The following is a 55,998-nucleotide window of genomic DNA, read 5'->3' on the forward strand; positions in this document are numbered from 1 at the left end:
CAACCGGGAGGCCGTGCTCACCCGCACCCAGGACGCCGTGCTGCGCGACTTCGAGCAGGAGATGCAGAACCGGGCGAGCGCGCTGCCCGAGCATCCGACGCAGGACGAGCTGCAGCACACCGCGGGCCAGATGGCGGGCAGCGACCAGCGCTTCAGCGTGCTGCTGGTCGCCCGCAACGCCGACGGGCGGACGGTCTACGGCAGCTCCGGCGGGCTGAGCGGCTTCTCGCTGCGGGACGTGCCGGTGTCGCTGCGCACGGCGGTGAACCGGACGCAGAAGATCGACGGGGCCAACAAGCACCCGCACCACCTGTACTGGCAGCGGGTGATCGACCACGACACCCCGTACCTGGTGGCCGGGACGCGCGTGATCGGCGGCGGCCCGACCGGGTACATGCTCAAGTCGCTGGAGCCGGAGGCCAAGGACCTCAACTCGCTGGCCTGGTCGCTCGGCATCGCCACGGGCCTCGCGCTGATCGGCTCGGCGCTGCTCGCGCAGGCCGCGGCGACGACCGTGCTGAAGCCGGTGCAGCGCCTCGGTACAGCCGCGCGGCGGCTCGGCGAGGGCAAGCTGGACACCCGGCTCCGGGTGTCCGGGACGGACGAGCTGGCCGATCTGTCGCGGACGTTCAACAACGCGGCCGAGGCGCTGGAGAAACGGGTCGCCGACATGGCCGCGCGGGACGAGGCGTCCCGGCGGTTCGTGGCGGACATGAGCCACGAGCTGCGCACGCCGCTGACCGCCATCACCGCCGTCACGGAGGTGCTGGAGGAGGAGCTGGAGGCGGAGACCGGCAGCATGGACCCGATGATCGAGCCGGCCGTGCGGCTCGTCGTCAGCGAGACGCGGCGGCTGAACGACCTGGTCGAGAACCTGATGGAGGTCACCCGTTTCGACGCGGGCACCGCCCGGCTCGTCCTGGACGACGTCGACATCGCCGACCAGATCACCGCCTGCATCGACGCCCGCGCCTGGCTGGACGCGGTCGAGCTGGACGCCGAGCGCGGCATCCACGCCCGCATCGATCCGCGCCGCCTGGACGTCATCCTGGCCAACCTCATCGGCAACGCGCTCAAGCACGGCGGCTCCCCGGTGCGGGTGTCCGTACGGGAGGCGGACGACTCGATCGTCATCGAGGTGCAGGACCACGGGCCGGGCATCCCCGAGGACGTCCTGCCGCACGTCTTCGACCGCTTCTACAAGGCGAGCGCCTCCCGGCCGCGCTCCGAGGGCAGCGGCCTGGGCCTGTCCATCGCCCTGGAGAACGCCCACATCCACGGCGGCGAGATCACCGCGGCCAACTCGCCCGACTCCGGCGCGGTGTTCACCCTGCGGCTGCCGCGCGACACGTCGGCGGCGGCGGACCCGCCCGCCGAGGACGAGCAGAAGCCGGACCAGGACGCCGACCGGTCCCGGGGCGAGGACTCGAAGGGGGACGCCTGATGCACGTACGACGTCCGCGGGCGGCGGCCACCCCACGCGTCCGCCGCGACGGCCCGGAGCCCCGCACGAGGGCCGTGTCCCGCACGAGGGCCGCGTCCCGTCTGGTCGCCCTGCCCGTGCTCGCGGTGCTGCTCGCCGGCTGCGGCATCCGGGCCACGGAGGTGCCGACGAACTTCGGGCCCGCGCCCTCGCGGGTGCGGTGCTCGCTGTCCGAGCCGGACGTGTCCACGCAGGCCGCCCGGGGGCTGCCGGTGCAGGTGTTCCTGCTGTGCGGGTCCTCGCTCGTGACCGTCGACCGGACCGTGCGGGTCCCGGACGGCGCGGCCGACTCCGAGCGGCGCATGCTGGTGGCGCAGGGCCTGCTGGACCAGCTCGCGCAGCCGCCGTCGCCCGCCGAGAAGGAGGCCGGCTACAGCACGGACGTACGCGGCGGCATCACCGTCGGCCGGCCCCGGCCCGGCGACCCGGAGGAGACGCTGCGGCTGAGCATGGCGCCGGACGGCCTCACCTCGTACGCGCTCGCCCAGATCGTCTGCACGTTCTCCGACTCGGCCGCGGCCCAGGGCGACGGCTCCGTGGTCCTGGGCGGTCCCGGTGCCGGGCCGCCGCGCCGCTACGAGTGCACCGACGAGGTACGGGCCCGCCCGGGCAGCACGGAACCGCCGTCGAAGGACGTGGCCGGGGAGTGAGCCGGGCAGGCTGTGGCGCATGCCTCACAGCCGTATCGGGGGGCATCCCGGAACCGATCCCGCCGGAGGCCGCGTCTAGGGGGGCGTGCAGCGTCAAGGCTCCATCGGCGGCAGCGCCGCGTTCCGCATCCGTGTGACAGGAGGTGTCCTCCTCGTCGCACACCTCGCGTTCGTCGCCTGGTTCACGCTGCGGCCGCTGGACGTTCCCTGGGTGATGCCCGCCAACCTGCGGCCGTTCGCCGGCGTCAGAGCCGATCTCGCCCTGGGCTGGCCGGAGGCGGCCCGTCACATCGGGGAGAAGCTGGCCCTGCTCGCCCCGCTGGGCGTGCTGCTGCCGATGGCGAGCGGCAGGCTGTTCGTCTCGCCGCTGGCGTCCCTGCTGCGCACCGTCGCGGCCGGCGCCCTGCTGTCGCTGGGCATCGAACTGCTGCAGACCGGTGTTCCCGGCCAGGTCGTCGACGTCGACTCGCTGTTCCTGAACACCGCGGGCGTGGTCCTCGCGCACCTCGCGCTGGTTCCCGCCGGCCGCTCCTGGCTGCGCCGCCGCACCACCGCCCGTCCGCCCCGCGCGCCCCTGGCCCCGGAGGGCCCGGCTCAGGGTCGGACCCCGACGATTCCCAGGGTCGGGATCGCCCCGTGGAGCGACGCTTTGCCCCCTTCGTCTCCGTAGCGTGGAGTGCGGATGGGGTACTCGGACGAGAGGCCTCACGCACCGACGCTGAAGGAGTCGCACATGTCCCGCCTCACCCGCCCCACCCACGGCCGCATGATCGGCGGAGTGTGCGCCGCGCTGGCCCAGCGCTTCGGCACCTCCGCGACGACGATGCGGGTGATCTTCCTGGTCTCGTGCCTGCTGCCCGGCCCGCAGTTCCTGCTGTACATCGCGCTGTGGATCCTGCTGCCCGCCGAGGACAAGGTGCGCAACAAGGCGCAGACGGCCTGGTAACGCCCGTACGCGAGAACGCCGATGGGGCGCACCCTGTCTCCAGGGTGCGCCCCATCGGTGTGTGTCCGCCTCGGCGGAAGGGTCAGCCGACCGGAACGCCGTTCACCGGCAGGCCGTGCGTGGGCAGGCCCTGGACCGGGAGCCCGCCGAGCAGCTCGGCGGCCGGGCCGGTCGGGCCCTCGGCGAGCAGTTGCTCGCCGACCGGCTGGGCGGCGGCGAGACCGGCGCCGGTCGCCGTCTGCCCCTGGCCCAGCGCCTCGCCCGAGCCCGGCAGCGTCTGGGAGAGCTGCTCCGCCGGGAGCGCCGCGGTGACGGTCTCCAGCGTCCGGGCCGTGTCCGGGAGGGCCGGGGCCGCGGCGTTGGCGGCACCCGCACCGGCGGCGGCGAAGGCGGCACCGAGAGCGGCGACACCGAGGGACTTGGCAGCAGACTGCTTCATTAAATGCGTCCTCGTAATGGGATGACGGGGTGTGTGAGCGGTCCAGCGACCGTAGTCACGCGCCGCCGTCCGCCGCAAACATCGAAATGCGGACGGGTGGTGAACACCGCCCGCATTCCCTGTGTTGCGATGACCCCCGGATCAGCTCTCCGGAGTCGCAGAACCGCTGGTAGAGACCGTCTGCCGGAACAGCCATTCGGATTTCAGCTCGGCATAACCAGGCTTGATCACGTCATTGATCATGGCGAGTCGTTCATCGAAAGGAATGAACGCTGATTTCATCGCATTGACAGAGAACCACTGCATGTCGTCGAGCGTGTAACCGAATGCCTCGACAAGGTGCTCGAATTCCCGGCTCATGCTGGTGTGGGACATCAGGCGGTTGTCCGTGTTGACCGTGGCCCGGAAGTGCAGCCGGCGCAGCAGCCCGATGGGGTGCTCGGCGTACGAGGCAGCGGCGCCGGTCTGGAGGTTGGAGCTCGGGCACAGCTCCAGCGGGATGCGCTTGTCCCGGACGTACGAGGCGAGCCGCCCGAGTTCGACCCGGCCGTCCTCGTGGACCTGGATGTCGTCGATGATCCGGACGCCGTGCCCGAGCCGGTCGGCGCCGCACCACTGGAGGGCCTGCCAGATGGACGGCAGCCCGAACGCCTCGCCGGCGTGGATGGTGAAGTGGTTGTTCTCGCGCTTGAGGTACTCGAAGGCGTCCAGGTGCCGGGTGGGCGGGTAGCCGGCCTCGGCACCCGCGATATCGAAACCCACCACACCCAGGTCGCGGTGGCGGTTGGCGAGTTCGGCGATCTCCAGGGCCCGGGCCGCGTGCCGCATGGCGGTGAGCAGGGCGCCGACGCGGATGCGCTGCCCGTTCTCCCGGGCGCGCCGCTCCCCTTCCCGGAAGCCCTCGTTGACGGCCTCGACGACCTCTTCCAGGCTCAGGCCGCCCTCCAGGTGCTGTTCGGGGGCGTAGCGCACCTCGGCGTAGACGACGCCGTCCGCGGCGAGGTCCTCGGCGCACTCGGCGGCGACCCGGACCAGGGCGTCGCGGGTCTGCATGACGCCGACGGTGTGCGAGAACGTCTCCAGGTACCGCTCCAGGGAGCCGGAGTCGGCGGCCTCGCGGAACCAGACGCCGAGCTTCTCCGGGTCGGTGTCGGGGAGCTGGGAGTAGCCGGTCGCGCGGGCGAGTTCGACGATCGTGGCGGGGCGCAGGCCGCCGTCGAGGTGATCGTGCAGCAGGACCTTGGGCGCCCGGTGGATCTGGTCCGGTGTCGGGGTGTTCGCGATGGTCTGGCTCGTCATTTCCGCACTCTAACTCCTACGCGCGTAGATCGCGCGTGCTCGGAAGGTTGACGTTTTCGTCGATACGTAACGGTGACCCCGGGGACGGGTTGAGTACACCCGCGCTTCTGACACTGTTCTGTCATGGCACACCAAGCGACGCCGGTTCGCAGGGCCCGGCTGGGCAGGTCACTCGGTCCGGAACCGACGGCGGTGAGCGGCGTGGTGCTGCTGCTGCCCGGCGGTGACGAGGTCTCCGGCCGCAGACCGTCGCCCCTGCTGGCGACCGCCTCCGTACGGGCCCTGGGGCGCCGGCTGGCCCGGGCGGGCCGGGCGGAGGGCCTCGCCGTGCACGTGGTGCACTACCGCTGCCGCGGCTGGAACGGCAGCGAGGCGAATCTCGCGCGTGACGCGGCCTGGGCGGCCGACGAGGTCGTACGGCGTTACGGAGACGTCCCCGTCTGCCTCGCCGGGCTCGGCATGGGCGGTCGGGCGGCGCTGCGCGCGGGCGGGCACGAGGCGGTCAACTCCGTGCTGGCGCTCGCCCCTTGGCTGCCGGAGGAGGACGTGGCGGCGTCGCCGGAGCCGGTGAAGCAGCTGGCCGGGCGGCAGGTGCTGATCGTGCACGGCACGAACGACGAGCGGACGGATCCGGAGTTGTCGTTCCGGCTGGCGGCACGGGCGAAGAAGGCGAACCGGGACGTGTGCCGGTTCGAAGTGCACGCGGACGGGCACGGGTTGACTCAGTACCGGGACGAAGTGCTGGCACTGGCCGAGGACTTCGTGATGGGGGTTTTGTTCGGGCGGGCGGTGTCCCGGCCGGTGCGGGATGCGCTGGCCGCGCCGCCGCCGTTGGGGTTGCGGATGCCGTTGGCTGCGGGGTTCAGGCCTTCGAGGCGGTAGCGCCGTTGGAGTGCCTGTGCGTTGCGGGGTGCGGGTCGTGGGTGGTTGTTCGCGCCCATGCGGCGGAGCCGCACAGGGAACACAGCCCCGCGCCCCCAATCAGGGCAACAAGCTTCCCCTCCTTGAAAGCAAGAACTTCTTGAACGCTGCTACGGGGGGTGTGTCAGGTCTGCCCTCCAGCCAGGCCACGCCGATCTCGCGGGCCGCTCGGGGGGCCGTCACCGTCAGTTCGACCACCCCTGGGCGGGGGACGGCGGGCGGCGGCAGGAGAGCCACCCCCAGGCCCGCCGCCACCAGGCCCCGCAGGGTCTCCGCCTCCTCCCCCTCGAAGGCGATGCGCGGCTTGAAGCCGGCCTCCTTGCAGAGGTCGTCGGTGATGCGGCGGAGGCCGTAGCCGGGTTCCAGGGTGACGAACATTTCGTCCGCGGCCTCGGCGAGGCGGATGCGGCGGCGGTCCGCGAGGGAGTGGTCGGCGGGCACGACCAGGCGGAGTTTCTGCTCATCCAGGCGGCGGGCGACCAGGTCGGGGGCGTCCGGGACCGGGGAGGTCAGGCAGAGGTCCAGTTCGCCCGCGCGCAGGCGTTCGAGCATGGCCTCGCCGTAGTTCTGGACGAGGCTGAAGCGCACCCGCGGATGATCGGCGCGGAAGGCCTGGAGGAGGCCGGGGACCGTCTCGGCGCCCATGGTGTGCAGGAAGCCGAAGGCGACCTTGCCGGTGGTGGGGTCGGCGTCGGCGCGCACCTCCTCGGCGGCGCGCTCGATCTCGGCCAGGGCGCGTTCGACGGAGGTGAGGAAGGTGCGGCCGGCCGGGGTGAGGGAGAGCGTGCGGCCGTGGCGGGCGAAGAGGTCGACACCGAGGTCCTGCTCCAGACGGGCCATGGACCGCGAGAGGGTCGACTGCGGGACGTTCATCTCCTGCGCGGCGCGGGTGACGTGCTCGGTACGGGCGACGCCGGCGAAGTAGGCGAGGCGGGGAGCCAGCACCCTCGACATCTCCGCCATGTCTTCTGTGTCACTGGATGGTGACAGACGAGGCTGTGAACTCGGTTGATGCGCCATGGGAACGATTATGACCGTTCCATGCATTGGACGGATCAGTGGCGGCGTACGTACTTTCGAGGCATGTCTCCCGCCAGTACCGGGGCGTCCACCACCGTGGGCGCCGCTGCCTCCGTCCCTGCCGTCGACTCACGTATGTCCCCGGGCGGGCCCGGCTACCGCCGGATGAGCCTCGCCCTCTTCCTCGCGGGTGTCGCGACCTTCGCGCTGCTGTACTCCACGCAGGCGCTGCTCCCGCTGATCTCCGGCGAGTTCGGGGTGGCGGCGAGCGACGCGAGCTGGACGGTGGCCGCCGCGACGGGCGGGCTGGCCCTGTTCGTCCTGCCGATGAGCGCCCTGTCGGAGCGCTTCGGACGGCGGGCGGTCATGACGGCCTCGCTGGCGGTGGCGGTGACCGTCGGACTGCTGGTGCCCTTCGCCCCCTCGCTGGGTGTCCTGGTCGTGCTGCGGGCGCTCCAGGGCGCGGCCCTGGCCGGGCTGCCGGCGTCGGCGACCGCGTATCTCGCCGAGGAGGTCAGCCCCAAGGCGCTGGTCACCGCGATCGGGCTGTTCGTCGCGGGCAACAGCGTCGGCGGGATGAGCGGCCGGGTCATCACCGGCTGGGTCGCGCAGGAGTGGGGCTGGCGGGTCGCCGTCGGGGTGATCGGCGCGATCGCCGTCGCCTGCGCGGTGGCGTTCCGGGTGCTGCTTCCGGCGCCGCGGAACTTCAAGGCCGGGTCGCTGCGCCCGCGCGTGCTGGCCCGGACGGTCCGCGACCACCTGTCCAACCCGCTGCTGTGCCGGCTGTACGCGATCGGCGCGCTGTTCATGACGGTGTTCGGCGGTGTGTACACGGTCATCGGCTACCGGCTGACCGAGGCCCCGTTCTCGCTGCCGCAGGGCATCATCGGCTCGATCTTCCTCGTGTACCTGGTCGGGACGGTGTCGGCGTCGACGGCCGGCCGTCTGGTGGGCCGGCTGGGCCGCCGGGGCGCGCTGTACGCGGCGGGCGGTACGACCGCCGCGGGCCTGCTGCTGTCCCTCGCGGGTTCCCTCCCGCTGGTCCTGCTGGGGCTGGTCCTCATCACCGGCGGCTTCTTCGCGGGCCACGCGGTGGCCTCCTCGGCGGTCAGCAAGACGGCCTCCCACGGCCGCGCCCAGGCCTCGGCGCTGTACCAGTCCGCGTACTACGTCGGCTCCAGCGCGGGCAGCACGGTCGGCGCCCTCGCCTTCCACGCGGGCGGCTGGCCGGGGACCGTCGGGGTCGGGCTGCTCGCCGTGCTCGGCGTCGTGACGATCACGGTGTTCGGCACGCGGGCGGCGCGGATGCAGCGCAGGCTCACCACGGCCGCCTGAGGGGCCGGAAACCCTGCACGGACCGTTCCCCCTGGTCGGGGCCGGTTGTCAGTGGGGGCGGATAACGTCCGCCTCCGCTGACCACCGGATTCGACCAGGGGGATCTTTCATGGAGTTCCGCATCGACCGTACGGCGTTCGCCGAGGCCGTGGGCCGGGCGGTACGGGCGCTGCCCGCCCGGACGCCGGTGCCGGTGCTGGGCGGGCTGCTGCTGGAGGCGGACGCGGGGCGGCTGGCTGTGACGGGGTTCGACTTCGAGGCGGCGGTACGGGTGGAGGCCGACGCGGAGGTCACCGCGCCGGGGCGGGTGCTCGTGCCGGGGCGGCGACTGCTGGAGGTCTGCCGGGTGCTGCCGGAGGGGTCGGTGAGCTGTGCGCTGGAGGCGTCGCGGTTCACGGTGGAGGCGGACGGGACGCGCTTCGGACTGTCGACGCTGCCGCTCGCCGAGTACCCGGCCCTGCCCGCGGCGCCCGCGCCGTGCGGCACGGTGGACGCCGACGCGTTCGCGACGGCCGTCGCGCAGGTCGCGGTCGCGGCCGGGCGCGACGAGACGCTGCCGCTGCTGACGGGCGTCCAACTGCGCCTGGAGGACGGGGAGATGACGCTGTCGGCCTCGGACCGCTACCGGTACGCCGTGCGGCGGCTGGAGTGGAAGCCGGCGGCGGCCCTGGACGGCGCGGTGGAGGCGCTGCTGCCCGCGCGGCGGCTGCTCGACCTCGCGCGCTCGCTGGGGCGGTGCGGTGACGTGGTGCTCGGGTGGGAGCCGGGCGGAGGCGGTGGACTCTTCGGGTTCGAGGGCGGGCGGACGCGGACGGCGCTGCGGCTGCTCGACGGGCGGCTGCCGGCCTACACGTCGCTGTTCGACATGGCGGGGGCGGCGGTCGCCGAGGTGGAGTGCGCGGCGCTCGCGGAGGCGGTGCGGCGGGTCGCGGTGGTGGCGGAGGCGAACAGTCCGGTGCGGCTGGACTTCTCGGCCGACGGCTCCGTACTGCTGCGCGCGGGCTACGGGGACGACGTGGCGGCCCAGCGGCTGCCGGCCGTGCTGAGCGGCGCCGAGGAGGTGCCGGTGGCGTTCAACCCGGCCTACCTGCTGGACGCGCTGACGTCCTTCGAGAGCCCGCGGGTGCGGCTGGAACTGCTGGGGGCGGGGCAGCGGGCGCTGCTGCACGCCGTCGACGAGCAGGGGGCGGCCGCCGGGGCGCACCGGCATCTGCTGATGTCGGTGAAGCAGCTCGTGTGAGGCGGCCGGGCATGGGGTGCAGCTGCTGTGAAGAGGCGCGGGCCTGCCGGACCGCAGTGGATCACCGCTGCTGACCTGTGCGTTCGCCCGCTCGGGGGGCCGTTGTCAGTGGGCTGCGGTAGCTTCCGAAGTGCTGGGGCGCAAAGGCGCGTGAACAGAACTTCCACAGGGGTGGGCGGGATGGCGAACGGCACGGCGACACCGACGGATCTGGACACCAGGCTGGAGGCACACCGGACCGAGCTGACGGGGTACTGCTACCGGATGCTCGGCTCCTCCTTCGAAGCCGAGGACGCGGTGCAGGACACGCTGGTCCGCGCCTGGCGCAGCTACGACAAGTTCGAGGGCCGCTCCAGCCTGCGGTCCTGGCTCTACCGCATCGCGACCAACGTGTGCCTGGACATGCTGACCGCGGGCAACAAGCGCGCCCGGCCCATGGACCTCACCGACTCCACCCCGCTCGCCCAGGCGGCCCTCTCCCCCCGACCGGACAACACCTGGCTGGAGCCCATGCCGGACGCCCGCGTGCTGCCCACGACCGACGACCCGGCGGAGGCGGCGGTCGCCAAGGAGACCGTGCGGCTCGCCTTCATGGCCGCCCTGCAGCAGCTGCCGGCCAAGCAGCGGGCCGTGCTGATCCTGCGCGAGGTCCTGGCCTGGAAGGCGAGCGAGGTCGCCGAGCTGCTGGACACCTCGGTGGCGTCGGTCAACAGCGCCCTCCAGCGGGCCCGCGCCACCCTCGCCGAGCGGCAGGAGCCGGGCGCCGACGCGGCCGTGTCCGACCCGCTGGACGAGGACCAGCAGAAGCTGCTGGACCGCTATGTCGCGGCCTTCGAGGGCTACGACATGACGGCGCTGACGGCCCTGCTGCACGAGGACGCGGTCATGACGATGCCGCCGTTCGACCTGTGGCTGACCGGCGTGCGGGACATCACCGGCTTCATGACCACCCTCGGCGCGCCCTGCGCGGGCTCCCGGCTGGTGCCGGTGCAGGTGAATGGCCTGCCCGGGTTCGCCCAGTACAAGCCGGACCCGGAGAAGGGCGGCTTCTCGCCGTGGGCGGTCCAGGTGCTGGAGATCTCAGACGGCCGGATCACCGGGTTCCACTGCTTCCTCGACACCCAGCGCTGGTTCCCGCTGTTCGGCCTGCCCCTCCACCTCGAAGCGGAGGCCGACCAGGTCGAGGAGCGCGCGTAGGGCCGGGTCGGGGTCGCGCAGCCTGATCCGGCCGCCGGCCCGGCGGGCGGCCAGCTGCAGCCGCGCCAGCAGGTCCACGGTGGCGAGGCCCGGCGGTCCCAGGCCTCCGACATCGCACACCACGACCCGGGCTCCACTGCCGTGCAGCAGTGCCCGCACGTCGTCGCTCAGCCCTCTCACCTCGTCCCGGGTGACGGAGCCGGGCAGTACGAGCACGGGCGGTGTCATGGCGTCCACGATCGGTAGACCGCCCGGGCGGTGGTAACTCATCGCGGCTGTCCGTCCTCTCGGCGCCGAGGATCACATTGACCCGGGTACGGCCTTCCCCGGAGGGTTGGCTGTATGCCCCATGCATCCGCTCCGCCCCCGCTGTCCGATGCCCTCTTCGCCGGGGAGGAGCCGATGTGCAGGGGGTGTTGAGCGGGTTCGCGGTCATCGCCGTCGTCATCGGGGTCGGCTATCTGATCGGCCGCCGGGGGTATCTGGGGGACGGCGGGCGCGAGGTCCTGACGAAGCTGGCGTTCCACGTGGCGTCACCGGCCCTGCTCTTCACGACACTGGCGCGGGCCGACCTGTCGGTGATCTTCTCCGACCGGCTGCTGGTGACGGCCATGAGCACGGCGGTGGCGGCGGGGGTCTTCGTGGCGGTGGGTGCCGTCCGCGGGTGGGGCGTGGGCCGGACGACGATCGGCGCGCTGTGCTCCAGCTACGTCAACTCCGGAAACCTCGGCATCCCGATCGCCGTGTACGTGCTGGGCGACGCGTCACTGGTCGCGCCGGTGCTGCTGTTCCAGCTGGTCGGTGTCACGCCGGTGGCGCTCACGGTCCTGGACCTGGCGCAGGGCGGTGAGAAACGGCCGCTGTGGCAGCGCCTGCTCACCCCCCTCCGCAACCCGATAGCCGTGGGCTCCCTGGCCGGTGTGGCGGCCTCCGCGGCGGGCCTCGACGTCCCCGGGCCCCTGATGGACCCCCTGACCCTGATCGGCAACATGTCGGTCCCGGCCGTGCTCCTCGCCTTCGGCATCTCGCTGCGCGGCAGCACGCTGCCCCTGCGGGGCGCGGAACGGGCTCCCGTCCTCCTCGCGGTCGCCCTCAAGTCCTTCCTCCAGCCCCTGGCCGCCTGGGCCCTGGCAGCGGGCGTCTTCGGCCTCCACGGAGCACCCCTGCTCGACGTGGTGGTGACGTCCGCCCTGCCGGCGGCGCAGAACCTGTTCACGTACGCGAGCAGCTATCGGGTGGGGGAGGTTCTCGCCCGAGAGGCGATCTTGCTGTCGACGGTGCTGGCGGTGCCGGTTCTGGTGGTGGTGGCGGCGCTGCTCGGATGACCCAGGGCCCGTGGAACTCTCCGATGTCGAGTTCGAGGTCGAGCGTGGCGCCCGTGTGGCCGAGGCCGCGGCCCGAGAGCTGCGGGACGGCCGCGCCGCAGGCGGCCCGGCCGGCACCTCCGGTACGACGGCGAGGTCGGGCACGTAGAGGCCCAGCCGGGCTGGAACGGCCGTGCCCAGCCATTGGAAGATGTGCCAGTGCTCGGGAATCACCCCGGAGAGGCGTCGGTGGATGCTTTCGGCGATGCGGTGGTGAGAGGTCGCCCTTGGGGGCCTGCGTCTGTTCCCAGACCCACAGCAGTTCGTCCCAGTGAGTGTCGGCCTTGAGGTAGTCACCGTCGAGCACGCTCATGGCGTCGTTGAACACACTGAACGGGACCGGCGGCGGTCCACCGATCCCGTTCACCCGAAGGGGAAAACGCCTGCTCAGGCGATACGTTCCAGCACCACCGGCGACGCCGTGAAGGTCGTGCCCGGCGCTGCGATGTCGTACGAGCCCTCCACCGACTGGAGCGCGTACTCGAAGCGCTCGGGGGTGTCCGTGTGGAGGGTCAGGAGGGGCTGGCCCTCGGTGACCCGGTCGCCCGGCTTGGCGTGCAGTTCCACGCCCGCGCCCGCCTGCACCGGGTCCTCCTTGCGGGCACGGCCCGCGCCCAGGCGCCAGGCGGCGACACCGATGCCGTAGGCGTCGAGGCGGGTGAGGACGCCGGAGGCCGGGGCCTTGATCACGTGCTGTTCGCGGGCGACGGGGAGCTCCGCGTCCGGGTCGCCGCCCTGGGCCGCGATCATGCGGCGCCAGACGTCCATCGCCGAGCCGTCGGCCAGGGCCTTCGCCGGGTCGGCGTCCCTGATGCCCGCCGCGTCGAGCATCTCGCGGGCCAGGGCGATCGTCAGCTCGACCACGTCCGCCGGGCCGCCGCCCGCCAGGACCTCGACCGACTCGCGGACCTCCAGGGCGTTGCCCGCCGTCAGGCCGAGCGGGGTCGACATGTCCGTCAGGAGCGCGACCGTCTTCACGCCGTGGTCCGTGCCCAGGCCGACCATCGTGGAGGCCAGTTCCCGGGCGTCCTCGATCGTCTTCATGAAGGCGCCCGTGCCCACCTTCACGTCCAGGACCAGCGAGCCCGTGCCCTCGGCGATCTTCTTCGACATGATCGAGGAGGCGATCAGCGGGATGGCCTCGACCGTGCCCGTGACGTCGCGCAGTGCGTAGAGCTTCTTGTCGGCGGGGGCCAGGCCGTCGCCCGCCGCGCAGATCACCGCGCCGGTGCCTTCCAGGACGGACAGCATCTCCTCGTTCGAGAGCAGGGCCCGCCAGCCGGGGATCGACTCCAGCTTGTCCAGCGTGCCGCCCGTGTGGCCGAGGCCGCGGCCCGAGAGCTGCGGGACGGCCGCGCCGCAGGCGGCCACCAGGGGCGCCAGCGGCAGGGTGATCTTGTCGCCGACGCCGCCCGTGGAGTGCTTGTCCGCCGTCGGGCGGGACAGGGACGAGAAGTCCATGCGCTCGCCGGAGGCGATCATCGCGGCCGTCCAGCGGGCGATCTCACGGCGGTTCATGCCGTTGAGCAGGATGGCCATCGCGAGGGCCGACATCTGCTCGTCGGCCACCTCCCCGCGGGTGTACGCGTCGATGATCCAGTCGATCTGCTCGTCACCGAGCTCGCCGCGGTCCCGCTTGGTGCGGATGACGGAGATGGCGTCCATGGCCATGACTTGCTTCCTTCCGAGGGTTCCAGAAGCCGTACGGCCCCCCTGGGCCGGTCGAGTCACCGACGTCAGGGGGGCCGCACGGGAGTTACTTGCTGAGGTGGCCCGGCCCGAAGGCCTGGGGCAGCATCTCCGACAGCGGCAGGATGCCCGCCGGGGTCTCCAGCAGGAGGTCCGGGCCGCCGAACTCGTACAGCAGCTGGCGGCAGCGGCCGCACGGCACGAGCGTGTCGCCGTGGCCGTCGACGCAGGTGAAGTGCGTCAGGCGGCCCCCGCCGGTGTTGTGCAGCTCCGACACCAGGCCGCACTCGGCGCACAGGCCGAGCCCGTACGAGGCGTTCTCGACGTTGCAGCCGGAGATGATCCGGCCGTCGTCGACGAGGGCCGCCACGCCGACCGGGTAGCCGGAGTACGGGGCGTACGCCCGGGACATGGCGTCCCTGGCCACCTCGCGCAACCGCCCCCAGTCGACGTCGGTCACTTGCCCTGTCCCTTCCGGTACGGCATGCCGTTCGCCCGCGGCATCCGCAGCCGCTGGGCGGACAGCGCGAGGACCACCAGGGTGATGACGTACGGCGTGGCGGAGACGACCTGGTTCGGGACCTCGTCGGTGGTCGCGTACCAGGCGAACACCAGGGCGCCGGAGACCAGGGTGACCACGGCCGGGACGTACTTCTTGCGGACCACCAGCCAGATCGCGCCGATGATCAGCAGCAGCGCGCCGAGCAGCAGCAGGGCGTGGACGTTGGCGGAGCCGCCGCGCAGGTTGAGGCTGTCGGTGTAGCCGAACAGGCCCGCGCCGAGGGCGAGGCCGCCCGGCATCCAGTTGCCGAAGATCATGGCGGCGAGGCCGATGAAGCCGCGTCCGCTGACCTGGCCCTCCAGGTAGAAGGGGTTGGCCACGATGGACAGGAAGACACCGCCGAGGCCGGCCAGACCGCCGGAGATGACGACGGCGATGTACTTGTACTTGTAGACGTTGACGCCGAGGGACTCGGCGGCCACCGGGTTCTCGCCGCAGGAGCGCAGCCGCAGTCCGAACGCCGTGCGCCACAGGATCCACCAAGTGGCGGGGATCAGCGCGACGGCGATCAGGGTCAGCCAGGAGACGTTGGTGACCAGGCCGCCGAGCAGGCCGGCGATGTCGGAGATCAGGAACCAGCCCTTGTCGTTGAGCTCCCTGAGCCCGTCGGAGAGGCCCGGCACGGTGAAGTTGCCGAGGGACTCGACCGCCGGGGACTGCTTGGCGGAGCCGCCCGCGTGGCCCTCGAAGGCCAGGGGCGCGAGGTAGCGGGTGGCGCCGAGGGCGAGGATGTTGATCGCCACACCGGAGACGATGTGGTTGACGTTGAAGGTGACGGTGACGAAGGCGTGCAGCAGGCCGCCGAGGCAGCCGCCGATGATGCCCACCAGGACACCGGTCCACGGGCCCCACTGGAAGCCGGCCCAGGCACCGAACCAGGTGCCGAGGATCATCATGCCCTCGAGGCCGATGTTGACGACGCCCGCGCGCTCGGCCCACAGGCCGCCGAGACCGGCGAGGCCGATCGGCACGGCGAGCTGGAGCGCGGTGGACATCTGGCTGACGTTGGTGATGCCGTCGGCGCCGGTGACGATGCGGACGATCGAGGTGAGCGCCAGTCCGCCGGCGATGATCAGCAGCAGGACGGACAGCGACAGGCGGCGGCCGGTCGGCGCCGCGGGCTGCAGCGTGGGCTGGTTGAGGTCGGTCACGGTGGTCATCGGCCAGCCACCTCCTTCGTGGTGTTGTTGGTGCCGAGGACGTGACCGGCGGCCAGTTCGGCGCCGACCCGGCGCTGCTGGCGGCGCAGGCCCCATTCGCGGACGGCCTCGTAGGAGACGACGACCGAGAGCACGATCAGGCCCTGCATGATGACCGCGATCTCCTTGTCGTAGCCGTGGAAGTCCAGCTCGGGCGAGGCCTTGTCGAGCCAGGCCCACAGCAGGGCGGCGAAGGCGATGCCGACGGGGCTGTTGCGGCCGAGCAGGGCGATGCCGATGCCGAGGAAGCCGATGCCGGTGGGGAAGTTCAGGCTGTAGGTGTGGGTGTCGCCGAGCAGGATCGGCAGACCGGCCAGGCCCGCGATGCCGCCGGAGAGCAGCATGGCGGTGAGCACCATGCGCTTGGGGTCGACGCCGCTGGCCGCCGCCGCGGTCTCCGAGGCGCCGGAGGCGCGCAGGTCGAAGCCGAAGCGGGTGCGGTTGAGGACGACCCAGTAGCCGATGCCGAGCAGGACGGCGAGCAGCACCAGGCCGTAGATCTCGCCGGCCGCGCCCATGTCGATGCCGGGGATCCAGCCGGACTCGTGCATCTCGCCGGTGGTGTTGTTGTTGCCGACCTTGACGCCGAAGACGTTCGGCAGCCACAGGTAGGCGATCACGGAGGTGGCGATCGCGTTGAGCATGATCGTCGCGACGACCTCGCTGACGCCGCGGGTGACCTTGAGGACACCGGCGATGCCGGACCAGAAGGCGCCGGTGAGGACGGCGGTCAGGAGCAGCAGCGGGACCTGGATCGCGGCCGGCAGGTTCATGTGGGCGCCGACGATGGCGGCCATCATGGCGGCGAGCTGGTACTGGCCGTCGACGCCGATGTTGAACAGGTTCATGCGGAAGCCGATGGCCACCGCCAGCGCCGCGATGTAGTACATCGAGGCCTGGTTGATGATCAGGACCTGGATGTCGGAGAACGACGCCTGCTCGAACATGAGGGCGAACGGCTCGACCGGGTTCTTGCCGGACGCGACCAGCACGATCGCGCTCAGCACGAAGGCCACGGCGAGCGCGATGACCGGTCCGGCCACCGCGAGGAGCACGCGCTCCTTGTCGAACTTCTTCATCAGCGGGCCTCGTCTTCCGGAGACGCGGGGGACTCGGGGGTCTCCGCCGGGGTCTCGGGGGTCTCTGCGGCGGTCTCTTCGTGCTCGAGGTGCCCGGTGACGGCACCGGTCATGGCCGAGCCGAGTTCCTCGGGGGTGATGGTGGCCGGGTCGGCGTCCGCGACCAGCTTGCCGTTGTAGATCACGCGCAGCGTGTCGGACAGGCCGATCAGCTCGTCCAGGTCGGCGGAGATCAGCAGCACGGCCAGGCCCTCGCGGCGGGCCTCGCGGATGTGGTCCCAGATGGCGGCCTGGGCGCCGACGTCCACACCGCGGGTGGGGTGGGCGGCGATGAGGAAGCGGGGCTTGTGGCTCATCTCGCGGCCGACGATCAGCTTCTGCTGGTTGCCGCCGGACAGGGAGGCGGCGGTGACGTCGATGCCGGGGGTGCGCACGTCGTAGGCCTCGACGATGCGCCGGGTGTCCTCCTGGGCCGCCTTCGGGTCCAGCCAGACGCCCTTGGCCAGCGGCTTCTCGGTGACGTGGCCGAGGATCCGGTTCTCCCAGAGGGGGGCCTCCAGGAGCAGGCCGTGGCGGTGCCGGTCCTCGGGGATGTAGCCGATGCCCTGCTCGCGGCGCTTGCGGGTGGCCCAGCCGGTGATCTCCTCGTCGGCGAGCCGGATGGTGCCGGAGTCGGCGGCCTTCAGACCGATGAGGGCGTCGACGAGTTCGGTCTGTCCGTTGCCCTCGACGCCGGCGATGCCGAGGACCTCGCCGGCGTGGATGGTGAAGCTGATGTCGTCCAGGAGGGCCTTGCCGCCGGGGGCGGCCAGGCGCAGCTTGTCGACGCTGATGACCGGGCGGTCGGTGACCGTGGACTCGGCCGTCTCGGGCGTGGGCAGTTCGCTGCCGACCATCATCTCCGCGAGCTGGCGCGGGGTGGTCTCGGCGGGGACGGCCGTGCCGACGGTGGTGCCGCGGCGGATGACGGTGATCTCGTCGGCGACGGAGAGCACCTCGCCGAGCTTGTGCGAGATGAAGATGACCGACAGGCCCTCGGAGCGCAGTTCGCGCAGGTTGGCGAAGAGGGCGTCGACCTCCTGCGGCACGAGCACGGCGGTCGGCTCGTCCAGGATGAGGGTGGTGGCGCCGCGGTAGAGGACCTTGAGGATCTCGACGCGCTGGCGGGCGGCGACGCCGAGCTCCTCGACCAGGAGGTCGGGCTTGACGCCGAGGCCGTAGCGCTCGGACAGCTCCTTGATCTTGCGGCGGGCCTTGGCGCCGATGCCGTAGAGCTTCTCGCTGCCGAGGACCACGTTCTCCAGGACCGTGAGGTTGTCGGCGAGCATGAAGTGCTGGTGGACCATGCCGATGCCGCGGGCGATGGCGTCGGCCGGGGACGAGAAGGCGACCTGCTGCCCGTCGACGGCGATGGTGCCCTCGTCCGGCTTCTGCATGCCGTAGAGGATCTTCATCAGGGTCGACTTGCCGGCGCCGTTCTCGCCGACGAGGGCGTGGACGGTGCCCTTGCGGACGCTGAGGTGGATGTCGTGGTTGGCCACGACGCCCGGGAAACGCTTGGTGATCCCGGCGAGTTCGACAGCGGTCACCGATTCGTTGACCGCCGCTCCGGCCGGAGGGCTGCTGGACGCGTTGATGGCGCACTCTCCTGGGGACGGGGGTCGTCTACGCGCGTAGCGCCCCTACGGCATACAAAGGGGCCGACGCACCGCGACAACGGGGTACGAGGAGCAGCCTCCCCGTACCCCGTTGAGCGGACGTAACCCCGGGGTTACTGCCTGCTCGACGTACGACTCGTCAGCTGCTCTTGACCTTGATCTCGCCGCTGATGATCTTCTCCTTGGCCGTCTTGATGGCTTCCTGGAGCTCGGCGTCGTCCGCGAACTTCGGGTTGGAGTTCGACAGGCTCACCTCGCCGGTCTTCAGATCGCCACGAACGATACCGGTCTCGGGCTTGCCGTCCTCGACCGACTTCGCCAGGTTGTACACCGCCTTGGCGACGTCCTTCATCGCCGAGGTCAGGATCGAGTCCTTGTACTTGGCGAGGGCTTCCTGCTGGTACTGGTCGGAGTCCACACCGATGGCCCACACCTTGTTGGCGGCGGCGGCCTCGATCACGCCCTGGCCGGACAGGCCCGCGGCCGCGTAGACCACGTCGGCCTTCTTCTCGATCTGGCCCTCGGCGGCCGTCTTGCCCTTGTCGGGGCTGGAGAAGCCGCCCTCCTCCGCCGTCTGGGTGAGGTACTGGGAGAGGACCTTGACCTTCGGGTTCGTGTCCTTGACGCCCTGCTCGAAGCCCGCCTGGAACTTGTGGATCAGCGGGATGTCCACGCCGCCGACGAAGCCGACGACGTTCGACTTGGTGCTCTTGGCGGCGGCGACGCCGGCCAGGTAGGAGGCCTGCTCCTCGCTGAAGACCAGGTCGGCGACGTTCTTGGCGTTGATGGTGGCGTCGTCGACGATGCCGAACGTGGTGTCCGGGAACTTCTCGGAGGCACCCTTGATGGCCGAGGCGTACGCGTAGCCGACGCCTATGACCGGGTCGTAGCCCTGCTTCGCCAGGGAGACCAGGCGCTGCTCCTTGTCGGCGTCCGTCTCGCCCTCGGTGGGCTCCAGGTCGGCCGTCTGGTACCCGAACTCCTTCTTCGCCTGCTCCAGGCCCGCGTAGGCCGCGTCGTTGAAGGACTGGTCGCCCTTGCCGCCGACGTCGTACGCGATGGCGAGCCCCTTGTCGCCCTTCGAGTCCGACGACCCGGCGGAGGTCGAGGTGCCGCCGCAGGCGGAGAGGGCGAGGGCCAGGGAGGCGGTCGCTGCGCCTGCGACCGTGATCCGGGAAATCCGGCGCATGTGTGGGTGCTCCTGTCGTACAAGCGCCGGACGGTACAGCTCGGGACTGCCTCACAGCTACGGCGCTGGGTTCCGCCGCAGATTAACGCGCGTAGACCTGCCTGAAAACCCCTTCTGTCCACCTTGTTATGCGCCCGTGGCCAAGCCATCACCGGGCCTTGGCCGGGGTGTTGCCGACCGCGAACGGGGGGTGGCTCTGGGTGATCCGGGCGGCCCCGGCCCGGGGAACGGCGGAGCGGGCGGGCACCCACGGTGCCCGCCCGCTCCGACTGTCGTCCCGACCGGTTGTGCCTACTCGGTCTTGACCTTGATGGAGCCGTCGGTGATGCCTTCCTTGGCCTTGTCCACGGCGTCCTTGAGCCCTGCGATCTTGCCGAACTCCGGGTTCGACTCGGAGAGTCCGACACCGTTGACCTTCAGGTCGAAGGTCTGGATGCCGGCCAGCGGCTTGTCGTCGTGCACGGACTTGGCCAGCGCGTAGACCGCGCCGCCGACGTCCTTGAGGGCGGAGGTGAGGATGTACTGCTTGTACGGGGCGAGGGCGGCCTGCTTGTACTGGTCGGAGTCGACGCCGATCGCCCAGACCTTCGCCTTGGCGGCGGCCTCGATGACACCCTGGCCGGAGAGACCGGCCGCCTGGTAGACGACGTCGGCCTTCTTCTCGATCTGGCCCTCGGCGGCGGCCTTGCCCTTGTCGGGGCTGGAGAAGCCGCCCTCCTCGGCGGTCTGCGTCAGGTACTGGGAGATGACCTTGACCTTGCCGCCGCTGGTGTCCTCGACGCCCTGCTTGTAGCCGGCCTCGAACTTGTGGATCAGCGGGATGTCGACACCGCCCACGAAGCCGACGGTGTTCGACTTGGTGGCCTTGGCGGCGGCGACACCGGCGAGGTAGGAGGCCTGCTCCTCGGCGAAGACGAGGGAGGCGACGTTCTTGCCCTCGACGACGGAGTCGACGATGCCGAAGGTGGTGTCCGGGTACTTGGAGGCCACGGCCTTCATCGCGGGGGCGTAGGCGAAGCCGACGCCGACGACCGGGTTGTAGCCCTGCTTCGCGAGGGAGGCCAGGCGCTGTTCCTTGTCCGCGTCGGTCTCGCCCTCGGTGGGCTCGATGTCGGCGGTCTTGTAGCCGAACTCGTCCTTGGCCTTGGTCAGGCCGGCGTAGGCGGCGTCGTTGAAGGACTGGTCACCCTTGCCGCCGATGTCGTAGGCGATGGCGAGACCCTTGTCGTCCTTGGTGTCGCTGCCGCCGTTCTCACTGCTGGTGCCGCCACAGGCCGTGGCGACGAGTCCCAGCGACGCGACCCCCACCGCGACGCGGGTCAGTTTGGATATCCGACGCATCTGAAGTTCCCCATTCTTCACAGCCCCGCAGCGGGTGCTCAGTTCGGCGCACATTAACGCGCGTAGACACTCCTGGGAACGGTTCGCCGCGGGGCCGTTATCCATTCGTGCCGATGGCCGGTTACGCCCTTGTGAACCACGGGTTCGAACGGGGTCGAATGGTGCACCCGGGGACACGGGGCGTGCCTGCTCGTCACGCGACCAAGGCTGCCGCTGGGGTGCGTCGCGCGCAACCGGAGGCTGCGCGGGTGCGTGCCGGGTCGGCCGGTGGGGGGCGGGGTCGTGGTTCGTGTGCGGCGCCGTCGTGGCTGGTCGCGCAGTTCCCCGCGCCCCCCCGGAGGGTCGGGCTATCGGAGGCCGTTGACGAGGGCAGCCGCTGTGAAGAGTTCCACGCCGACCGTGATCGCCGACTCGTCGACGTCGAAGTCGCCCTGGTGGAGGTCGCGGATGTGGCGCTCCCCGGGGGTGCGGACGCCGAGCCGGGCCATCGCGCCGGGGACGTGCTCCAGGTACCAGGAGAAGTCCTCGCCTCCGAGGCTCTGCTCGGTGCCCTCGACGGACTCGACCCCGCGCCGGGCGATCATGGCGTCGCGCAGCAGCTCGGTGACGCCGGGCTCGTTGACGACGGGCGGGACGCCGCGCACGTAGTTGATCTCCGACTTGGCGCGGTGCAGGTTGGCGACCTCGTCGATCGCCGCGACGACGACGTCGGGGGCCGTCCGCCACGCCTCGATGTCGAGGCACCGCACGGTGCCGGAGAGTTCGGCGTGCTGCGGGATCACGTTCGGCGCGTGGCCCGACTCGATCCGGCCCCAGGTGATGGCGAGCCCGCTGCGGCTGTCGAAGCGACGGCCGACCAGGGCGGGCACGTCGGTGACGACGCGGGCGGCCGCGGTGACCAGGTCGGTCGTGAGGTGGGGCCGCGCGGTGTGCCCGCCGGGGCCGTCCAGGGCGATCTCCAGCCGGTCGCAGGCGGAGGTGATGGGGCCCTCGCGGAGGCCGATCTTCCCCGCGTCCACGCGCGGGTCGCAGTGCACGGCGATGATCGCGCCGACCCCCTCCAGCGCCCCGCAGTCGATGACGTCGGCGGCGCCGCCGGGCAGCACCTCCTCGGCGGGCTGGAAGATCAGCCGGACGGGGCGGGGCAGCAGGCCCTGCTTGTGCAGCTCGGCGAGGACGAGCCCGGCGCCGAGGACGACGGTGGTGTGCACGTCGTGGCCGCAGGCGTGCGCGCGGTCGGGCACGGTCGAGCGGTACGGGCACTCGGACTTGGTGTCCGGGATGGGCAGGCCGTCGATGTCGGCCCGCAGGGCGAGCATGCTGGGACCGCCGTCCCACTGCTCGCCCGGTACGCCGATGTCACAGACGAGTCCGGTCCCCACGGAGAGGACGCGCGGCTTGAGGCCGGCCTCCTCGAGCCGCTCCTTGATCGCTGCGGTGGTGCGGAACTCCTGGTTGCCGAGCTCCGGGTGCATGTGCAGGTCACGTCGGAACGCGATGAGCTCGGCGCGCAGAGCGTCGGGCAGCGCACCGGGAAGTACGGCTCCCCCGGGAAGATCGACCTCGGACTCCAGTGACATCAATTGGTTCACCCTCTGAAGGGTAGGGCGCCAGGCCGGTCCGCTGACCCTCGATCAACAAAACTTCAACCCGTTCGGGGAAGAAAATATGACCGCCGGACGCATAGCCATCTACTGGGATGGGTATGCTCGCCTGCCTTTTGGGCGGAGCCGGGCACCACACCCCAGGGAGTGTGACGTTGACCACAGGCACGTCATCACTCCGGTATCCATCCATCCTCTCCACGGATACCACGCCCTGCGCGGCGAACACGGGCGCGTTCGTCTGCCGGACGCACGTCCCCGATAGTGTGCGCCCCGTGCGCGCCGACATCCCCGAGTTCCTCCAGTCCACCCGGGCCTCGTACGACGCCGTCGCCGAGGCCTACGCCGCCGAGCACCCCGACAGTCTGGCCGGGAGACCGCTGGAGAGCGCGCTGCTCACGGTCTTCGTCGAACTGGCCCGGGCGCACGGGGGGTCCGCGCAGGCCCCGGTCGCCGACCTCGGCAGTGGCCCGGGGTACGTGGCGGCCCGGCTGCACGCCCTCGGGCTGCCGGTGTTCGGGGTCGACGTCTCGCCCCGCATGGTGGCCCTGGCCCGCCGGGCGCACCCGGAGCTGCGCTTCCACGTCGGTTCGATGACGGCCCTGGACCTGCCGGACAGGACACTCGGCGGCATCGTCGCGCTGTACTCGATCATCCACGTCCCGGACGATCATCTGCCGTCGGTCTTCGCCGAGTTCCACCGCGTGCTGGTGCCGGGCGCGCCCGTGCTGCTCGCCTTCCAGTCCGGGGACGAGGACGGGCATCAGCGGCTGACGGAGCGCTTCGGGCAGGAGATCGCGCTCGACTGCCACTGGCGCACCCCGGAGGCGGTCGCCGAGCACCTCGCGGAGGCGGGCCTCGAGCTCTACGCCCGCGTCCTGCGCGAGCCCGAGGACGGGGAGCAGCGGCCCCGCGCCTTCCTCCTGGCCCGCAGGCCGTCGCTGCCGCCCGGGCCGGTCACCGACCGGCCCGCCTGACCCGCACCGGTGCGACGCCGGGCTGTGGCTCTCCCCGAGGGAGGTCGTCCGAGATCCGGCGCTCGCGGGATTGCCCGGCCAAGGGGGCCACGCAGGTCCGGCTGCCCGGCGGCTCCTGGCACACACCCTCCGGACGAAGGCCGTGACGCCTGGCACGCCCCCAAGCTCTCGGGCGTCGTTCGGCAGGGCCCCACGGCGCCGCAGGGCCCGCCCTCCGGGCTAAAGCCGCGACTTCGCGTCCTGCCTCAGCCCGCGGCCACCGCGCCCGCCGTGCCCGTCGGGCCGGCCATGGCCGTCGGACCGGGCGTGGTGGGGTTCACCGCCCCGGGGGAGCTCGTCGGCCCGAGGGGGCCCGGGGTGTCCGGGGTGGTCTCCGGCTCCGGCGGGTCCGGCTGCGGGGCCGGTGACAGCCGGTGGACGTCGCGGGCCGTCCCGGTCACGCCGGACAGGAAGCCCTGGGCCCGCGGGGAGGCGTTCTGGGTCAGCCACGCCGGGTCGATGTCGCAGACCGCGACGCGCACGTCCGTGCCGGACAGCGCGAGCGGCAGCGTGTGGACGACGGTGGAGGGGAAGCTGAGGATCGTCCGGCCGATGGGGCCGCGGCGGGCGATCAGTTCGAGGGGGAGTTCGGGCCGGACGATCTCCAGGCCCGTCTCGACCGCCAGGCGGCGGAGCTTGTCCGTGCTCTCGCGGCGGTGGGCGAAGTAGCGGGTGGCGCCGTGGGCCCGGGCCAGGGCGCGGACGGCCTCCAGGTAGCGGTCGTCGTCCACCACGCCCGTCTCCACCAGGGACGTGCCGACCATGTCGGCGCCCTTGGTGATGCGCGGCGGGCCGAAGCGCTCCCGGGTCCAGGCGAAGGTGTTCGCGCCGACGGCGACGCCCGGCGGGGTCTCCTCCATCGGCATGGAGGAGAAGATCTCCACCCGCCGCTTGCCCCCTGGGGTCAGCCGGCGCCGGGCCGAGGACGACACCGGCGCGAAGATCAGGTCCCGCGGGCCGGGGCGGCCGCCCTTGCGGTGCCAGCGCACCAGGCGTTCGCCCCGGGCCAGCTGCCCGACGAACTCCATCGTCGCCGTGCCGTCGTCGACGACGACCAGGTCACGGGCGCGGGTGATCGTCAGCAGCAGCTGGACGTAGCGGGAGAAGGGGTCCCCCAGCACGATGCGGCGGGCCCTGCGGAGCAGGCCGGCCAGGCCGCCGATGGTCTGGAAGGGCGCGAGCGGCCCGCCGCGCGCCTCCTCCCAGCGGACCTCGTGCCCCTCGTCGCGGGCCAGGTCGGACATCCGCCGCAGCTGGCCGCGCGTCATCGGGTCGACGGGCGACAGCACCACGAGGGTGAGCCCCACGCCGGACGCGTGCGCGTGCGCCCACTCCAGCACGTTCAGCAGCTGTACCGGGCTCTCGACGAAGGCGAGAGTGTGGGGGCCGGCGTTCCCGGCGCGGGGGCTCATCGACGTACGACCGTCCCGTCGTAAGGGGGGTGTGGGGGGTGGTGCGTTCAGACGCCGACCGGCTCGCCCGCCGCCGTGGCGATCTCCGCCTCGGCGACGACGCCGGCGACGCGGCGCAGCTTCTTCATCGGGCCCAGCTCGGACTCGTAGACCTTCTTGACGCCGTCGCCGAGGGAGGCCTCGATGGTGCGGATGTCGCGGACGAGGCGGGTCAGGCCCTGCGGCTCGACGGAGGCGGCCTGGTCCGAGCCCCACATGGCGCGGTCGAGGGTGATGTGGCGCTCGACGAAGGTGGCGCCCAGGGCGACCGCGGCGAGCGTGGTCTGCAGGCCGGTCTCGTGGCCGGAGTAGCCGATCGGGACGTTCGGGTACTCCTGCTGCAGGGTGTTGATGACGCGCAGGTTGAGCTCCTCGGCCTTGGCCGGGTAGGTCGACGTGGCGTGGCACATCAGGATGTTGTCCGAGCCGAGGACCTCCACCGCGTGGCGGATCTGCTTCGGCGTCGACATGCCGGTGGAGAGGATCACCGCGCGGCCGGTGGCGCGCAGGGCGCGCAGCAGTTCGTCGTCGGTGAGGGAGGCGGAGGCCACCTTGTGGGCGGGGACGTCGAACTTCTCCAGGAAGGCGACGGCCTCGGTGTCCCACGGGGAGGCGAACCAGTCGATGTTCTTCGACTTGCAGTAGTCGTCGATGGCGCGGTACTCGTCCTCGCCGAACTCCACGCGGTGGCGGTAGTCGATGTAGGTCATCCGGCCCCAGGGGGTGTCGCGCTCGATGTCCCACTGGTCGCGCGGGGTGCAGATCTCGGGGGTGCGCTTCTGGAACTTGACGGCGTCGCAGCCGGCCTCGGCGGCGGCGTCGATCAGCTTGAACGCGTTCTCCAGCTCGCCGTTGTGGTTGATGCCGATCTCACCGCAGACGTAGACCGGACGGCCCGGGCCGACCTCGCGCGAACCGAACTGGCGGATACGGGAGTTGGTGCTCATGGCAGAGATGTCCTTACTTGGTGAGGGAATCGAGAGAGGGGCCGAGGATCCAGCTGGCGATCTCTCGGATCGCGCCGTCGCCGCCGGGGACGGTGGTGACCGCGCGTGCGGCGCCGCGCACGACGTCGTGGGCGCTCGCGACCGCCACGGGCCAGCCCACGAGGGCGAAGCACGGGAGGTCATTGACGTCGTTGCCGACGTAGAGCACGCGCTCCGGCGCGATGCCCTGCTCCTCGCACCACTGCTTCAGCGCGAGGTCCTTGCGGTCGATGCCGTGCAGCACCGGGAGCTTGAGCTTCCGGGCGCGGGCGGCGACCACAGGGTTCTGTTCCGTGGACAGGATCAGCATCTTCAGGCCGCTCCTGCGGAGGGCCGCGATGCCGAGTCCGTCCCCGCGGTGCACGGAGACGAACTCCCGTCCCTCGGAGTCGACGAGCACCCGGTCGTCGGTCTGGGTGCCGTCGAAGTCGAGGACGACCGCGTCGATGTCGTCGGCGGTCGGGAGGGCGCCGGGGCGGTCCGCGTCGAACAGCGGCGCGAGGGCCCGGGCGCGGGCGAGGTCGTGCGGGTCGTCGATCTCCAGCACGCGCGCCGGGTCGGTGCGGACCAGTTCGGTGCGGCCGAAGAAGCGGTGCTGGTGCTTGCGGAAGCCGGTGGCCTCCATGGCGTAGGCGGCGCCGGTCTCCAGCAGGTCCTGGGGGCGGTCCTGGCGGCGGGGCCGGAAGGACTTGTCGTGGTTGACGCCGTAGCCGCCGCCGACCGCGGCGTCGGACTCGGCGACGGAACCGGCGGCGGCCTCGTCGTCGGCGTCGCGCCAGATGAACCCGTGGAAGGGCGCCACGGTCACGGCGGTGTCGGCGCCGTTCTCGGCGATCGCGCCGGCGACCCCGTCGATGTCCTCGCGGACGATGAACGGGCTGGTGCACTGCACGAGCAGGACCACGTCCACCGGCGCCCCGTGCAGGGCCTCGTGGGCGTCCATGGCGTGCAGGACGGCGGCCTCGGAGGTGGCGGTGTCGCCGGCGATGGCGGCCGGGCGCAGCACGACCTCGGCGCCCGCCTCGCGGGCGGCGGCCGCGATGGCCTGGTCGTCGGTGGAGACCACGACGTCCGTCACGAGCCGCGCGGCGCGGCACTCGCGGACCGCCCGCGCCACCAGCGGCACGCCGCCGACGGGCAGGAGGTTCTTCGCGGGCACGCCCTTGGAGCCGCCGCGTGCGGGGATCACCGCCAGCACGCGGCGCACCGAGGCGCCTTGGCCGGCTTCCGGTCGGGACATGGGCTCTACTCCTTGGGCAGGGGTCTCATGGCGGCTCACAGCTCCCCCATCCGCCGGATGACGGGCGCCACGCGCTGCACGCCGTGCCGGTAGGCGCCGCGCGCCGCCCGGCGCACGATCTGCCGGACCGGTCCAGGCTCCTTGTCGGCGGCGGGCGCGCCGGGCAGCGGCGTGCCGTCCGGGCCGAGGTGGTGGCGGGCGAGGATCCCGGGCAGATAGCCGGGCGCGGTGACGGGGGTGTAGTACGGGGTCAGCGGGGGCAGGCCGCCGGGCCGGTCGAGCAGCTTGGCGATGCGTTCGCGGGCCGCGTCGAAGGCGGACTCGTAGGAGCCTCCCCCAGACTCCGTCCGGGAGGTGCCCCCAGCGGCGACGCCCTGCCGGGCCACCCACTCCTCGTCGGGCACCGGCCGGTGTCCGGCGTCGAGCTGGTCCCAGGAGGCGAGGCAGCCGGAGCCGACGAAGTGGTGGTTGCCGAGCGACTCGCGGATGCCGAGGTCGGTCAGCACGACCGTGGGGATACGGCGGTGCAGCGACTCCAGGGCGGCCGTGGAGCTGACCGTCACCAGCAGGTCGGTCCGGTCCAGGACCTCGCCCATGTTTCCGTAGACCAGCCGGAAGTTGGCCGGCGGATCGAGGCGCTGCACCAGCTTCTGGTACGGCAACTCCTCGATGTGGGTGGTGTGCTCGCCCGGCTTGGAGCGCAGCTTCAGCAGCACCTCGCGCTCGGGGTGCCTGCGGGCGTGCTCGACCAGCCGGTTCAGCAGGTACGTACGGTCCTTGCGGCTCTCGGGGACCGAGGGCTGGGCGGCGAAGACCACGGTGTAGGGGTCGTGTTCGCCTGCGTACGGCGCGCCGCCGAGGAACGGCAGGGCCACCTCCGTCACCGAGGAGGCGTCGGCGCCCACTCCCTCGTACACGGCCCGGAAACGGTCCGCGTCCTGGCGGGAGTTGGCGAGGACGAGGTCCGCGCCGTGCCGCAGCAGCAGGCCGTCGGCGAGCTTCTCGTAGACGACACCGACGTAGCCGGTGACGACGACGGGCCGTGAAGTGCGGCCCTCCCAGGCCCGCTTGAGGCCGTGCAGCATGGCCTGCACACCGCCGCCCACCAGGGACAGGACGAGGACGTCGTACGACTCCTCGGCCATGGCGCGCAGGAACTCGACCGCGGTGACCTCCCGCAGGGAGTCGGCGCGCACGCCCACTTCCCGGAGCTGGCGCGGGGTGGGCGTGGCCCGGCCGCGCAGCAGGAATCCGTCGAGGAGGGGGCCGACTTGCGCGCCCTCGCGCGCTCCGGTTTCCATGGACGGTCCCGGGGCGATGCGGTGCGCGGTCAGCGCACCCCATTTCCATCGGGTGTCGGAGTCCGCGAGGACCGCGATGCGCGGGCGCTTCGGTGTACTTGCTGGCACGTCGAAGACGCTAGGAAGCGAATCCTAGGTATGGCGGAACCGCGACTCAACGAAAAGTTAACAACACCCCACCGAGAGCCGAACTGGCCTGCTGGAAAGCGGGAAGTACACGGGGTGCACCGTTCTGACACATTGAGTTCACCCGGTGTACGACCATCGGAAAGTTCCGCTGCCGGGCGGCCTCCTAACGTTTTGCGGGTGCCTAAGCTTTCCGTGATCGTGCCGTTCTACAACGTGCAGCAATATGCCCCGGACACCCTCAGAAGCCTTCGGTTGAACGCCGACCGCGATTTCGAGTTCATCCTGGTCGACGACCATTCGAAGGATGAAACCCCGGCCATTCTCGAACGGGCGGCCGAGGAGCTTTCGGACGTCGCGCAGGTGCGTTACATCCGACACGAGAAGAACGGCGGGCTCGCCACCGCCCGCAACACCGGCCTGGACGCGGCGCAGGGCGAGTACCTGACGTTCCTGGACGGCGACGACTGGCTGGCCCCCGGCTACCTCACCGAACTGGTGTCCGCGATGGACCAGTTGGGCTGCGACTTCGTGCGCACCGACCATGTGCAGGCCACCGCCCGCGCCCGCTCGGTGCACCGGGTCCCGGTCGGCCGCCGCTGGGAGGCGTTCGACCCGCGGGAGGCGATTCTCCCGGCGCACCGCTCCACGTCGGTGGACTACGCCTACGCCTGGGCCGGCGCCTACCACCGCCGCCTCGTCGACAAGGGCGTGCTCCACTTCACCGACGGGCTGCGCACGGCGGAGGACCGGCCCTGGATCTGGAAGCTGCACCGGGAGGCGGAGTCGTTCGCCGTGATCAGCCTGCTGGGCGTCTTCTACCGGCGCGGGGTCGCCTCGTCCCTGACGCAGATCGGCGATGTCCGCCAGCTCGACTTCATCCGCGCCTTCGACCAGGTGGTCGAGGAGACGGCCGCGGACCGCGAGGCCGACCGGCTGCTGCCCAAGGCGGTGCGGACCTACTGCGCGATCATCGCCCACCACCTCTCCAACGAAGACAGGTTCGAACCGGCCGTGGCCAGGCAGCTGCGGTCGATGAGCGCGGCGGCCATCAAGCGCATGCCGCAGGACGCGCTCGCTGACGCACTGGAGGCCATGGACATGGACCGCGCGTCCAAGCTGCGGCGGCTGCGACGCCGGGTGACCACGACGGGAGCGGCCGCCTGATGCCCGGGACCACACAGATCTTCTGCGCCTCGACGCTGTACGGCGTCGCCACCCTGGCGGCAGCGATCGACTCGGACCTCTTCGAGGAGCCGGACCGCCGGATCCTTCTGGTGTTCAACAACTCCGCGACGCCGGAGACCACCCCGGCCCTCGACGAGATGCCGGGCTTCGAGCCGCTGCGCTCGCACTTCGACGACGTCCTGTCCTGGAACGAGGCCATCCGCCCCTTCCACCCCGGAGCCTGGACGCCGCGCTCGGACGACATCCCGCTCTTCGAGCGCTATCTGCGGCTGCTGTGGGGCCTCGGCGACGACCGCGTCAGCCTGGTCCTGGAGTCCATCCAGGTCGCGCCCGCGCTCACGGTGGCCCAGCTGTTCACCGACGCCCCCATCGACGTCTACGCCGACGGGCTGATGAGCTACGGCCCCACGCGCAACAAGCTCGACCCGCTGGTCGGCACCCGCGTGCGGCGGCTGCTCCACCTGGACCTGGTGCCGGGGCTCACGCCGATGCTGCTGACCGAGTTCGGCGTGCCCGCGCGGCTGGTGCCCTCGCCCGCGTTCCTGAAGGTGCTGGGCGAGGTCACCGAGACCGTGCCCGAGCTGCCCGACCTGCCCGGCGACTCGGCGCTGCTGCTCGGCCAGTACCTGTCGGCGCTGAACATCCTCTCCCCCGAGGAGGAAGAGGACCTGCACGTGCGGATGATGCGGGGCGCCGTCGCCCGCGGCCACCGCACGGTCGTCTTCAAGCCCCACCCGACCGCACCGGCCCGCTACAGCCGCGCCCTGGAGACCGAGGCCGAGAAGCTCGGCGTGGACCTCACGGTGCTGGACACGCCCGTCCTCGCCGAGGTGCTCTTCGACCGCACCCGGCCCGCCCTGGTCGTCGGCTGCTTCTCCACCGCGCTGTTCACGGCCTCCGCGTTCTACGACCTGCCGGCCGCGCGCATCGGCACCGAGCTGCTGCTGGAGCGGCTGACGCCCTACCAGAACAGCAACCGGGTCCCCACCACCCTGGCGGACGCGCTGCTGCCCGACCTGGAGGGCGACGAGAGCGGCGACGTCCTGCCGGCCGAGCGGCTGTCCGACCTGGTCACCGCCGTCGGTTTCACCATGCAGCCGCAGATCTATCCGGATCTGCGCGCGCGGGCGGAGCAGTTCCTTTCCAGCCATCTGGGTCCGCGCACCCGGCGCTACTTCAAGAAGCGCCGCCTCACCGCCCTGGGACTTCCCGGCGGCATTCCGCAGCGGCTGGCGTTCCTGCCGCGCAATTCCACGGCACGCCGGGTGGTCCGGCGGGCGCGGGCCCTGCGCAAGGCGGTACGCCGCTGAAAAGGGTCCGCGCGGCGGCCCGCTTCGGCAACATCCAGATGAACCCGTGGAGACCGGCAGGCGAAGCCTGTTGCCATCGAACGTAATTGCGTCAATTCACGTCCTAGGGTGACAGGCGCCCTGCCCGCCCCACAGGCGGCTCAGGTAAAGGACAGACGAGCCACACAGAGGTTTTCAGCGTGACCGAGACGGTCGTCAGCACCCGCAAGCCCCAGCCCGGTGTCGCCGTGCTGGTCGAACCACCGGGCGCCCCGACCGTCCCGCGGCGCCGACAGGGCTCCGGCGGCCGGCTGCGCGCCCTGGACGGCCTGCGGCTGGTGGCCGCGCTGATGGTCGCGGCCTACCACTACGGCGGGCGCGACGGCGAGGTCGCCGAGGCCTGGGGCTCCTCGCCGAAGCTCCAGTTCCCCACGCTGCACGAGTTCTTCGCCTACGGCTGCCTCGGCGTCCAGGTGTTCTTCGTGATCAGCGGGTTCGTGATCTGCATGAGCGGCTGGGGCCGGCCGCTGAAGTCGTTCTTCGCCTCCCGCGCCTCCCGGCTGCTGCCCGCCTACTGGGTGGCGGTCGTCATCGTCACGGCCGTGTTCGCGCTGCCGATGGTGGCCTACAAGGCGGTCTCGCCGAGCGACGCCCTGGTGAACCTGACCATGCTGCAGATGCCGCTGGGCGTGGACCGGGTGCTCGGTGTGTGCTGGACGCTGTGGGCGGAGATCCGCTTCTACGCCCTGTTCGCGCTGTGCGTCGTGCTGCCCGGGGCGAACCGCCGCCGGGTGATCATGTTCTGCGCGGGCTGGCTGCTCGCGGCGGTGATCGCCGAGAACGCGAACATGCCGCTGCTCGACATCGTCCTGATGCCCGAGTACGCCCCCTTCTTCATCGGCGGTGTCGGCCTCTACCTCGTCCACCTCGACCGGCGGGACGCCTACGGGTGGGGCATCGTGGCCGTGAGCTGGCTGGTCGGGCAGCACTACGCGGTGCAGAGCCTGTGGCACGCGCCGGACGCCGGCGGCTTCTCGTACCGCTCCGCCACCGGCATCATCCTCGTCGTCACCTTCGGCTTCGTGGCGGTCGCGGCGATCGCGCTGGGCTGGCTGCGCTGGGCGAACTGGCGCTGGCTGACGGTGGCGGGGGCGCTGACGTATCCGTTCTACCTCGTCCACGAGCACCTCGGCTGGGTGGTGATCCACGCCCTGCACCGCGGCCTCGGTCTGCCATCGGCGGCGACTTTCTCCCTGACGGTGGCGTCAATGCTGCTGCTGGCGTGGTTGCTGAACAAATATGTGGAGAATCCGCTGACGCCACGCCTGCGGGCCGCACTGGCCAAGGCCCGCTGAGCTGTTCACGGGACGTTCAACCCACCGTCGGTTTGGGCAACGCTCAGAGAGAAGGCTCGTCTCATGACCAACGCACAAGCGACCGACAAGCTCCCCGGCGAACTCACCGACGTTCCGGGCTGGTTCCCGCCGCTGGACCAGATGCTGTTCACCTGGTTCCTGGAACAGCAGAAGAAGCAGGGCATGCGGGGCGACCTGCTGGAACTCGGCGTCTACATGGGCAAGAGCGCCATCCTGCTCGGCCACCACCTTCAGGACGGCGAGAAGTTCACGGTCTGCGACCTGTTCGAGGGCGAGGCCCCGGACGGCGCCAACCAGGCGGAGTCGCAGAAGTCCTACGCCTCACTGACCCAGCAGGCCTTCGAGCGGAACTACCTCTCCTTCCACGACACCCTGCCGACGGTGATCGCGGGCCCTAGCTCCCTGGTGTCCGACCAGGTGGCCCCCCGCACCTGCCGCTTCATCCACATCGACGCCTCGCACCTGTACGAGCACGTGCACGGCGACATCGGCGCGGCCCACGACATCCTGCTGCCCGACGGCATCGTGGTCCTCGACGACTTCCGCTCCGAGCACACCCCGGGTGTCTCGGTCGCCGCCTGGGAGGCCGTCCTCAACCGCGGCCTGCGCCCGATCTGCCTCAGCACGCAGAAGCTGTACGGCACCTGGGGCGACCCCGAGCCGCTCCAGGAGGAGCTGCTCGCCATGCTCCGGCAGCGCTCGGACTGCGGGCTGAGCGTGCAGCAGGCGGCCGGGCACACGCTGGTCCGGGCCCGCTCCAGGGGCATGAAGCCGCCGTCGTTCCCGCCCTCCCGGCACTACGTGGAGCCCGCGCCGGTGCCGGCCCCCGCCCCCCAGGCCACCGAGTCCCGTGCGGCGCGCCCGGCCCGGCCCGCCCCCTCCCGGGCCCGCCGGCTCGCCAAGGACCTGCTGCCGCCCGTGGTCACGCGGGCCGTACGGCGGGCCCGCGCGAAGCGGGCCTGACCCGGACCGACAAGGGGAAGTCCGCCATCAGGCGGGCGCGTTCGTCCCTGTGGGTGCCGGTGCGGCGTGAGCCGGTACCGCGGCCCTACGCACTCGTCAGCGAGAGCTTCACCGCGAAGCCCAGGAACAGCGCGCCCGCCGCCGAGGTCGCCCCCGCCGACAGGCGCCTGCGGCGGCGGAAGGCGGCGGCCAGTTTCGTGCCGCCAAATATCAGCGCGCTGAGGTACAGCACGCTGGCGACCTGGGCGAGGACGCCGAGGACGACGAAGGACAGGGCCGGATAGGCGTAGCCGGGGTCCACGAACTGCACGAAGAAGGCGACGAAGAAGAGGATCGCCTTGGGGTTGAACAGGCTGACGACGAAGGCGCGCCGGAAGGGCCGCTCCTCGGCGGGCGCGGGCGCCTCGCCGTCGGCGGGCCGCTCCCCGCGCGTCCGCCACATGCCCCACGCGGCCCGCAGCATGCCGAGCGCCAACCACGTCAGATAGCCGGCCCCGGCGTACTTCACGATCCCGAACAGCACGGCGTTCGCCTGCAGCAGCGAGGCGACCCCGGCCGCGGACAGCGTCATCAGCACCGTGTCCCCGCCCCAGACTCCGGCGGCGGCGGTGTACCCGGCCCGCACGCCCCGGCGGGCGGCCACGGACAGCACGTACAGCGAGTTGGGACCGGGCAGCAGGATGATCAGGACGAGGCCCGCCAGGTAGGTGGGCAGATCGATGACACCGAACATGCGAAGGAGTGTCGCACGCGGGTCTGACATCCCGAGAGTGCTCCCCGCCCGGGGGCCGGTTCAGAAGGCGTCCGACGGGACGTACGTCCCCCACACCTGGCGCAGCGCGTCGCAGACCTCGCCCACCGTCGCCCGGGCCCGCAGCGCCTCCTTCATCGGGTACAGCACGTTGTCCTCGCCCTCGGCGGCCTTCCGCAGGGCCGCGAGGGCCGCGTCCACCGCCGTCCGGTCGCGCTCCGCGCGCAGCGCGGCCAGGCGCTCGGCCTGCCGGGCCTCGATGGCGGGGTCGACGCGCAGGGGCTCGTACGGCTCCTCCTCGTCGAGCTGGAAGCGGTTGACGCCGACCACGACCCGTTCGCCGGACTCGGTCTCCCGCGCGATGCGGTAGGCGCTGCGCTCGATCTCGTTCTTCTGGAAGCCGCGCTCGATGGCGCCGACCGCGCCGCCCAGCTCCTCGACCTTCGCCATCAGCTCGACGGCCGCGGCCTCCACGTCGTCCGTCATCCGCTCGACGGCGTAGGAGCCCGCGAACGGGTCCACGGTGGCCGTCACGTCCGTCTCGTGCGCCAGGACCTGCTGGGTGCGCAGGGCCAGCCGGGCGCTCCTGTCGGTCGGCAGGGCGATGGCCTCGTCGAAGGAGTTGGTGTGCAGGGACTGGGTGCCGCCCAGGACCGCGGCGAGGCCCTGCACCGCCACGCGCACGAGGTTGACCTCGGGTTGCTGGGCCGTCAGCTGCACCCCGGCCGTCTGCGTGTGGAAGCGCAGCATCAGCGACTTGGGGTTCCGCGCGCCGAACTCCTCCTTCATCACCCGCGCCCAGATCCGGCGCGCCGCGCGGAACTTGGCGACCTCCTCCAGGATCGTCGTCCGGGCCACGAAGAAGAAGGACAGGCGCGGGGCGAAGTCGTCCACGTCCATGCCGGCGGCGACCGCGGTACGGACGTACTCGACGCCGTCGGCCAGGGTGAACGCGATCTCCTGCGCGGGGGACGCGCCCGCCTCGGCCATGTGGTAGCCGGAGATCGAGATCGTGTTCCACCTCGGGATCCCGGCCCGGCAGTATCGGAAGATGTCGGCGGTCAGGCGCAGCGAGGGCTTCGGCGGGAAGATGTACGTGCCGCGGGCGATGTACTCCTTGAGCACGTCGTTCTGGATCGTGCCCGTCAGCTTGTCGGCGTCGACGCCCTGCTCCTCCGCCACCAGTTGGTACAGGAGCAGCAGCACGGCCGCCGGGGCGTTGATCGTCATCGACGTGGAGACCTGGTCCAGCGGGATGCCGTCGAACAGCACGCGCATGTCGTCGATCGAGTCGACGGCGACGCCCACCCGGCCGACCTCGCCGTGCGCGAGCGGGGCGTCGGAGTCGTGGCCCATCTGGGTGGGCAGGTCGAAGGCGACGGACAGGCCCGTCGTGCCGTGGGCGATCAGTTGCCGGTAGCGGGCGTTGGACTCCGCCGCCGTACCGAAGCCCGCGTACTGGCGCATCGTCCAGGGACGGCCGGTGTACATGGTCGGGTAGACACCCCGGGTGAAGGGGTACGCCCCCGGCTCCCCCAGCTTCTCCCGCGGATCCCAGCCCGCAAGGGCGTCCGGCCCGTAGACCGGCTCGATCGGCAGCCCCGACTCCGACTCTCGCGTCATGGTGTGATGCCTCCCGCAGCAGTGGCCTGGCTCACCACGATGCCCCCTGGTTCGCGACCGGTCACGTCCGGGGAACATCTCAGGTGACATCCGGGCACGCCGGTGAGACGACGGGGGGTCGTGTGCGTACCAGGGGCATGGGGAGAGCGATCGCGGTGGCGGCCGCCGTACTGGCCGTGGTGACCGGCTGTACCGTGCAGGCCCCCGAGGGCGACGGGAAGCGCCGGTCGCCGGTGCACATCGAGATTCCCGACGGCACCCCGTCCCCGGCCCGCACGCCGGACGGCGATGGCGATGGCGGACCGGGCACCGCCCCCGCCCCGCCCGGTGACGACCGGCCCCGCGCCGCGCCCCGCGTGCTGTGGTCCCGCGGCGACACCGGCCGCGACGTCCGCGAACTCCAGGCGCGGCTGCGGCAGGTCGCCTGGCTCTTCGACGGGCCGACGGGGACGTACGACGGGCCGACGGAGAAGGCGGTCAGCGGCTTCCAGGGCAAGCGCGGGCTGCCGCGCACCGGGAGGACCGACACCGTCACCTGGCAGCGGCTGCTCGGCATGACACACGAGCCCGGAAAGTGGGACCTGTACCTGATGGGCGGGCAGCCGGCGGACCCGCCGGACCCGCGCTGCGCGACCGGCCGGGTGCTGTGCGTCGACAAGACCAGCAGGACACTGCGCTGGATGATCGACGGGCGGACCGTGTCGACGATGGCCGTCCGCTTCGGCTCCCAGTACACGCCGACCCGGGAGGGCGTCTTCTCCGTCTACTGGAAGTCCCGCGACCACGTGTCGACGCTCTACGACTCCCCCATGCCCTACGCGATGTTCTTCAGCGGCGGCCAGGCCGTGCACTACTCGGCGGACTTCGCCGCCCGGGGCTACGCGGGCGCCTCGCACGGCTGCGTCAACGTACGGGACGAGGCGGCGATCGCCGGCCTGTACGCGCAGGTGCGCAACGGCGACAAGGTCGTCGTGTCCCGGTGAGGGGGCCGAGCCCGGCGAGGAGGGGAGAGAAGATGGGGCGCGGGCGGGACCGGGGGAACGTGTCCCGCCCGCGCTCAGGTGCACGAGCCGTAGGTACGGGGGGAACCCCGGCTCCGTGCGACGGCCGATGACCAGTCGGCTCACTCATTACTGCGCCGGGGCGGCCGAAAACGTCACACCCTCGGCCAGGAGATTTTCACGGAGGACGAAACCGCAGGTCACAGGGGTGCGAGCGCACGCGTGGACCGGCCGCGGTCCCCGTCGTCCGCACCGCCGTCCTGCTGCCCGGCCCGCTCGCCGGGCTTGTCCCCGGGCCGGTCGCCGTGCTTGTGCCCGGGCCGGTCCTGCGTCCCGCCCTGCTCGCGGCCCGGCTTGCCGCCCTGCCCGGGCTCCTGTCCCGGGCCGCCGTCCCGGAACTTGTGGCCGCCCTTGTCCTGACGCCCGTCGTTCCGCTCCCCGGAGCGGGGGTCGGCCTCGGACAGGACGCGCTCGCAGTACCGCCACACCCGGGTTCCGCCCGCCGCGTCCCGCAGGGCGCGCCTGCGGTCGGCGTCCAGCCGCTTGCCGTCGCGCAGGTCGCGGCAGGCGGCGGCGAGTTCCCGGCGGCTGTCGCCGGAGCCGCCTCCCCGTTTGCCGGAGTCGGGCTTCGGGCCGGCGTCGTCGTGTGCCTCGCCCCGCCCGGAGCCGCCGGCGCCGCCGGTCGAGGTGTCGTCCCGGGTGTCGTCGTCGGGGGTGGACCCGCCCCGCGGTGCCTCGCTCGGCGAGGGGGACACCAGCGGGCGCTCGTAAGGAGTGGCCCCGGTCGAGACGGAGGCGCCCGGGTCGGGCTCCTCGCCGCCGAACGGTGTCCTCAGCACTCCGGTTCCGGCCGCGACGGCGACGCCCCCGACCATGCCGACGGCCAGCACGGCGGCCAGTGCGAGGCGTGCGGGGCGCGCCCAGCGGGGCCGCCGGGCGGCGCCGGAGCCACGGCCGTCCGGGGCGCCGATCCGGACCAGCCCGGTGTGGGCGACCTCACCGGAAGCCTGCCCCCCACCGGTCGCGGGGGCCGTCCCGGTGTCGGCGCGTTCCGCGCGCGCCTTGCGGAAAGCGGCCATCGCCGCGGCCTCACCGGGGAGTTCCTCGCTGGTCAGCGGGGGTGATGCGGACAACGCGTCGAGCGTCCTGGCGAGCCGTTCGGCCTCGCCGCGGTGGGCGCCGTCGACAGCTTCCGGTGGCTCTCCGCTCAGCAGACGTTCCGCCGTTTCACGGTCCAGCCACCTGTACTGCTCGTCGGCCATCACACATCCTTCTGCGTCCGCGCAACGCTGTGCGTCACACCTGCGGACGTCACCGCGCCGCCGCGCGGTTCTCGCTGGGGCGGCAGGGCGTCGAGCACCCCGGCCGATTCCGGATCGGCCTGTGGATTGTCGCCCAGCAGTTCGGCGAGCCGCTTCAGGCCCCGGTGCGCCGCCGTGCGGACCGCGCCCGGGCGCTTGCCGAGCGTCTCGGCGGCCGTCTTCGCGTCGAGGCCCACGACCACGCGCAGCACCACCGCCTCGGCCTGGTCCTGCGGCAGCCGGGATATCAGGGAGAACGTGCCGTCGGTGGCGAGCGCCTCGATGGCCTCGCCGGCCGTGTCGGACTCGGCGGCCCGGCCGGTCAGTTCGGTCTCGTCGCCGCCGATCGCGGGTCGGCGTCCACGCATGCGTATGTGGTCCAGCGCGCGGTTGCGGGCGATGCGGGCGGCCCAGCCGCGGAAGCGGTCCGCGTCGCCGGTGAACCGCTCCAGGTCCCGGGCTATCTGCAGCCACGCCTCGGACGTCACGTCCTCGGCGTCGGGGTCGCCGACCAGCGTCCGTACGTATCCGAGCAGCCGCGGGTGCACGGCGCGGTACACAGTCCGGAACGCGGTCTCATCTCCGTCCTGTGCCGCACGCACCGCGGCGGTCAGCTCCGCGTCGTCCCCCAGCACCGCACCCCTTTTGCGCCTAAACCGGCGCCGCTCTCGCGGACCGGGTTCTCGCCGTCGTGGTTCCTCAATCAATGGTCGCGGCCACAAACCCGCAGGTGGTTGTGGTGGTCTTGTCGCCTCCGCGGTCTGGCGCGAAAGGCACGTTACGACCTGAAACCACTCCCCGTCCATGTCCGTCCGAGATGCAACTAAGCCGTGACACGGGTGGGTGTGACAGAAAACGCACCCCAGGCGCTGTAGGGAGTACGGGCCGCCGCGCGGCCCGTGCCGCGCGACGGCCGGGGCCTCTCCTGTGGGGGGTGGCGGCCCCGGCCGTTGCCATGGCGGGGCCGGACGGCAGGTGCCGGGAGCGGCAGAACGCGGACCACACGGACACGGGGCCTTTCCGAGGCTGACTGCTGGGCGTTCGGGGACCCGCCGCCGATTCGATTACCGGCGACGGCCGTCGGGCTGGGCGAGCCTGTCCTGCCCTCCGGACGAACCGGATGAACCAGACGCACCGGATGACACACCGGACGACGTCCCGGACGACGAGCCGCTCTCGGCGGCCCCGCCCCCGCCGCTCCGGTCGGTGCCCGAGCCGGTGTCCGCGTTGCCGGAGCCGTTCTCCGCGTTGCCCGTGCCGGTGTCGCCGTTGCCGGAGCCGTTGGCCGCGCCCCCGGAGCCCGGGGCGTCCGCGCCCTTGTCGGGCCGGGCGGTGCCGCCGGGCTTCTCCTCGGACCGGGCCAGTTGTTCGGCGCAGTACGCCGTGACGTTCCTCTCACCGCCCGCGGCCTCGACGAGGCGCTTCCAGGCGGTCGCGTCCATGGCCCTGCCCCGGCCGTCGACCTGCTCGTAGGCGCGGCACCGGGCCTCGGTGTCCTGGGCGGGCGCGGGACGGTCCGGGTGCGCGGAGGCGGAGCCGGACGGGGTGTCGCCGGGCTCGCCCGCCGAGGCGCCGGGGGCGCGGGTGGAGGCGGGCGTACGGCCGCGGTCGTCGGCGCCGTCCGTGGATCCCACCGAGCCGATCGCCGCGACGGCGACGCCGCCCAGCGTGAGGCTGGCGAGCAGCACGGAGAGCGTGGCCTTCAGCGAACGCCCCGGGTGCCGCCGCTCGCGGGGCCGCCAGTCGTCCCGGCGGCGGGTGCGGGCCCGGTGCGGGCCGGCGTCCCGGGCGGCCCGGAACGCGGCCACGGCCCGCTGCTCGGCCTCGGCGTCGATTCCGTCCCGGATGAGGGCGGCGGTGAGCAGCAGCTCCAGTTCGGCGTCGTCCAGGACGTGCCGGGAGCCGACGCGGCCCGGGCCGTCGAGTCCGTGCGCGCCGAGATGGCCGGACGGCCCGCCGTCGGCCCGGTGCGCCGCCCGGTCGCCGTACGCGGAACCGCCGGGGTGCACACGCCGGCGGCCGGGAACCCCGCCGTCGCTCTGTTGTTCACCCATGTCCGGTTCCGTCCCTGCTCGATCCACGCGCTCCGCATGGCCCGCCGCGTTCCCACGACCGGGCCGGTCGGCCCGGTGTTCCGGGGCCGATCCATACGTTCCGCTCGCCCGCCCTGTTCAGGGCACCGGGCCGGGGCAGTCCGCCCGGCCCGCCGTCGTCGTTCATTTCGACTCCCCCAGCGTCCGTGGAGCCTCATCCGTCACACCTTCGGCGCCCAACTGGGCGGCGAGACGCTTCAGTCCCCGGTACACCGCCGTCCGCACGGCCCCCGGCCGCTTGCCGAGGACGCGGGCGGCGGCGGGGCCGTCGAGGCCCACCACGACCCGGAGCAGCACCGCCTCGGCCTGGTCCTGCGGGAGGCCGCCGACCAGCCGGAGGGCGTGCTCGGTGGAGATGGCCTCCAGGGCCTGGTCGTGGGTGCTGTGCGGCCCGGGCAGGTCCAGGACGTCCTGTTCCAGCGCGGAGGACCGCGGCCGTACCCGCTGGCGGCGCAGGTGGTCCAGGGCCCGGTGCCGGGCGATGGTCGCCGTCCAGCCGCGGAACCCGGCGCCGTCGCCCTTGAACCGCCCCAGGTCCCGGGCGATCTCCAGCCAGGCGTCGGAGGCCACGTCCTCCGCGTCCTCGCCGACCAGTCCGCGCAGATAGCCCAGCAGCCCGGGTTGCACGATCCGGTAGGCGACCGAGAAGGCCGCCTCGTCACCGTTCTGGGCCCGCGCGACGGCCGCGCCCAGTTCCCCGTCGTGCGCCTGCACGCGCCGGGGTGCGCCTCCCTGGCCCAAGAACCGTCCTAGTCCGTACCGAGTGCGCGGCGGACCGCCCGACCGGAACACCCCGGATGCCCGGAATGCCCTGCCCGGTGCGCCCGCACCGCGGGGGACGCGCCCGTGCCACGTCCTCCACGGTCATCAGCGCCGGGCTGCGCAGAAGTGTCACAGCGGGCGGAACGCCACGACCGCGTGACGTCTGGCCAGAGCTGTGCGCTGGGTGAATGGCACCTGTGTGACAGCAGGTGCGCTTGTGTCCATTTCTAGGGGTGGGGTCTTTGAGTCCTCGGAGCACGCGCGCGTACAAACCGCTCAGTCTGAAGAGACGGGCGTGGCTGACGGTCGGTGCCGTCGTCCTGAGCGGAGCGGGGGTCGTCACGTACGCGATGGCCGATCCGCCGGGCGGGTCCGGCGACGCGGCGCAGAGCCGCAAGCCGTCCGTCCACACGGTGAAGCTCAAGGACAAGGGCGCCGGCCGCAAGGGCCTGGCCAAGCAGGACACGGACCGGTTCAGCGCGGTGCTGGTGACCTGGGACGACCCCGACGCCCGGGTCCGGGGCACCGCCGAGGTGCGGACCAGGGACCTGGAGAGCCGGCGGTGGTCCGGCTGGCAGAAGCTGTCGGCCGAGCCGAGCCAGGCCGACGGCGCGGAGCGCGAGCGGGCCGCACTGCGCGGCGGCACCGAGTCCCTGTGGACCGGCGACGCGGACGGCGTCGAGGTGCGTGTCGTGAACGCGGACGGCACCGAGGCGGGCGGCCAGCCCGCCGGCATGGACGTGAAGCTGCTCGACCCGGGCACCGACCCCGAGGGCGGCATCCGGCCCGCGGCGTACGCCGAGGAGACCCCGGCCCCGACGACCGAGCCGACGGTCCCCACCGAGACCCCGGCCGACACGGCCACCCCGACCGACACGGCCACCCCGACCGGCACCCCCGGCGACACCGCGTCCCCGTCCTCGTCCCCGTCCGCTTCGACGTCCGCCTCCCCGTCCCCGACGGCCTCCCCCTCCCCGACCTCCACGGTCCCCGCGCCCCGCCCCTCCACGGTCGTCAAGCCGCCGGTCATCACGCAGGCCGAGTGGGGCGCCTCCACGGACTACGACGGCACGCCGGCCTACGGCACCGAGATCAAGGCCGCCGTCGTCCACCACACCGGCATGGACAGCGACAACACCCTGTCCTGCGCCCAGTCCCGCGCCCGGATGCGCTCCATCCAGCAGGAGCACTTCGCCCGCGGCTACTACGACATCGGCTACAACTTCGTCGTCGACCGGTGCGGCCAGATCTTCGAGGGCCGCAGCGGCGGCATGGACCTGCCGGTCACCGGCGCCCACGACGTCGGCTTCAACACCGACACGGTCGGCATCTCGTACCTCGGCAACTTCGAGAAGGCCAAGCCGAGCCGCGCCGCGCTGGACGCGATCTCCCGGCTCGTCGCCTGGAAGTTCGGGATGTACGGCATCGACCCGACCGGCAAGGTGACGCTCACCTCCGGCACCGCGGCCGGCCAGGACGGCAACAAGGTCGCCAAGGGCACCTCCATCACGCTGCCCCGGGTCTTCGGCCACCGCGACACCAACGCGACCGCCTGCCCCGGCGCGAACCTCTACTCCCAGCTCTCCCGGATCGCCCAGGTCGCCAAGACCCCGGGCATCTCGCACGCCCTGGCCACCTCCGACGTCAACCGGGACGGCGTCACCGACCTGGTCGCGGGCACGCCCAAGGCCCTGAGCGGCGGCGGCACCGTCACCGTCGTCCCGGGCGGCGTCGACGGCCCGGTCACGGCCGCCAAGGTGACGCTCAGCCAGAACAGCACCGGCGTCCCCGGCTCGAACGAGTCCGGTGACGGCTTCGGCACCTCCACCGCCTGGGGCGACGTCAACGGCGACGGCTACGCCGACCTCGCGATCGGCGCGCCCGGCGAGGACGACACCAGCGGTCACGCCGACCGCGGCTCCGTCACCGTGATGTACGGCCCCGCCCTCGACACCGGCTTCTCCTACGCCACGTCGGGGGTCACCTCGACGGGCGCCAGGCTCGGTTCCACGGTCGCCGTCGGCGACTTCAACGGCGACGGCAAGGCGGACGTCTTCTCCGCCGGCACCGGCAAGGGCGGCAACTGGAACGCGCGGCTGACCGGCGGCGCCACCAAGTACGGCACGCTCACCACGGCCACGGGCTCCGTCTCCTACCTCGACGCCGCGACCGGCGACTTCAACCGGGACGGCTACGCGGACATCGCCCTCAACTACCGCGACACCGGCGGCATCGGCCGCGTGGTCCGCTTCGCGGGCTCGGCGACGGGTCTGACCAAGGTCGGCGTCATCTCGGTCAAGGGCGGCCGGTCCCTCGCGGCCGGCGACGTCAACGGCAACGGCTACGACGACATCGTCATCGGCCAGCCCGTCGCCTCCGAGTCGGGCGGGAAGACCGGCGGCCAGATCACCCTGGTCCCCGGCACGTCCACCGGCTTCACCACCACCGGCATGACCGTGATCCACCAGGACACGGCGTACGTGCCGGGCGGCAACGAGTCCGGGGACGCCCTCGGCACCTCCGTCTCGGTCGGCGACTACAACGCCGACGGCTACGCGGACGCCCTCGCGGGCGCCCCGGGCGAGGACCTCACCCGGGACGGCGCCAACCGCGCCAACGCGGGCAACGCCATCCTCGTCAAGGGCTCCGCGTCCGGCCTGACCGGCTCCGGCTCGATCGGCGTCTCGCAGGACACCTCCGGCATCCCGGGCTCCACGGAGACCGACGACCGCCTCGGCTCTTCCGTGTCGCTGACGGACCTGTCCGGCTACGGCCGGGCGGACCTCACCCTCGGCGCCGACGGCGAGGACGGGGGCGACGGCATCCTGCTGCACCTGCCGAGCAACAGCACCGGGCTCGGTTACGCCGACTCCGTCATCTTCAGCAAGACCACGCTGGGCACGCCGACGGACGCCCACTTGGGCCAGACGCTGACGCCGTGACACATCGCCGGTCCGCGGCCGTCCTCCGTTCGCCGGATTTCTCCCGGCGGGCGAACGGACGGCCCGGCCGGGCGGGAAGGACGATCACGACATCACGCCGCCCCGCAAGTGGACCGGAGACGAGCCCGAATGACACGCCTTCTGCTGCGCACCGCCGTCGCCACGGCCCTGGCCCTCGGCGCCCTGGGGCCGACCGGACCGGCCCTGGCCTCCTCCTCCGACGGGGTGCACACCGTCCGGGTGCCGGGCGGCGATCCGCACGAGCGGTCCCTCGCACCCCGCACCACCGAGCCGTTCAGCATGCTCGGGATCACCTGGGACGACCCCGACGCGGCCCTCGACGGCACCGCACAGGTGCGCACCCGCTCCCGGGAGAGCGGCGAGTGGAGCCCGTGGCACGCCCTGGACACCGACGTGCGGACGCCCGAGACCGGCCCCGACCGCGACGGCGCCTCGGTGCGCGGCGGCACCCAGCCGCTGTGGGCCGGGCCCTCGGACGGCGTCCAGGTGCGCGTCTCGGGTTCCTCGCTGCCCGCGGGGCTGCGCGTCGAACTGGTCGATCCCGAGGGCGGGACGGACGCCGTGCACACCGCGGTCGTCGAGCCGGACGCGGTCGGGCCGGACGTCGTCGGGCCGGACGTCGTCGGGCCGGCCGCCGGAGCGCCCTCGGCCGAGCGCCCCGCCGTGACGCCGCGCTCCGCCTGGGGCGCCGACGAGTCCCTGGTGAAGGACCCGCCCACCTACACCGCCGACACCAAGGCGATGTTCGTCCACCACACGGCGGGCACCAACGACTACACCTGCGAGGAGTCCGCGTCGATCGTGCGCGGCGTGTTCCTCTACCACGTGCGCAGCAACGGCTGGAACGACATCGGCTACCACTTCCTCGTCGACAAGTGCGGCACCGTCTTCGAGGGCCGGGCGGGCGGCGTCGACAAGCCCGTCCTCGGCGCGCACACCTACGGCTTCAACACCGCCACCAGCAGCGTCTCGGTGCTCGGCGACTACACCACGGCGACCACGAACACCGCGGTGCGCGGGTCGGTCGCGAAGGTCGCCGCCTGGAAGCTCGGCCTGTACGGCCTCGACCCGACCGGGACGACGGTGCTGACCGCCGGTGCCGACAACGGCAAGTACAAGCTGGGCGAGAAGGTCACGCTGCACCGCATCTCCGGGCACCGCGACGGCTACCCGACCGCCTGCCCCGGCCAGAAGCTCTACGACGACCTGCCGGAGATCCGCACCCTCGCCGGGAACGCCGGCAAGCCCATGGAGTCCGCCCCGGAGCCGACCGGGCCCTGGACCGGGGGCGTGCTCGGCCGCTGAACCTATCGCCGCAGAACCTACCGCCGGGACGCGGAGTCCGCCGCGTCCCGGCACAGCAGCCGCAGCGATCCGTTCCCGGCGTACGTGCGCCGGGCCTCGTCGATCGGGTCCCACAGGCGTCCGTCGGGAGTGCGGATCCAGTGGTCGCCGCCGGTCGCCCACCACTCGGCGCCGGTCTGACGCACCATCACCTCACCGGCGTAGGCGCCGAATCCGCGCAGCACCTCCGCCACGGCCGCGTAGGGCGCCCCCTCCCGCCGTATCCCCTCGATCATCCGGTCGATGCTCCACAGACTCTGCGGCGAATAGTCGAGGCGCAGCCGTGCCCCCTCGCGCATCGTCGCCACCGTGTCCGCGGCCCACCGCAGCGGTTTCGCCGCCGCCGACGGCCTGGTCTCCGCTTGAGTCGTCACATCCCGAAGAGCGCCGCGGCGCGGGCTTTCGTCACGCGGAACCGGCGGCTTCCCGCAACCGGCGCAGGACCGCCCCACCGCACTCGAGGGACGGTCACAGGACCCTTCCAGAATTCAGGGTTTGGGCCGGTCAAAGGCGTCGGTGGCCCCGTTTTCAGCCGTGTTGCCGGGTTCGCCGCGACACCACCGCGCGCAGCACCCGCCGCCCCTCCGTCGAGACCTCCAGCGCCCGGCGCAGCCCGGCCGGGCCGTGCCCGGCCAGGACCTCCAGCACGACGATCTGACGGCGCAGTTCCGCGGCGACGAGCGGCGACATGCCCTCCGTGCGGCCCTCGCGGCGCACGGCGACGGACGAGGCCTCGTCCTCGGCGGTGTCGAGGAGGCGGTGGATCTGGAGGGAGGCGACGGAGCAGGCGTCGGCCCACACCCGCACCTCGGCGGCGGCCCGCCCGGCGGGGGCGGCCTCCAGCATCCGGTGGGCGAGCAGGACCGCCTCGTCCTCGGCGCCCGCGACGTCCAGCTTCCCGCGCGCCTGCTCCAGCCGCTCGCCCCACTCCTCGGCGTCGGCGCCGTCGGTGAGGCTCGCCCACAGCGGGCGCAGGATCTCGTCGTCGCCGCCCAGCAGGGGCACACACCGATCCAAACAAGCCAGCCCGCTCGCGGCCAGCCCGCGTTCATCGGCCTGTGCGATCAACTCCACCAGGCTCATCCACGCCTCCCTCCGCGGGCCTTCTCCGGGGCCCTACCAGGCCGCTTCCAGCCCCCGCCCCTCACGGAACCCGCACTTCCCCTTACTGCGTGCGACGGCCCCGGAGTGTCACAGGGGCACCACGCCCAGCCTGTCGAGGAAGCGGAACAAAAGGTTTTCGGCCAGGGGATCGGGGTCTGAAGTCAGTACGTCCAGCAGCGTGTCGGCGTTCACCTCGTGCCCGGCCTCGGCGGCCCAGCGGACGGCGCGCTCGGCGGCGTCGCCGGGTTCCAGGAAGTAGTCCTCCAGCGTGAGGCCCTCCCGGTCGGCCCCGAGGTACCCGGCCATGGCGGCCCGTCCGAGGCAGGTCGTCCAGGCCCCGCTCTCCGGCCCGGCGGCCTCCAGCACCACGCACGCACTGTTCATGACGTACCCGAAGAGCGCGGGCGCCCCGGTCTCCCGGGCGAGGACGTTCATGTTCCCGACGTCGCCGTCCCCACTCGGGTACTCCCAGAGCTGCCACCCGCCCGGCGCCGAGGCGCGCCGCGTCAGGGCGTCACCGGCCTGCGCCAGCGCGTCCAGCTCCGCGAGCGGCCGTTCCCCCCGGCCCACGACGAAGTAACCCCAGTAGCCCATGTCCCGGTTCCCCCCGGCATATTCGATTCGGCTCCCGTCAGAAGACCACCACAGCCGTACGGGAGTTCGCAGCCGTATGGGCCAATGCGCGCCGAGTCAGCCGAGCCTGTCCGCCAGTGCACGGAACTCCGTCCAGGACAGCTCGGGCCGGTCGGGGTTCCACAGCTTCTGCACGGTCGCCCGCAGCGGCATCCGGATCCCGGCCGCCACCTGGTCCTGCGTCTGGGCGTTCGGGCGGTCGCCCCAGACGGCGAAGGAGCCGCCGAGGATCTGCCCGTCGTAGCGCTCCGGCACGGCCGTGGTGCCGCGCAGCACCCGCGGCGTCCACTGCTCGTAGATCCGCTGCCCCGTCGGGTAGACGAAGGTCTGCGGCTCACCGAGCACGTAGTACAGGAACTCGTCGTTGTAGTTGATCACCTTGCGGCCCGCGCTCAGGTACTCCGCGGGCTGCCGGGCGCCGATCTCCTTGCCCGTCCAGTAGGCGACCTGGATGTCCTTGGCGGCCTCGACGGACGTGCCGCGGAAGAAGCCGTCGTTCCACGCGCGTGGGGTGCGCTGGTGCTTGCGGACGGTGGCGGCCCGGTCGTTGAGCCAGCCGGTGGTGAGGTCGGCGACCGTCGCGCCGGAGCCGTACTGCTCCCGGGCGGCGGCGGCCAGCTGCGGGAAGGAGGCTTCCGGGTTCGAGCGGGTCAGCGCCTGGTACTCGTCGCCGCCGAGGTGCCAGGGCCCGCCGGGGAAGAGGTCGGCGTACTCGTTCAGCAGGTCGTCGACGATGTCGGCGCTCTCGCTCTTGGAGATGTCGATGGCGCCCTGCACCGCCGACCCCTGCGCGCTGCGCAACTGGAGGTCGGGGTGGGCGTCGAGGACGGCGCCGAGGTGCCCGGGCGAGTCGATCTCGGGCACGACGGTGATGTGCCGGCTCTTCGCGAGGTCGACGATCTTCCGCACCTGGGCCTTGGTCAGGTGCTGCTCGGACACGACCTCCGGGTGCGAGACGGACTCGATCCGGAAGCCCTGGTCGTCGGAGAAGTGCAGTCCCAGCTGGTTGAACTTCAGGTCGCCCAGTTCCCGGATCCGGTCCTCGATCCAGCCGGCCGTGAAGTTCTTGCGCGCGATGTCCAGCATGAACCCGCGCTGCGGCTTGGCCGGTTCGTCGCGTACCACGCCCTCGGGCGCCGTCCCGCCGTCGTGCGCCGCCTGCTTGAGCGTGCGGGTGCCGTAGAAGACACCGGCCTCGGCCGGCCCGCTGATCTCGACGCGCCCGTCGCGCACGGTCATCACGTACGACTCCGGGTTCGCGCCCTCGTCCTCGTTCAGGCCGAGCCGCAGGTCCCCGGCCCGCTTGTCGCTCTTCTCGCCCTGGTACGACAGCCCCAGCTCACCGGCGATCAGCCGCCCCTCGTCGGCCAGCGCCGGGTCGTCCACGACCACGCGGTCGCCCTTCTCGGGGCGCCAGCCCGGGCCGCGCGCCGGCGTGTGGTCGCGCACGGCGGGGATGGTGCGGGGCGCCTCGGACAGCGGGTACGAGCGGGTCGGGCTGGGACTGGTGCCCGGCCCGGTGATGGTGGGCGCGGCCGCGGCCCCGCCCCGGGAGGCTCTGGCCTCCGGCCCGGTGGCACCGCCCTCACCGCCCGAGGCCGCCCAGAGCCCGAGACTCACCCCGGCCGCGACCACGACCAGGGCTACCGCCATGGCCACGACCAGCACCTGCCGCTGCTTTCCCTGCTTCGCCGGCATCCGGCGCCTGTGCTGACTCACATCGCCAACCTAAGACCCGACCTCACCCGGCGCGCGTCCACCACGCGTGCCGGAACTCTCTCTCCCGGGTGAAATTCGGGCATCCGTCGGACACGTCATGGTCGTACTCGATAGCGTGACGTCACATCTCTCACAACATGCCCTGCCGACACACGTGACGCCCACGAGGACCCACGCTGCCTGCGCACCGTCTCCCCGACCTCCCCGGCCGACTCGCCATACCGGTGGAGCACTTCAACACTGCCTCCGCCGAGGATCTGGAGCAGACCCTCCTCAGCTGCCTCCGCAGCCCGCGCTGGGCCGGGCGTGTCGCGGAGCACCGCCCCTACCCGAACCTCGACTCCCTGCTCGCCGCCGCCGACGAGGCGGCCTACGACCTGACCTGGGCCGACCTCATTGAGGCCCTGGCCACGGAGTCCCTCCCGCCCCTCCCGCCGGACACCTACTCCGCGGCCCACACGGCCCTCAGCGCGGCCCACGCCGCCTACGAGGCCCGCTTCGGACACGTGTTCGTCATCTGCCTGGACGGCGTGGCCCCGGCAGAGGTCCTCGACCGCATCCTGGAAGCCATCCGGTCACGATTGACGAACGATCCGGAGGAGGAGCGGGCCGTGACGGCGGACGAACTCCGGCGCCTTGCCAGGGGGCGTCTGCTGACCGCCCTCAGGGACGCGGGGAACTGCGCGATCAACCACTGACGGCCCGCACCCGGCGGGCCTGGGCGCACCCCACAGCCCCTGGCCGCGCTAGTCCACCTGCCACCTCTTTGCGTGCCAGTTTGATCACACCCCGGACCCCCCGCTCAGCCCGGCGGCAGCGCCTCGCTACGATGCTGGGGGCCGGTGGACCGTACCCGGCCGGGCCCGACCGACACACCAAGCCGGCGCGGCCCCAATCCCCGCTCCCGGAGGAAACTTCCGTGCCGGCTGGAACGCTGTACCGCGGCCGGGAAGGAATGTGGTCCTGGGTGGCTCACCGAGTCACCGGCGTCCTCATTTTCTTCTTCCTGTTCGTCCACGTGCTGGACACCGCTCTCGTGCGGGTGTCCCCGGAGGCCTACGACAACGTCGTGGCCACGTACAAGACGCCGATCGTCGCGCTGCTGGAGTACGGCCTCGTCGCCGCCATCCTCTTCCACGCGCTCAACGGCCTGCGTGTCATCGCCGTCGACTTCTGGATCAAGGGCGCCCGCTACCAGAAGCAGATGCTCTGGACGGTCGTCGCCCTGTGGGTCGTGCTGATGCTCGGGGCGATCTACCCCGTCCTCGGCCACGCCGCTCGTGAACTGTTCGGGAGCTGACGCCAATGTCCACGACTGAGAAGACCGCCGCCGGCGTCGGCCCCGTCGAGGGTGGCGCCGTCTACACCGTCGACAACCCGGCCCCCTTGATCGAGGCCCCGCGCAAGCGCACCAAGAAGACCCCGAAGACCACCCGGGGCAACTTCGAGCTGGCCGCCTGGCTGTTCATGCGCCTGTCCGGCATCGTGCTGGTCGTCCTCGTCATCGGCCACCTGCTGATCCAGCTCGTGCTGGACGGCGGTGTCTCCAAGGTCGGTTTCGCCTTCGTGGCGGGCCGCTGGGCGAGCCCCTTCTGGCAGGTCTGGGACCTGCTGATGCTGTGGCTGGCGATGCTGCACGGCGCCAACGGCCTGCGCACGGTCATCAACGACTACGCGGAGCGCGCGAACACCCGGCTGTGGCTCAAGGGCCTGCTCTACACGGCCACGGTGTTCACCATCCTGCTGGGCACGCTGGTGATCTTCACCTTCGACCCGAACATCCGCTAGGCACGGGGCTGCGAGAATCATGAAGATCCACAAGTACGACACCGTCATCGTCGGCGCCGGTGGCGCGGGCATGCGCGCGGCCATCGAGTCCACCAAGCGCAGCCGCACGGCCGTCCTGACCAAGCTCTACCCCACCCGCTCCCACACGGGCGCCGCGCAGGGCGGCATGGCCGCCGCGCTGGCCAACGTGGAGGAGGACAACTGGGAGTGGCACACCTTCGACACGGTCAAGGGCGGTGACTACCTGGTCGACCAGGACGCCGCCGAGATCCTCGCGAAGGAGGCCATCGACTCCGTCCTCGACCTGGAGAAGATGGGCCTGCCGTTCAACCGCACCCCGAACGGCACCATCGACCAGCGCCGCTTCGGCGGTCACAGCCGCAACCACGGCGAGGCCCCGGTCCGCCGCTCCTGCTACGCGGCCGACCGCACCGGCCACATGATCCTCCAGACGCTGTACCAGAACTGCGTCAAGGAGGGCGTGGAGTTCTACAACGAGTTCTACGTCCTGGACCAGCTGATCACCGAGGTCGACGGCGTCAAGAAGTCGGCCGGTGTGGTGGCGTACGAGCTGGCGACCGGCGAGATCCACGTCTTCCACGCGAAGTCCGTGATCTACGCCTCCGGCGGCTGCGGCAAGTTCTTCAAGGTGACGTCCAACGCGCACACGCTGACCGGTGACGGCCAGGCGGCCGTGTACCGGCGGGGCATCCCGCTGGAGGACATGGAGTTCTTCCAGTTCCACCCGACCGGCATCTGGCGCATGGGCATCCTGCTGACGGAGGGCGCCCGCGGTGAGGGCGGCATCCTCCGCAACAAGGACGGCGAGCGCTTCATGGAGAAGTACGCGCCGGTCATGAAGGACCTCGCGTCCCGTGACGTCGTCTCCCGCTCCATCTACACGGAGATCCGTGAGGGCCGCGGCTGCGGTCCCGAGGGCGACCACGTCTACCTCGACCTCACGCACCTCCCGCCGGAGCAGCTGGACGCCAAGCTCCCGGACATCACCGAGTTCGCGCGTACGTACCTCGGCATCGAGCCCTACACGGACCCGATCCCGATCCAGCCCACCGCGCACTACGCGATGGGCGGCATCCCGACCAACGTCGAGGGTGAGGTCCTGGCGGACAACACCACGGTCGTCCCGGGCCTGTACGCGGCCGGCGAGGTCGCCTGCGTGTCCGTGCACGGCGCCAACCGCCTGGGCACCAACTCGCTGCTGGACATCAACGTCTTCGGCAAGCGCGCGGGCATCGCCGCCGCGGAGTACGCGCAGAAGGCGGACTTCGTCGAGCTGCCCGAGAACCCGGCGGAGCTCGTACTGGAGCAGGTGGAGCGGCTGCGCAACTCCACCGGTTCCGAGCGGGTGTCGGTCCTGCGGCGCGAGCTGCAGGAGACCATGGACGCCAACGTCATGGTGTTCCGCACCGAGCAGACCATCAAGACGGCGGTCGAGAAGATCGCGGAGCTGCGCGAGCGCTACAAGAACGTCTCGATCCAGGACAAGGGCAAGCGGTTCAACACGGACCTGCTGGAGGCCGTCGAGCTGGGCAACCTGCTCGACCTCGCCGAGGTCATGGCGGTCTCCGCGCTGGCCCGCAAGGAGTCCCGCGGCGGTCACTACCGCGAGGACTACCCGAACCGCGACGACGTCAACTTCATGCGGCACACCATGGCGTACCGCGAGGTCGGCGCCGACGGCTCCGAAACCGTCCGTCTCGACTACAAGCCGGTCGTCCAGACCCGCTACCAGCCGATGGAGCGTAAGTACTGATGGCTACCCCTGTTCTGGACAAGGAAGACGCGGCCGGCAAGCCCGAGCCCGGTTTCGCCGACTCCCCCTACATCACGGTCACCTTCCGGGTCCGCCGCTTCAACCCGGAGGTCGCGGCGGACGCGACCTGGGAGGACTTCCAGGTCGAGATCGACCCGAAGGAGCGCGTCCTGGACGCCCTCCACAAGATCAAGTGGGAGCTTGACGGCACGCTGACGTTCCGCCGCTCCTGCGCGCACGGCATCTGCGGCTCGGACGCCATGCGGATCAACGGCAAGAACCGCCTGGCCTGCAAGACGCTGATCAAGGACATCAGCCCCGAGAAGCCGATCACGGTCGAGCCCATCAAGGGCCTCACGGTCCTGAAGGACCTCGTGGTCGACATGGAGCCGTTCTTCCAGGCGTACCGGGACGTCATGCCCTTCCTCATCACGAAGGACACGAACGAGCCCACGCGTGAGCGGCTGCAGTCCGCCGAGGACCGCGAGCGCTTCGACGACACCACGAAGTGCATCCTCTGCGCGGCCTGCACCACGTCGTGCCCGGTCTTCTGGAACGACGGCCAGTACTTCGGCCCGGCCGCCATCGTCAACGCGCACCGCTTCATCTTCGACTCGCGTGACGAGGCGGGCGAGCAGCGCCTGGAGATCCTCAACGACCGCGACGGCGTGTGGCGCTGCCGCACGACCTTCAACTGCACGGACGCCTGCCCGCGCGGTATCGAGGTCACGAAGGCGATCGCCGAGGTGAAGAGGGCGCTGATCACGCGCCGCTACTGAGCCCGACCGCTCGACCGAGAAGGCCCCGTCTCCGCTGGTGACGGGGCCTTCTGGCATATGCCACACCATCGGGTGAACGAGTCCGGGACCGGACGCGCGGGGGGTGTCCGGCCTACGATGATGCTCTCGACACCAGCCCCCAGGAGGCACCTGATGTCCGCAGCTTCCGTCGAGCAGCCCTTCCACGACGAAGAGCCGGTCACCCTGACGACCATCGCCGACGAGATCATGGAGCGCCATCCGGGCTACCGCGTCGAGATCATCGGAGGCCATCTCCTCGTGACCCCGTCCCCGGATGCTCCCCACGCCCGCGCCCTTACCAAACTCATGCGTCCGTTCATCGCAGCAGGACTCGACGACGGCGAAACCGAGGTCCTTCAGAACGTCGGGCTGTGGCTCCCCACGGGTGGTGAGGACTACGCCATCCCCGACCTCGTGGTGGTGGACGCCGACATCGACGACCACCTCGTCGAGAACAACGCGTACGACCCCGCCTGCTTCCGTCTCGTGCTCGAGGTCACCTCCGGCAACTGGAAGGACGACCTCAAGACCAAGGTCGCCGCCTATGCCGAGGCCAAGGTGCCCGTCTACGTCGTCGTGGACCGCAAGCACCAGCGTCTCCACGTCCTGACCGACCCGGTGGGAAGCGGCTAGGAGAACCACCGCCCGCATGCCCCCGGCGAGCTCGTCTCCCTCCCTGACTCCATCGGCGCGAAGGTGACCCTCGACGTGGCGGAGATCCTCACGGCGGGTCGGGCGAGGACGAGCGACTGAGGCTCACAGCCGGCTCAGCATCGTCGGGTCCGTGATCCTCGTGTCGTCCGCCGGCGGCATTGCCCCGGCACCACGCGTTGAACATGTTCAAAAAGAGGTCTACAGTCACCCTCGACAGCGTTTTGAACGTGTTCAAGAAGGGTGGGGGCAATGGACCGCACGGTCGTCGCCTACGTCATCTACCTGCTGGTCAGCATCGGCCTGACCATCTGGGTGGCCCGCACGCTCAGCCGGAACGGCAGGATCTTCCTCGCCGACGTGCTGCACGGCAACGAGAAGCTCGCCGACGCCGTCAACCACCTCCTGGTGGTCGGCTTCTACCTCGTCAACCTCGGGTTCGTCGCCCTGTACCTGAGCGGCGACGAGACCATCACCGACACGCGCGGGGTCTTCGAGGCCCTGTCGACCAAGCTCGGCGTGGTGCTGCTGGTGCTCGGCGTGATGCACCTGGCCAACGTCTACGTGCTCAACCGGATCCGGCGCCGGGGCGCCATGGAGCGGGAGCAGGTGCCGCCGGTGCCGCCGCAGGGCTGGGTCGCCCCGCAGGCCCGGGCCTGAGCGGAGACCGGCACATGAACGCCACCGCGCCGGGCCCGCGTCCGGACGCCGCCCCGGTCCGCCGGCTCACCGTCCTCTACGACGCCGAGTGCTCCCTGTGCAGGTTCCTGCGCGACTGGCTCCGGCGGCAGCACCAGCTCGTGCCGCTGGAGCTGGTCCCGGCCGGCTCCGAGGAGGCCCGGCGGCGCCACCCCGGCCTCGACCATGGCCGCACCCTCGACGAGATCACCGTCGTGGGTGACGCCGGGCAGGTCTACCAGGGCCCCGCCGCCTGGGTCGTCACCCTGTGGGCGCTCAGGGAGCACCGGCCGCTAGCCCACCGGCTGAGCACGCCGTCGGGCGCCCGGCTCGCCAGGGGCGCCGTGCTCGCCGCCGCCAAGTGGCGCGGGGCGCAGCGGCACCGGGGGCGGCAGGGTGGGGCCCCGTGGGGCGGGCGGGTGTACCGGCGGGCGGACGGGTGGGCGTACGCCCCGGACGGCGGCTGGACCTACACCGCCCCGGGCTGCGCCGACGGCGGCTGCGCCCCTGGCCGAGTGCCCGGGCGCTGACGTTAGGCTCTCTTTCCGTGCCCGCGAAGAACGACGGCCCCGACGACGGCGCCCACCCGACCAAGTCCGAGCAGACCCGCGCGCTGATCCTGGAGACGGCCATGCGGCTGTTCCAGGAGAACGGCTACGACAAGACGACGATGCGGGCCATCGCCAAGGAGGCCGGGGTCTCCGTCGGCAACGCGTACTACTACTTCGCGGGCAAGGAGCACCTGATCCAGGGCTTCTACGACCGGATCGCCGCCGAACACCAGGTGGCGGTCCGGGAGATCCTGGAGCGGGAGACCGACCTGGAGGCGCGTCTCGCGGGTGTGCTGCGGGCGTGGCTGGACATCGCCGCGCCGTACCACGAGTTCGCGGTGCAGTTCTTCAAGAACGCCGCCGATCCGGACAGCCCGCTCAGCCCCTTCTCGCCCGAGTCGGAGCACGCGCGCGAGGAGGCCATCAGTGTGCACCGGCAGGTGCTGGCCGGGGCGACGAAGACCAAGGTCCCCGAGGAACTGCGGGGCATCCTCCCCGAGTTGATGTGGCTGTCCCAGATGGGCCTCTGCCTGTACTGGATCTTCGACCGGACCGAGGGGCGGGAGCGCAGCTACCGGCTCGCCGAGCGCGGGGCCCGGCTCACCGCGCGGGGCGTCGCCCTGGCCCGCTTCCGGGTGCTGCGGCCGCTCGTGCGCGAGGTGCACGAGCTGTTCACGGACTTCCTGCCGGGGATGACACGGGCCATCCCTGACCCGGCCGCGCTGCGCGGCGACACCCCGTAGGTTCTGTCGTCAGATCCCCGTGAGGCTCCAGAGGCGGAACACGCCCGTGCCGTCCGAGAGGTACTGGCCGCCGCCGACGTCCTCGGTGGTGACGACGTACTCCTTCGCCTGCCACAGCGGCAGCACCGGCACGTCCTGCGCGACGGTCTGCTGCACCGCGCGGAAGTCCCGGTCGGCCTCGCCGCGGTCGGCGTAGCGCTGGCTGTCGGTGATGAGCCGGTCGACCGTTCTGCTGCTGTAGCCGGTGTTCATCGCACTGCCGGTGCCGACGAGCGCGGCGCCGAAGGTGTCGGGGTCGGGGAAGTCGGCGACCCAGCCGACGGCGTACGCGTCGAGCTTGCCGCTCGCCCAGCGCTTCTGGAAGTCGGTCCACTCGTAGCCCTGGACGGTGACCTTGAACAGGCCGCTCGCCTCCAGCTCCCGCTTGATCTCGGCGGCCTCCTGGGCACCGGCGCCGCGGCCCTCGGCGTAGCCGTAGGTGAAGCGGACCGGCAGCGTCACACCGGCCTCGGTGAGGAGTTGCCGCGCCTTCTCGGGGTCCTGCTTCGGGTAGTCGTCGAAGAAGGAG

At 71.9% G+C, this 55,998-nt stretch carries 53 protein-coding genes and 1 pseudogene (2 of these 54 running past the window's edge); 27 read left to right on the forward strand and 27 right to left on the reverse strand.

The window, feature by feature from the left end:
• The 4 genes from ACSUPV_RS15125 to ACSUPV_RS15140 all read left to right on the forward strand — a co-directional run.
• Positions 1-1,444 carry the 3' portion of a sensor histidine kinase gene (locus ACSUPV_RS15125; protein WP_037757534.1) on the forward strand. It extends 161 nt beyond the left edge of the window, so the window shows 1,444 of its 1,605 coding nt (coding positions 162-1,605); the start codon falls outside the window, past its left edge; its stop codon occupies positions 1,442-1,444.
• Positions 1,444-2,133 (forward strand): hypothetical protein, encoded by a 690-nt coding sequence (locus tag ACSUPV_RS15130; protein ID WP_359787714.1) that lies wholly within the window; start codon positions 1,444-1,446, stop codon positions 2,131-2,133. Before ACSUPV_RS15125 ends, ACSUPV_RS15130 begins: the two co-directional genes overlap by 1 nt.
• An 85-nt stretch (positions 2,134-2,218) precedes the next feature.
• Positions 2,219-2,803, forward strand: a complete 585-nt coding sequence (locus tag ACSUPV_RS15135; RefSeq protein ID WP_031119810.1) for a VanZ family protein — start codon at positions 2,219-2,221, stop codon at positions 2,801-2,803.
• Positions 2,804-2,866: 63 nt separating this feature from the next.
• Positions 2,867-3,079, forward strand: a complete 213-nt coding sequence (locus tag ACSUPV_RS15140) for a PspC domain-containing protein (protein ID WP_031119811.1) — start codon at positions 2,867-2,869, stop codon at positions 3,077-3,079.
• An 82-nt stretch (positions 3,080-3,161) separates the two neighbouring features.
• Here the strand turns inward: ACSUPV_RS15140 and ACSUPV_RS15145 are convergent, their stop codons facing one another.
• On the reverse strand, positions 3,162-3,518 hold the full coding sequence (locus tag ACSUPV_RS15145) for a hypothetical protein (RefSeq protein ID WP_037757531.1): 357 nt from the start codon (positions 3,516-3,518) through the stop codon (positions 3,162-3,164).
• Between the two features lie 141 nt (positions 3,519-3,659).
• Positions 3,660-4,817 carry an adenosine deaminase gene (locus ACSUPV_RS15150; RefSeq protein WP_436947656.1) on the reverse strand — a complete coding sequence of 386 codons (1,158 nt, stop codon included), beginning with the start codon at positions 4,815-4,817 and terminating at the stop codon, positions 3,660-3,662.
• Positions 4,818-4,940: 123 nt separating this feature from the next.
• Here ACSUPV_RS15150 and ACSUPV_RS15155 point away from each other — a divergent pair, with 123 nt between their 5' ends.
• A complete protein-coding gene (locus tag ACSUPV_RS15155; RefSeq protein WP_031119814.1) occupies positions 4,941-5,699 on the forward strand; it encodes an alpha/beta hydrolase in 759 nt (252 codons plus the stop codon).
• Between the two features lie 99 nt (positions 5,700-5,798).
• On the opposite strand, the gene ACSUPV_RS15160 is transcribed toward ACSUPV_RS15155, so the two are convergent.
• Positions 5,799-6,758, reverse strand: coding sequence for a LysR family transcriptional regulator (locus ACSUPV_RS15160; protein ID WP_436947657.1), 960 nt, complete (start codon positions 6,756-6,758; stop codon positions 5,799-5,801).
• 63 nt (positions 6,759-6,821) lie between these two features.
• Here ACSUPV_RS15160 and ACSUPV_RS15165 point away from each other — a divergent pair, with 63 nt between their 5' ends.
• From ACSUPV_RS15165 to ACSUPV_RS15175, 3 genes are all read left to right on the forward strand, one after another.
• Entirely contained in the window at positions 6,822-8,093 is a 1,272-nt protein-coding gene (locus ACSUPV_RS15165) for an MFS transporter (RefSeq protein WP_436947658.1), read from the forward strand.
• A gap of 109 nt (positions 8,094-8,202) precedes the next feature.
• Entirely contained in the window at positions 8,203-9,333 is a 1,131-nt protein-coding gene (gene dnaN / locus ACSUPV_RS15170; protein ID WP_436947659.1) for a DNA polymerase III subunit beta, read from the forward strand.
• 180 nt (positions 9,334-9,513) lie between these two features.
• Positions 9,514-10,530: a sigma-70 family RNA polymerase sigma factor gene (locus tag ACSUPV_RS15175; protein WP_031119818.1), complete on the forward strand. Its 1,017-nt coding sequence runs from the start codon at positions 9,514-9,516 to the stop codon at positions 10,528-10,530.
• Here ACSUPV_RS15175 and ACSUPV_RS15180 read toward each other — a convergent pair.
• The gene (locus ACSUPV_RS15180; protein ID WP_359791176.1) at positions 10,414-10,800 is read right to left on the reverse strand and encodes an STAS domain-containing protein; all 387 of its coding nucleotides are present in this window, start codon (positions 10,798-10,800) and stop codon (positions 10,414-10,416) included. The two genes, ACSUPV_RS15175 and ACSUPV_RS15180, sit on opposite strands and share 117 nt — an antisense overlap.
• Before the next feature lie 134 nt (positions 10,801-10,934).
• Between ACSUPV_RS15180 and ACSUPV_RS15185 the strand changes: the two genes are divergently transcribed.
• Entirely contained in the window at positions 10,935-11,855 is a 921-nt protein-coding gene (locus tag ACSUPV_RS15185) for an AEC family transporter (protein WP_031119820.1), read from the forward strand.
• A gap of 10 nt (positions 11,856-11,865) precedes the next feature.
• On the forward strand, positions 11,866-12,003 hold the full coding sequence (locus ACSUPV_RS15190) for a hypothetical protein (RefSeq protein WP_436947660.1): 138 nt from the start codon (positions 11,866-11,868) through the stop codon (positions 12,001-12,003).
• A gap of 278 nt (positions 12,004-12,281) precedes the next feature.
• On the opposite strand, the gene ACSUPV_RS15195 is transcribed toward ACSUPV_RS15190, so the two are convergent.
• The 8 genes from ACSUPV_RS15195 to ACSUPV_RS15230 all read right to left on the reverse strand — a co-directional run bounded on the left by ACSUPV_RS15195 (position 12,282) and on the right by ACSUPV_RS15230 (position 22,191).
• Positions 12,282-13,565 carry a thymidine phosphorylase gene (locus tag ACSUPV_RS15195; RefSeq protein WP_037757520.1) on the reverse strand — a complete coding sequence of 428 codons (1,284 nt, stop codon included), beginning with the start codon at positions 13,563-13,565 and terminating at the stop codon, positions 12,282-12,284.
• 85 nt (positions 13,566-13,650) lie between these two features.
• The gene (locus ACSUPV_RS15200) at positions 13,651-14,043 is read right to left on the reverse strand and encodes a cytidine deaminase (RefSeq protein ID WP_031119823.1); all 393 of its coding nucleotides are present in this window, start codon (positions 14,041-14,043) and stop codon (positions 13,651-13,653) included.
• A complete protein-coding gene (locus ACSUPV_RS15205) occupies positions 14,040-15,305 on the reverse strand; it encodes an ABC transporter permease (RefSeq protein ID WP_436947661.1) in 1,266 nt (421 codons plus the stop codon). Before ACSUPV_RS15205 ends, ACSUPV_RS15200 begins: the two co-directional genes overlap by 4 nt.
• Positions 15,302-16,423, reverse strand: coding sequence for an ABC transporter permease (locus tag ACSUPV_RS15210; RefSeq protein ID WP_031119825.1), 1,122 nt, complete (start codon positions 16,421-16,423; stop codon positions 15,302-15,304). Before ACSUPV_RS15210 ends, ACSUPV_RS15205 begins: the two co-directional genes overlap by 4 nt.
• Complete coding sequence (locus tag ACSUPV_RS15215) at positions 16,423-18,012, reverse strand: ABC transporter ATP-binding protein (protein ID WP_031119826.1); 1,590 nt, start codon at positions 18,010-18,012, stop codon at positions 16,423-16,425. Before ACSUPV_RS15215 ends, ACSUPV_RS15210 begins: the two co-directional genes overlap by 1 nt.
• 208 nt (positions 18,013-18,220) lie before the next feature.
• The gene (locus ACSUPV_RS15220; RefSeq protein ID WP_037757515.1) at positions 18,221-19,270 is read right to left on the reverse strand and encodes a BMP family lipoprotein; all 1,050 of its coding nucleotides are present in this window, start codon (positions 19,268-19,270) and stop codon (positions 18,221-18,223) included.
• 291 nt (positions 19,271-19,561) lie between these two features.
• A complete protein-coding gene (locus ACSUPV_RS15225) occupies positions 19,562-20,611 on the reverse strand; it encodes a BMP family lipoprotein (RefSeq protein WP_359791184.1) in 1,050 nt (349 codons plus the stop codon).
• A gap of 347 nt (positions 20,612-20,958) precedes the next feature.
• The gene (locus ACSUPV_RS15230; RefSeq protein WP_031119831.1) at positions 20,959-22,191 is read right to left on the reverse strand and encodes a M20 family metallopeptidase; all 1,233 of its coding nucleotides are present in this window, start codon (positions 22,189-22,191) and stop codon (positions 20,959-20,961) included.
• A gap of 299 nt (positions 22,192-22,490) precedes the next feature.
• Between ACSUPV_RS15230 and ACSUPV_RS15235 the strand changes: the two genes are divergently transcribed.
• Positions 22,491-23,192, forward strand: coding sequence for a class I SAM-dependent DNA methyltransferase (locus tag ACSUPV_RS15235; protein WP_436947663.1), 702 nt, complete (start codon positions 22,491-22,493; stop codon positions 23,190-23,192).
• A 245-nt stretch (positions 23,193-23,437) separates the two neighbouring features.
• On the opposite strand, the gene ACSUPV_RS15240 is transcribed toward ACSUPV_RS15235, so the two are convergent.
• Genes ACSUPV_RS15240 through ACSUPV_RS15255 form a run of 4 tightly spaced genes read right to left on the reverse strand, consistent with a single transcriptional unit; the run spans position 23,438 to position 28,317 of the window.
• On the reverse strand, positions 23,438-24,643 hold the full coding sequence (locus ACSUPV_RS15240) for a hypothetical protein (protein WP_436947664.1): 1,206 nt from the start codon (positions 24,641-24,643) through the stop codon (positions 23,438-23,440).
• Between the two features lie 47 nt (positions 24,644-24,690).
• The gene (locus tag ACSUPV_RS15245; RefSeq protein WP_031119834.1) at positions 24,691-25,629 is read right to left on the reverse strand and encodes an N-acetylneuraminate synthase family protein; all 939 of its coding nucleotides are present in this window, start codon (positions 25,627-25,629) and stop codon (positions 24,691-24,693) included.
• A gap of 13 nt (positions 25,630-25,642) precedes the next feature.
• Positions 25,643-26,908, reverse strand: coding sequence for an N-acylneuraminate cytidylyltransferase (locus ACSUPV_RS15250; protein WP_359791189.1), 1,266 nt, complete (start codon positions 26,906-26,908; stop codon positions 25,643-25,645).
• A gap of 35 nt (positions 26,909-26,943) precedes the next feature.
• Entirely contained in the window at positions 26,944-28,317 is a 1,374-nt protein-coding gene (locus ACSUPV_RS15255) for a DUF6716 putative glycosyltransferase (protein WP_436947665.1), read from the reverse strand.
• Positions 28,318-28,515: 198 nt separating this feature from the next.
• Between ACSUPV_RS15255 and ACSUPV_RS15260 the strand changes: the two genes are divergently transcribed.
• From ACSUPV_RS15260 to ACSUPV_RS15275, 4 genes are all read left to right on the forward strand, one after another.
• A complete protein-coding gene (locus tag ACSUPV_RS15260; protein ID WP_031119838.1) occupies positions 28,516-29,502 on the forward strand; it encodes a glycosyltransferase family 2 protein in 987 nt (328 codons plus the stop codon).
• Positions 29,502-30,833 carry an alpha-2,8-polysialyltransferase family protein gene (locus ACSUPV_RS15265; protein ID WP_037757504.1) on the forward strand — a complete coding sequence of 444 codons (1,332 nt, stop codon included), beginning with the start codon at positions 29,502-29,504 and terminating at the stop codon, positions 30,831-30,833. Before ACSUPV_RS15260 ends, ACSUPV_RS15265 begins: the two co-directional genes overlap by 1 nt.
• 179 nt (positions 30,834-31,012) lie before the next feature.
• Positions 31,013-32,167 carry an acyltransferase family protein gene (locus ACSUPV_RS15270; RefSeq protein WP_037757501.1) on the forward strand — a complete coding sequence of 385 codons (1,155 nt, stop codon included), beginning with the start codon at positions 31,013-31,015 and terminating at the stop codon, positions 32,165-32,167.
• Positions 32,168-32,230: 63 nt separating this feature from the next.
• The gene (locus ACSUPV_RS15275) at positions 32,231-33,151 is read left to right on the forward strand and encodes a class I SAM-dependent methyltransferase (RefSeq protein WP_436947666.1); all 921 of its coding nucleotides are present in this window, start codon (positions 32,231-32,233) and stop codon (positions 33,149-33,151) included.
• Between the two features lie 85 nt (positions 33,152-33,236).
• Here ACSUPV_RS15275 and leuE read toward each other — a convergent pair whose 3' ends face one another.
• Complete coding sequence (leuE, locus tag ACSUPV_RS15280; RefSeq protein WP_037757496.1) at positions 33,237-33,884, reverse strand: leucine efflux protein LeuE; 648 nt, start codon at positions 33,882-33,884, stop codon at positions 33,237-33,239.
• Positions 33,885-33,944: 60 nt separating this feature from the next.
• Positions 33,945-35,525 (reverse strand): acyl-CoA mutase large subunit family protein, encoded by a 1,581-nt coding sequence (locus ACSUPV_RS15285; RefSeq protein WP_031119843.1) that lies wholly within the window; start codon positions 35,523-35,525, stop codon positions 33,945-33,947.
• A 137-nt stretch (positions 35,526-35,662) separates the two neighbouring features.
• Between ACSUPV_RS15285 and ACSUPV_RS15290 the strand changes: the two genes are divergently transcribed.
• Positions 35,663-36,508 carry a L,D-transpeptidase family protein gene (locus tag ACSUPV_RS15290; RefSeq protein WP_436947667.1) on the forward strand — a complete coding sequence of 282 codons (846 nt, stop codon included), beginning with the start codon at positions 35,663-35,665 and terminating at the stop codon, positions 36,506-36,508.
• A gap of 218 nt (positions 36,509-36,726) precedes the next feature.
• On the opposite strand, the gene ACSUPV_RS15295 is transcribed toward ACSUPV_RS15290, so the two are convergent.
• The 4 genes from ACSUPV_RS15295 to ACSUPV_RS15310 all read right to left on the reverse strand — a co-directional run bounded on the left by ACSUPV_RS15295 (position 36,727) and on the right by ACSUPV_RS15310 (position 40,661).
• Complete coding sequence (locus ACSUPV_RS15295; protein ID WP_382612898.1) at positions 36,727-37,788, reverse strand: hypothetical protein; 1,062 nt, start codon at positions 37,786-37,788, stop codon at positions 36,727-36,729.
• A complete protein-coding gene (locus tag ACSUPV_RS15300; protein ID WP_031119846.1) occupies positions 37,788-38,462 on the reverse strand; it encodes an RNA polymerase sigma factor in 675 nt (224 codons plus the stop codon). Before ACSUPV_RS15300 ends, ACSUPV_RS15295 begins: the two co-directional genes overlap by 1 nt.
• A 429-nt stretch (positions 38,463-38,891) precedes the next feature.
• Positions 38,892-39,881, reverse strand: a complete 990-nt coding sequence (locus ACSUPV_RS15305) for a hypothetical protein (protein ID WP_436947668.1) — start codon at positions 39,879-39,881, stop codon at positions 38,892-38,894.
• Positions 39,882-40,043: 162 nt separating this feature from the next.
• Positions 40,044-40,661, reverse strand: a complete 618-nt coding sequence (locus ACSUPV_RS15310; protein ID WP_031119848.1) for an RNA polymerase sigma factor — start codon at positions 40,659-40,661, stop codon at positions 40,044-40,046.
• 371 nt (positions 40,662-41,032) lie between these two features.
• Here ACSUPV_RS15310 and ACSUPV_RS15315 point away from each other — a divergent pair, with 371 nt between their 5' ends.
• Complete coding sequence (locus tag ACSUPV_RS15315; RefSeq protein ID WP_436949902.1) at positions 41,033-43,624, forward strand: N-acetylmuramoyl-L-alanine amidase; 2,592 nt, start codon at positions 41,033-41,035, stop codon at positions 43,622-43,624.
• A gap of 129 nt (positions 43,625-43,753) precedes the next feature.
• Positions 43,754-44,950, forward strand: a complete 1,197-nt coding sequence (locus ACSUPV_RS15320) for an N-acetylmuramoyl-L-alanine amidase (protein ID WP_436947669.1) — start codon at positions 43,754-43,756, stop codon at positions 44,948-44,950.
• Positions 44,951-44,967: 17 nt separating this feature from the next.
• Here ACSUPV_RS15320 and ACSUPV_RS15325 read toward each other — a convergent pair whose 3' ends face one another.
• From ACSUPV_RS15325 to ACSUPV_RS15340, 4 genes are all read right to left on the reverse strand, one after another.
• Positions 44,968-45,363, reverse strand: coding sequence for a hypothetical protein (locus ACSUPV_RS15325; protein ID WP_436947670.1), 396 nt, complete (start codon positions 45,361-45,363; stop codon positions 44,968-44,970).
• A gap of 154 nt (positions 45,364-45,517) precedes the next feature.
• Positions 45,518-46,072: a hypothetical protein gene (locus ACSUPV_RS15330; RefSeq protein WP_031119853.1), complete on the reverse strand. Its 555-nt coding sequence runs from the start codon at positions 46,070-46,072 to the stop codon at positions 45,518-45,520.
• Between the two features lie 108 nt (positions 46,073-46,180).
• On the reverse strand, positions 46,181-46,687 hold the full coding sequence (locus ACSUPV_RS15335) for a hypothetical protein (protein WP_037757485.1): 507 nt from the start codon (positions 46,685-46,687) through the stop codon (positions 46,181-46,183).
• 96 nt (positions 46,688-46,783) lie between these two features.
• Positions 46,784-48,379 carry a beta-N-acetylhexosaminidase gene (locus ACSUPV_RS15340; protein WP_436949903.1) on the reverse strand — a complete coding sequence of 532 codons (1,596 nt, stop codon included), beginning with the start codon at positions 48,377-48,379 and terminating at the stop codon, positions 46,784-46,786.
• A gap of 290 nt (positions 48,380-48,669) precedes the next feature.
• Here ACSUPV_RS15340 and ACSUPV_RS15345 point away from each other — a divergent pair, with 290 nt between their 5' ends.
• From ACSUPV_RS15345 to ACSUPV_RS15385, 9 genes and pseudogenes are all read left to right on the forward strand, one after another.
• Positions 48,670-49,143 (forward strand): 2-oxo-4-hydroxy-4-carboxy-5-ureidoimidazoline decarboxylase, encoded by a 474-nt coding sequence (locus tag ACSUPV_RS15345; protein ID WP_436947671.1) that lies wholly within the window; start codon positions 48,670-48,672, stop codon positions 49,141-49,143.
• A gap of 221 nt (positions 49,144-49,364) precedes the next feature.
• The gene (sdhC, locus tag ACSUPV_RS15350; protein ID WP_010047075.1) at positions 49,365-49,745 is read left to right on the forward strand and encodes a succinate dehydrogenase, cytochrome b556 subunit; all 381 of its coding nucleotides are present in this window, start codon (positions 49,365-49,367) and stop codon (positions 49,743-49,745) included.
• A 5-nt stretch (positions 49,746-49,750) separates the two neighbouring features.
• Positions 49,751-50,233: a succinate dehydrogenase hydrophobic membrane anchor subunit gene (locus ACSUPV_RS15355; RefSeq protein ID WP_037757478.1), complete on the forward strand. Its 483-nt coding sequence runs from the start codon at positions 49,751-49,753 to the stop codon at positions 50,231-50,233.
• Positions 50,234-50,252: 19 nt separating this feature from the next.
• On the forward strand, positions 50,253-52,007 hold the full coding sequence (gene sdhA / locus ACSUPV_RS15360; RefSeq protein ID WP_031119859.1) for a succinate dehydrogenase flavoprotein subunit: 1,755 nt from the start codon (positions 50,253-50,255) through the stop codon (positions 52,005-52,007).
• Entirely contained in the window at positions 52,007-52,786 is a 780-nt protein-coding gene (locus tag ACSUPV_RS15365; protein ID WP_031119860.1) for a succinate dehydrogenase iron-sulfur subunit, read from the forward strand. Before sdhA ends, ACSUPV_RS15365 begins: the two co-directional genes overlap by 1 nt.
• Positions 52,787-52,939: 153 nt before the next feature.
• Positions 52,940-53,560: pseudogene (locus tag ACSUPV_RS15370) on the forward strand (Uma2 family endonuclease).
• A gap of 150 nt (positions 53,561-53,710) precedes the next feature.
• On the forward strand, positions 53,711-54,118 hold the full coding sequence (locus ACSUPV_RS15375; RefSeq protein WP_031119862.1) for a hypothetical protein: 408 nt from the start codon (positions 53,711-53,713) through the stop codon (positions 54,116-54,118).
• Positions 54,119-54,132: 14 nt separating this feature from the next.
• Positions 54,133-54,666, forward strand: a complete 534-nt coding sequence (locus ACSUPV_RS15380; protein ID WP_037757466.1) for a thiol-disulfide oxidoreductase DCC family protein — start codon at positions 54,133-54,135, stop codon at positions 54,664-54,666.
• Positions 54,667-54,683: 17 nt separating this feature from the next.
• Positions 54,684-55,430 (forward strand): TetR/AcrR family transcriptional regulator, encoded by a 747-nt coding sequence (locus tag ACSUPV_RS15385; protein ID WP_037757463.1) that lies wholly within the window; start codon positions 54,684-54,686, stop codon positions 55,428-55,430.
• 9 nt (positions 55,431-55,439) lie between these two features.
• Here the strand turns inward: ACSUPV_RS15385 and ACSUPV_RS15390 are convergent, their stop codons facing one another.
• A protein-coding gene (locus ACSUPV_RS15390) for an ABC transporter substrate-binding protein (protein ID WP_436947673.1) crosses the window boundary here: on the reverse strand, positions 55,440-55,998 show its final stretch. It continues 998 nt past the right edge of the window; only the last 559 of its 1,557 coding nucleotides appear in the window; its start codon lies beyond the right edge, outside the window; it ends in the stop codon at positions 55,440-55,442.

The sequence above is a fragment of the Streptomyces sp. SudanB52_2052 genome (assembly GCF_964272415.1).
In the GTDB taxonomy this organism is placed as follows: domain Bacteria; phylum Actinomycetota; class Actinomycetes; order Streptomycetales; family Streptomycetaceae; genus Streptomyces; species Streptomyces olindensis.

Excerpts from the sequence above, each read along its gene's own strand:
- ACSUPV_RS15130 (WP_359787714.1), top strand. The coding sequence starts at position 1,444 with ATGCACGTACGACGTCCGCGGGCGGCGGCCACCCCACGCGTCCGCCGC.
- ACSUPV_RS15140 (WP_031119811.1), top strand. The coding sequence starts at position 2,867 with ATGTCCCGCCTCACCCGCCCCACCCACGGCCGCATGATCGGCGGAGTG.
- ACSUPV_RS15145 (WP_037757531.1), bottom strand. The coding sequence starts at position 3,518 with ATGAAGCAGTCTGCTGCCAAGTCCCTCGGTGTCGCCGCTCTCGGTGCC.
- ACSUPV_RS15150 (WP_436947656.1), bottom strand. The coding sequence starts at position 4,817 with ATGACGAGCCAGACCATCGCGAACACCCCGACACCGGACCAGATCCAC.
- ACSUPV_RS15155 (WP_031119814.1), top strand. The coding sequence starts at position 4,941 with ATGGCACACCAAGCGACGCCGGTTCGCAGGGCCCGGCTGGGCAGGTCA.
- ACSUPV_RS15160 (WP_436947657.1), bottom strand. The coding sequence starts at position 6,758 with ATGGCGCATCAACCGAGTTCACAGCCTCGTCTGTCACCATCCAGTGAC.
- ACSUPV_RS15165 (WP_436947658.1), top strand. The coding sequence starts at position 6,822 with ATGTCTCCCGCCAGTACCGGGGCGTCCACCACCGTGGGCGCCGCTGCC.
- dnaN (WP_436947659.1), top strand. The coding sequence starts at position 8,203 with ATGGAGTTCCGCATCGACCGTACGGCGTTCGCCGAGGCCGTGGGCCGG.
- ACSUPV_RS15175 (WP_031119818.1), top strand. The coding sequence starts at position 9,514 with ATGGCGAACGGCACGGCGACACCGACGGATCTGGACACCAGGCTGGAG.
- ACSUPV_RS15180 (WP_359791176.1), bottom strand. The coding sequence starts at position 10,800 with ATGAGTTACCACCGCCCGGGCGGTCTACCGATCGTGGACGCCATGACA.
- ACSUPV_RS15195 (WP_037757520.1), bottom strand. The coding sequence starts at position 13,565 with ATGGCCATGGACGCCATCTCCGTCATCCGCACCAAGCGGGACCGCGGC.
- ACSUPV_RS15205 (WP_436947661.1), bottom strand. The coding sequence starts at position 15,305 with ATGACCACCGTGACCGACCTCAACCAGCCCACGCTGCAGCCCGCGGCG.
- ACSUPV_RS15210 (WP_031119825.1), bottom strand. The coding sequence starts at position 16,423 with ATGAAGAAGTTCGACAAGGAGCGCGTGCTCCTCGCGGTGGCCGGACCG.
- ACSUPV_RS15220 (WP_037757515.1), bottom strand. The coding sequence starts at position 19,270 with ATGCGCCGGATTTCCCGGATCACGGTCGCAGGCGCAGCGACCGCCTCC.
- ACSUPV_RS15225 (WP_359791184.1), bottom strand. The coding sequence starts at position 20,611 with ATGCGTCGGATATCCAAACTGACCCGCGTCGCGGTGGGGGTCGCGTCG.
- ACSUPV_RS15230 (WP_031119831.1), bottom strand. The coding sequence starts at position 22,191 with ATGTCACTGGAGTCCGAGGTCGATCTTCCCGGGGGAGCCGTACTTCCC.
- ACSUPV_RS15240 (WP_436947664.1), bottom strand. The coding sequence starts at position 24,643 with ATGAGCCCCCGCGCCGGGAACGCCGGCCCCCACACTCTCGCCTTCGTC.
- ACSUPV_RS15245 (WP_031119834.1), bottom strand. The coding sequence starts at position 25,629 with ATGAGCACCAACTCCCGTATCCGCCAGTTCGGTTCGCGCGAGGTCGGC.
- ACSUPV_RS15250 (WP_359791189.1), bottom strand. The coding sequence starts at position 26,908 with ATGTCCCGACCGGAAGCCGGCCAAGGCGCCTCGGTGCGCCGCGTGCTG.
- ACSUPV_RS15265 (WP_037757504.1), top strand. The coding sequence starts at position 29,502 with ATGCCCGGGACCACACAGATCTTCTGCGCCTCGACGCTGTACGGCGTC.
- ACSUPV_RS15275 (WP_436947666.1), top strand. The coding sequence starts at position 32,231 with ATGACCAACGCACAAGCGACCGACAAGCTCCCCGGCGAACTCACCGAC.
- leuE (WP_037757496.1), bottom strand. The coding sequence starts at position 33,884 with ATGTTCGGTGTCATCGATCTGCCCACCTACCTGGCGGGCCTCGTCCTG.
- ACSUPV_RS15285 (WP_031119843.1), bottom strand. The coding sequence starts at position 35,525 with ATGACGCGAGAGTCGGAGTCGGGGCTGCCGATCGAGCCGGTCTACGGG.
- ACSUPV_RS15290 (WP_436947667.1), top strand. The coding sequence starts at position 35,663 with ATGGGGAGAGCGATCGCGGTGGCGGCCGCCGTACTGGCCGTGGTGACC.
- ACSUPV_RS15295 (WP_382612898.1), bottom strand. The coding sequence starts at position 37,788 with ATGGCCGACGAGCAGTACAGGTGGCTGGACCGTGAAACGGCGGAACGT.
- ACSUPV_RS15305 (WP_436947668.1), bottom strand. The coding sequence starts at position 39,881 with ATGGGTGAACAACAGAGCGACGGCGGGGTTCCCGGCCGCCGGCGTGTG.
- ACSUPV_RS15315 (WP_436949902.1), top strand. The coding sequence starts at position 41,033 with ATGGCCGATCCGCCGGGCGGGTCCGGCGACGCGGCGCAGAGCCGCAAG.
- ACSUPV_RS15320 (WP_436947669.1), top strand. The coding sequence starts at position 43,754 with ATGACACGCCTTCTGCTGCGCACCGCCGTCGCCACGGCCCTGGCCCTC.
- ACSUPV_RS15330 (WP_031119853.1), bottom strand. The coding sequence starts at position 46,072 with ATGAGCCTGGTGGAGTTGATCGCACAGGCCGATGAACGCGGGCTGGCC.
- ACSUPV_RS15335 (WP_037757485.1), bottom strand. The coding sequence starts at position 46,687 with ATGGGCTACTGGGGTTACTTCGTCGTGGGCCGGGGGGAACGGCCGCTC.
- ACSUPV_RS15340 (WP_436949903.1), bottom strand. The coding sequence starts at position 48,379 with ATGGCGGTAGCCCTGGTCGTGGTCGCGGCCGGGGTGAGTCTCGGGCTC.
- ACSUPV_RS15355 (WP_037757478.1), top strand. The coding sequence starts at position 49,751 with ATGTCCACGACTGAGAAGACCGCCGCCGGCGTCGGCCCCGTCGAGGGT.
- sdhA (WP_031119859.1), top strand. The coding sequence starts at position 50,253 with ATGAAGATCCACAAGTACGACACCGTCATCGTCGGCGCCGGTGGCGCG.
- ACSUPV_RS15365 (WP_031119860.1), top strand. The coding sequence starts at position 52,007 with ATGGCTACCCCTGTTCTGGACAAGGAAGACGCGGCCGGCAAGCCCGAG.
- ACSUPV_RS15375 (WP_031119862.1), top strand. The coding sequence starts at position 53,711 with ATGGACCGCACGGTCGTCGCCTACGTCATCTACCTGCTGGTCAGCATC.
- ACSUPV_RS15380 (WP_037757466.1), top strand. The coding sequence starts at position 54,133 with ATGAACGCCACCGCGCCGGGCCCGCGTCCGGACGCCGCCCCGGTCCGC.